This window comes from Paraburkholderia sp. BCC1885 (assembly GCF_900996235.1).
GTDB lineage: Bacteria > Pseudomonadota > Gammaproteobacteria > Burkholderiales > Burkholderiaceae > Paraburkholderia.
Map to the genome: position 1 here is coordinate 57,672 of NZ_CAAJGM010000110.1, position 57,671 is coordinate 115,342.

Consider the following 57,671-nt stretch of genomic DNA (forward strand, 5'->3'; position numbering starts at 1 on the left):
GCGACTGCGGTGGGACGCGGCGGGCTCACTCAACTCGCCAATCTCGGTCTGGACGAACTGGCTGCGAATTCCGATGACGAATTCGTGCGCACCGCGGTCGAGCTCGCCAAAGACCGCCCCCGTCTCGCGGACTTGCGGCAACACCTGCGGCCGCGCATGGAGCAATCGCCGTTGATGGACGGCGCGCGCTTCGCCCGCCATGTCGAAACGGCTTACCGGCAGATGTGGCAGGCGTGGTGCGCGCAGTGAAGCCCGCGAGGATTGCAGTCTGGCTCGCGCGTCTCGCTTAAAAACGCAGAAACGGCCCCGCACACCACGTGGGAGCCGTTCTGGCTACTGCAATTTCAGCGACGCTACTGCATTCGCTCGGTACGCGCATCAATACGCGATATAAGGCCCGGTGCCGCCTGGCGTCGCCTGTTGCTCGACCGCAGCATACACATTGCGGCCGTAGAAGAACGGCAAACCCCAGTCGAAGATCGCCGACGTTACAAAGGCAGGACCGGCAAGCAGCGGCATCACCGCGTCGCTGCCGGACGCCTGCGAGAGCGCCGTGGCGTTGCCCACATCGAAGGACACCGAACTGGTGGTGCCATTCACGCCTTCTATCAACGCGCTCAGTTGCTCCGTCGAAACCGGGCAGTAGTACGAATTGTTCGGACTCGAACACGTGGGTAGCGCTGCGGTTTCGAAGAAAAGACCCGTTGAGCCGCTATCCATGATGCTGTTCGTGTACGTCGTGCCGTTCTGCACGGTGGAGAACGTGCCGTTCGATGGACTCACCGCGATCACCTGCGCATTGCCGATGGCGTTGTTGCTCTGCGTGCCGATGCCGAACACCAGTTGCCCGGTCAACGCGACTTCGCTATTCGAGCCCACCGCCGGCAACATCAGAATGGAGCCGTTGTTGTCGACCGGAAAGTAGGGAATCGGATTGGCCACCTGCAGATCTTCCGCGACGGCAATCGACGTGCAGGCGGTACCCGCGCATCCGTAATAGGTTGCCGGCACGGCCTGACCTACGCAGTTCGCGCCGCAATCGTGCTTGAACACGCCAATGCCGAGAATGCCGTTAGCCGCCAGCGACGTGGGCGTATTGCGCGCCGCACCGACGCTGCTGCAATTCGCAGGCACCGCGCTGTAATTTGGATCGATCACCTGAATCGGTAATGAGGCGGCCTTTTCGCTGCCGATCTGCACATCCGCGAGACGCACCGAACCCCACGTATAGCCGTCGAAGAACTGCATGCATTCAGCCAGCAGATTGCCCGACGCGTCCTGCTGCTGCGGCAGCGCGACCGACGACGGCAGTTGCGAGGCGAACACGCGCAGTCCCCATGAGCCGGTATCGACGAGCACGTGATCGATGGTCTGACATTGCGCCGTCCCAGGCGTACAGATGGTGACGCTGACAAAAGGCATGTTCGGCACGCCGGAGATACCCGAGTCGACCGTCACCGCGACGGCATTAGCCGCCAGCACCTGCGTGCTCGACGAGGTATTGGTCACCGACTGCGTGGGCGCGGACGCGTTCGACGTGCTTGGGCTCGAGCTGCTGCCGCCCCCTCCACCGCCGCCGCATGCAGCGAGCAGCAAGGCAAAAATCGCGGCAATCCATAGCCTCAGGAGCGATTGTGAGTGACGCATGATCGCTCCGTTATTGAATGACGTTGACATCGACGCCGGCCGGCACGGCCTGCGGCAGATACGCATGACCCGCGAACGCACGCAGATGGCCGCCCGAGAACACCACCAGGTCGCTGGTGGAGACGGCGAGCGGTGTGCCACGGCGGGTGGCCGTAGCCGACACGTACTGATCGAAAGCGGCGCCGAGCGTGGCCTTCAGATCAGGCAGCGTCGGACCTTGCCACGCGACGCCGAACACCGTGCCGCCCGGCGCAACATATTCGCGCACGACAGTGCCGGAAGGCAGCGTTAAAAGATGAACCGTGTACGCAGCTTGCGAAGTTGCGCTGTGCGCAGTGGCGTGCATGAGCACCTGATCGTTGCTAACGGTGCCGACGTTCTGGCCGAGCGTGGCCTGTGCGGGTAAGGAAAGCACACAGGTTGCCCCTAGCATTGCGCAAGCAATGCTTTGATGAAGCGTGGTTTTCAAGTGAATTCCTTCGAGCTGAAAACGTTCGCGGTCCCCATAGCGATCGCGAACGACAATTAGGGGCGCACTCCTCGACCGGCAGAAAACCGGGTGTTGCAATCACGCCTGGAGAAGCTGCGTGAATGCGTCTACGGAGTGGCAGCGCGAAACTTTAGCGAAGGAAAAGCTCGCTCGCAATCGTTTGGCCGGACGTATGAAGCGGCACTGAGCGCCGGACTGTTTGACGGGGGAATGTGACCTCCTTCACTGACGGCGCATCCACGGCCGTTTACGGGTTTTCCAGTGTTTTAAGCGAACAGCATGGAAAAAAATAAGGGCCGCAGAAAAAATACCGATCGGAAAGAAAAGATGTCACGCCTTGTTAAGCACCCACTGCAAAACGCCTCAAAAACCCACGCTCCATACTTTTCGTTCTGCGAACTTTTTTAGTTTTGTATGAAGAAAAGAATCGGCGTCTGCGGGCTGCAACGAAAAATGCCGGCGTCGACGATGACTCGTCAGCTCCGGCATCCTGTTCCAACCTCGGCGCGCTGTATTGGCGCGGGCGCTGGTCGCGACAAAACTGTTACTGCTTCGGTTGCAGCAAGGTCTTCAGTTCCTGCACGTTCTCTTCAACGCGTTTTGCGATCACCGCATACGACTCCGCTTGCGACTGGTGCGCCGCCTGGGCGAGTTGCTGCATATCGGCCAAAGCCTTGTGCAAAGTCTGCTGAACCAGCTCGGCCGTTTGCGTGGGCGCGCCGCCGGAAGCGGAGATTTGTGCGGCCACCGACTGCAGTTCGCCCAACGTGGAGCGCAGCATCTCGGCCTGCTTCTGCGCGAGCGACTGCATGCCCAGCAGTGCCGCCTGATTCGCCGTTACCAATGCCTCGACGTCCTTGCGTCGCGCTTCCATGATGGCGGGCACATCGAAGCCGGGCAGCTTGAATTGCTCCAGCATTTTGGTGAATTCGCCAAACGGATTGGCGGCGTCAGGTCGTTCCATGCTAATTCCTCCTGGACAGATGGTCGTATGCCGGTCGGCGCACCATTGCAGGGCCGGCTGGTACGCGGCTCAATCATGCGCCTTCTCCCCGTGTTGCGCCAGCCAAGGGACAGAACTCATGGACGAACCGGCTGCTTTCATTTGTGTTGCACGCTTTACGCTTGCCCCACATCGCCGTAATGCCAATGAAATAAAGCCTTGGGTGACACGGCAGGATCGGGCAAATCTACTCTGCATACCTTCAGAACTCGCTGCGCGGGTCGTTTACATGGCTATATCCCCTGCGCTGCATGAGGTTTTTAGTCAGACGAAACACCTCGCGCATCCTGCCCGCCGCAGAGAGGGTTTCCCCCACGAGTTACAGGTATCGCATGAACAAGCTGACGAACACAATCAAGTTCAAGATCATTCTCGCGCTCGGCGCGTGCATCGTCTTGATGATGGCAATTGGATTGTTGGGCGTTCGTGGGCTCGCAACCCTAAGCTCGGATATGAATTCGATGTACGCCGACAGCACGGTGCCGGTTGAAGACCTCGCGGCAACGCAGTCGGATGCGCTGAAGATCCGCCTCAACCTGATGCGTTTGCAAACGATTCATGATGCGGACGAAATCAAACAGACCACGGACCATATCCGCGAACTGCAGAAGAAACTTAACACCGCATGGGCCGACTATTATCCCGGCAAAGTCTCCGCGGAAGACGAGCGCAAACTCGCGGACCAGATTTCGGCGCAGTATGCCGACGCCAGGACGCTGACCGAAACCGCACTGGCCGCCATCGACAACGGCACGCCGGACGCCGCGGCTCCGATCATCGAAAAACTGCGCCAGGTGGGCAACGCCATGTCCGACAGCATCGACCAGGACATCGACATCAACGCCACCCAGGTCAAGCGGCTCGCCGACGAGGGCGTGGACACGTTCCACTCGCTGTTGTGGATCGCGATTGGTGCGATGGTGCTGGGCCTGATCGTCGCCATCGCCGCATCGGTGTATCTGATGAGGGCGATCATCAACCCGCTCGGCTCCGCGGTGCAGGTCGCGCAACGCATCGCCGAAGGGCAGCTCGAAAATGAACTCGTGATCCACTCGAAAGACGAATTCGGCGATCTGCTCGGCGCATTGAAGCAGATGGACACGCAGCTTGCCGGTATTGTCCGCGGCATCAAAACGTCGAGCGAATCGATCATGGTCGCGTCCAGCGAGATCGCGGCCGGCAACATGGACCTTTCCTCGCGTACTGAAGAGCAGGCGGCCTCGCTGGAAGAAACGGCGGCCAGCATGGAACAGCTCACGGCCACCGTCAAACAGAACTCCGAAAACGCGCGTCAGGCCACGACGCTCGCCGGCAACGCATCGAGCGTGGCCGACAAAGGCAATGCCGTGGTGGAACGCATGCTGGTGACGATGGGCGACATCACCGCCAGCTCGGCGAAGATTGCCGACATCACCACGCTGATCGAGGGCATTGCTTTCCAGACCAATATCCTCGCGCTGAACGCGGCCGTCGAAGCGGCTCGCGCCGGTGAACAGGGGCGTGGTTTCGCGGTGGTCGCAGGCGAAGTACGCAGCCTCGCGCAGCGTTCGTCGAGCGCTGCGAAGGAAATCAAGGACCTGATCCAGAGTTCGGTTGCGACGATTCACGACGGTTCGTCGCAAGCTGAGGAAGTGGGCCGCACAATGGCGGAAGTGCAACAAGCTATCAAGCGCGTGGCCGATATCAATGCGGAAATCTCCGCTGCTTCGGATGAGCAAAGCCGCGGCATCGAGCAGGTGAATCAGGCGGTGGGCCAGATGGACGAGGTGACGCAGCAGAATGCGGCGCTCGTCGAAGAGGCATCGGCTGCGGCGCAATCGCTCGAACAGCAGGCCGCGCAGCAAAAGCGCGCGGTCTCCGTTTTCAAGGTGACCGAGAGCAAGGTGTTGCCGACGGCGCCACGTTCCGTCGCGGCCCCACGCAAGGCAAGCGCGCCGCTGCTGCGTCCCACGTTGAAGCGCCCGGCGGCTGCCGCGGCTGCCAGGCCAGCGGCAGTAGCAGCAGTTGAGGCCGGTTCCGAAAGCTGGGAAACGTTCTAAACATGGGCACGAGTGACCTCGCCCTGGCGGCACCTGCGCAGGGCTTGCAACGTTTGCGCGCGCGGCTCGCGGTGTATATCGGCCGCATTGCCGTGCTGGCGGGACGCCATCCCCTCGCGGTGGGCGCGCTCGGCACCTTGCTGTCGCTCGGCGCGGTAGGCCTCACGTTCGTGACGCTCGCGGCCGGCCGTCAGGACACGATCGATCACGCGTGCGACACTTCGCGCAACGTCATCTCCATTCTGAGCAACGACGTCCAGCACAATTTCGAACTGGCGGACGTTTCGTTACAGGCGGTCACGGCCGGCCTGCGCGACCCGGCCATCATGAAGCTCGCCCCGGAGATCCGGCATAAGGTGCTGTTCGAGCGCGCGGCCTCGGCGCGCTATATCAGCGCCGTATCCGCGCTCGACGAGAACGGCAACGTCATCGAATACGGCGCGGGCAAGCCGCCCACCGCCAATCTCGCAGACCGCGACTATTTCTATGTGCATGCGCAGAACCGCGACGCCGGGCTCTTCATTTCCAGGCCTTACCATTCGCGGCTGCGAAACCACGCCGCGTCGATCGCACTGAGCCGCCGGGTCGAGAAAGCGGACGGCTCGTTCGGCGGTATTGCGGTGATCGCCATCGATATCGGCTATTTTCAGCAACTACTCGACCGGCTCGATGTCGGGACAAGCGGCGCCGCCTTCATCATTCGCAATGATGGGACGATGGTCGCACGCACCCCCGCGCTCAGGAATTCGACGCAGTTCGTCGTATTTCGCTCGGCCATCATGCGGCGCATGCTGCAAAGCCAACGCGGTTCGTATGAGGCCGTCTCGCCTTTCGATGGCATCACGCGCATCTACACGTTTGCGCGCATTCCCGGCACGGCGCTGATCGCCGCCGTTGCGCCCGCCGAAAAAGACATCCTCGTCGAGTGGAAACGGCGCTCCATCATCGTCGGCGCCTCGGCATTGTTCGTGAGCGCGACGTTCATCGTGGTGATCTGGCTGCTGGCCTTCGCGCTGCGCGACCGCGCGGCCATGCAGTCGCGTCTCGAACATATGGCGCAAACGGATTCGCTGACGGGACTCAACAACCGGCGCACACTCGACAAGGTGCTGCTCACCGAATGGCAACGTATGCAACGCACGGGACGCGAGGTGTCGATTCTGTTCATCGACGTCGATCACTTCAAGAAGTACAACGACGCATATGGTCATGCGGTTGGCGATGAAGCGCTCAAGCGTATCGCCGCCGGTCTTGCACGGCATCTGAAGCGGCCTGGCGACTCGGTCGCCCGTTACGGCGGCGAAGAGTTCGTGGCGGTGCTGCCCGAAACGGGCGAGCGCGGCGCGCTCAACGTGGCGGAGGCGATTCGCCGCGAAATCGAGGTGTGCCACAGTGCCGAGGGCGTGCGACGCATTCCGGCCATGACGGTAAGCATCGGCTGCGGCGCCGCGACGCTGGCCGGCGATCTCTCGCTGGAAGCCTTCATGCGTCGCATCGATTCTGCGCTGTATGCAGCGAAGGCTGCTGGACGCAATCGGGTGGTGGCGGCGGAGCCGGCTGTCGCGCTCGCTGAAGTGTGATTGATTGCCGTATGGGTTTGCGCCTGCGTTATGGCGCTACGCCGCAGGCATAACCGCAGCAATGACGTGACGGCGCCCCGCGCATCAGGCGAGATTTGTCCTGTGGCGCCCGGAGCGTCGTATCATCTGCACCTTGGCCACCCACCGTCGAGCACCATGCCGTTTGCCGCGTCACTCCGTATCGAAGCCGCCCTCTCTGTTTTGCGCCGCCACGCCTTACCGCGTCTTTCCGGCCTCGCCCTGTGTGTTGCACTTGCGGCATGCGCCACGGCGCCGTCCGCTTCACTTCCCTCTTCCGCTAACCAGCAGTCGCGCATCGATCCGGTCAGCCTCTTTCCAATGGACGCTTACGACCAGAACGTCGATCACTGGATCGACCCGGCCAGCGCCACTTACGACCAGCCGTTTCTGAGCGCGGAAGAACAGCACACGCATTTTGAGGCGCTACGTGCGCGTTATTTCGGCGCGGGCGCAAATGACGCGTCGCCATGGAATCCTGCCTATGTCGGGACGCGCGTGTACCGCAATGGCGGCGCCGATATCGCCGCCCTGCAACGGCGTCGGCTCGCCGAGTTCGATAACAGCGGCAAGGGCGCTGATGAAATCGGCTACGGCCAGAATTTCCGCCCTCATACGCAGGCGTGGATCGATGCGATTGCGCAGAACATGGACATCGGCCAGTTCGAGCGCAACCCCGCTTATTCCGCCGCGCAGCGCGCCATCGCCACGGACAACGTGCTGGTGCGCGAACTGCCCACCCTAGACCCGTCGTTCTACGACCGGCGCCTCGCCGGCGAAGGCTACCCGTTCGACAACCTGGCGGTTTCGGCCGCGCGTCCCGGCACGCCGTTCTATGTGCTCGGCAGCAGCGCCGACGGCGGCTGGGACTACGTGCAGACCCCTGACGTCCAGGGCTGGGTGCGCAGCGACAAGGTCGCCATGGTGAGCCCCGCGTTCGTCGACATCTGGCGCAGTGCGGCGCGCAATGGACTCGCATCCGTCATCGTGGCCTCTGCACCCGTGCGCGACAGCCAGGGCACCTTCCGTTTCGATGCGCCCGCCGGCACCTTACTGCCGGTCGCGCCCGGCGATAACGCGGCCCAGCGCATCGTGATGGTCCCTGCCCGCGACGAAAACGGCCATGCGGTGGCGCGCATCGCGCAACTCGGCGACACGCAGATCGCGAGCCTGCCGCTCGCCGCCACGCCGCGTCATCTGGCCATGCTGCTCAAGGCCTTGATTGGACGTCCATACGGCTGGGGCAACACCGGCTTCTACAACGACTGTTCGTCCGAAACGCAGAGCATCTTCGCGGCGTTCGGCGTATGGCTGCCGCGCCATTCGTCCACGCAGATGAGCGCCGGGCGCATGACCGATCTGTCCGCCGCGACGCCGGAGCAACGGATCGATTACCTCACGAAGCACGGTGCGCCGATGCGCACGCTGATCTATATCGGCGGTCACGTCATGCTGTATCTGGGCAACACCACGCGCGATCATCAAGTGGTGCCCCTCGTCTATCAGGACGTGTGGGGTTTGCGTCCAGCGGATAACAGCCGGCGCGCCGTAATTGGCGGGTCGGTGATTTTTCCGCTGCTCGCGCATATCCCCGAAGATCCGGCTTTGCAATCGCTTGGCGGGACGCCGATTTTCCAGATCAGCATCATCGGCGCACCGGCCGACGGCTCGCCCACTCAACCTGATGACGACAATCCTGCCGGGTGACCACCGGCCCAAGGCCCAGTGTTCCCGGCGTGCGACATAGCAGGCATGCGAATTGCAGCATACGTCTCCAAGCGAGGGGCTCTGCCCCTGTGACTATCCATCACACATCATCGGAGGCGTTATGTTGGGAACCATTCTTCTAATCGTCTTGATCCTGCTACTGGTCGGCGCATTTCCTGCCTGGCCGCACAGCCGCTCGTGGGGCTACGCGCCGACCGGCACAATCGGTATTGTTGTCATCGTGGTGATCGTCCTGGTCGTCATGGGGCAGATATGACCTGAACGGTCGTCTTAAAGCTCGCAGTACGCGGACCGCCGGTTTGACCGCATCGATTGTAAAACTGGCGGTCCCCTTCTTCCTTTGCCTCCCATCCGTATTCTCTCAAGTCTCGCCACGTGGCTTTAAGCCGCGGCTGGCGTCGCCACGCCCCCCATCGCTTCCACCGTTCGCCTGCGGACAACGCATCTGCACACCCGCTTACCGGATCATTCGGACGCGGCACGCTGCTTGCGGCCATTCGAAGTGAGCAGACGGACTTCCGTTTGCATCAATTGAACTTACTTCTGGAGGATCCGAAAATGAACAGCACTACGAAGAAAATCCTGACTTCCGCGCTCGTCGTTGCGCTGTCCGGTGCAGGTGTCTACGCTCAGGCGGCTGGCGGTGGCGGCGGCGGTGGCGGCGCGGGTAGCGGCGGCGCGGGTGCAGGCGCTGGCGGCGCCGGCTCGGGTGGCTCCGGAAGCTCGGGCATCGGCGCCGGTAGCGGCAATGCGGGCGGTGCGGGCGGCACCGTTTCACCTGGCGTCGGCGGCGTAGGCGGCATGAACCGCCCGGGCGACACGAGCGGCTACGGCTCGCCGGGCACCACAGCCACCGGCGGCGGCATGGGTACGGGTACGGGTACGGGTTCGACACCTAACTCGGCCACCAGCCCGGCAAACAGCAACATGAACCAGATGTCGCCGAACGGCACGACGCAGAACGGACAGTAACGTGTCCGCAAACATAAGCGGCGAATGAGCGGCGGCGCGAGCGCTGCCGCTCTATCCGTTGCTGATGAGTCGCATTGGAAGATTGACCAGGCTGTTATTTCCACACGCTTCCCACACGCTATCCCACCCAAGGAGCTCACCATGTCTGCAGTCGCCCGGCGCGTCATCCCGTTGACGCAATTACCCGAGGATCATGCGACACGTGTTGAGGTGGATGGCGAGAAAATCCTGCTGATCCGCAACGGCGAAACGGTACACGCGTATAGCGCGGATTGCCCGCACGCGGGCGGCCCGTTAGAAGAAGGTGCGCTTTGCAACGGCCATATTATTTGCCCATGGCACAAAGGTACTTTCGACGTCGCGACCGGCGACGTCCTCGAACCGCCCGCGCTGATCAGCCTCGATCGTTATCCCGTCTCCGTGCAAGACGGCGAGGTGATGGTGACGCCGCAAAAAATTGACCGGCCCGGCACTGCGGCAGCGACCGATGCGGCGAATTTTGTCGTGATCGGCGCAGGCGCGGCAGGTGCCGCCGCCTGCGCTGCCTTGCGCGCGAACGGCTTTACCGGACACCTGACGCTGATCGGAGAGGAATCCCAGGCGCCTTACGACCGAACCGCGCTGAGCAAATTTGTTCCCTCCGGCGCGATGAAGACCGCCGACGTGCCGCCGTTATTACCTGAGGGATGGTTAGAGGAACAGCATGTCGAACGCGTCACCGGCACAATCGTGAAGCTCGATGTCCCCCAACGCCAGATTTATTTCGACGACGGGCGCACGCTCACCTACGACACCGCGTTGCTGGCGCCCGGCAGCAAGCCTCATTTCCCACCCGTGCAGGGACGCGATCTCGAAGGCGTCTACGCGCTGCGCACCCTGCATGATGCGACTGACCTCTGCGACGGATTGGAAGCCGCGAAGCGGGTGGTCATCGTCGGCAGCAGTTTCATCGGGCTGGAAGCCGCCTCGGCGTTGCGCGAGCGCGGCGTCGCGGTCACCGTCGTCGCTCCGGCCCATGTGCCTTTCGAACATCAGTTCGGCGCGCGTATGGGCGCCCTGTTTCAGCAACTGCACGAAAGCCACGGCGTCACCTTCAGACTCGGTGAGCAGCTCGCCGAGTTGGCCGGCTTCACGCACGTGCGTGAAGCCGTGCTCAAAAGCGGCACACGTATCGCTGCGGATGTCGTTCTGCTCGCGACAGGTGTCTCGCCGGTCACCGGCTTTATCGATGGACTGCCTTTGCAGAAAGACGGCGGCGTGCTCGTCAATGCCGGCATGCAGGCGGCGCCTGGACTCTACGCCGCGGGCGATATCGCGGCGTTTCCGTTGTACGAAGATCAGGAGCCTGTGCGAATCGAGCATTGGCGGCTCGCGCAGCAGCACGCGTTTATCGCGGCACAAAACATGTGCGGCGCACGCAACCGTTATGCGGGTGTGCCGTATTTCTGGACTTATCACTACGGCAAGACTTTCGAATACCTTGGCTACGCCAGCGGGTGGGACGAGGTCGTGATCGACGGCGATCTCGAACAACATCGCTTCCTCGCGCTTTATGTGAAAGCGAACGTGGTGGTCGCTGCTCTCGCGTGCGAGCGCGCAGCCGCAACAGCGCGCCTGATCGAATCGATGCAGACGGGGCTTTCCGCCGCCGAAGCACTGCGTCTGGTTAAAGACCAGGAAGCCGCCACTGCAAAGTGAAGATACGGGGAGCGGCACATCAATGCCCCAGTCTCGGCATAACGCGAGCAAGGCATACAGGATCGCCGCCTGAACGAAATAAACCCACTACCACGGAAAACCAATGAATCATCACGACGTGGAACAGGAACTCCAGCACCTTGAGTACGTGTTCGCCCATATTTCGGCGACCGACACCGTCCCACCTCTGAGCTATTGGCGCAATCGTCTCGATTCGCTACGCAAGAAACCTATTGTGCCGCCGCAGCGGGTCCGCATCAGCCGGCTCGAAGAGGCGCTAGGCGTGCTTGAGGTCACATCGCCGGGCAAAGCGGAAGCAAAACCCCCTGCGCCCGTTGCGCGTACCGCAACTCGCGCCCGGCGTTAAATTGCGCGGCCAGCCTCAAGCCTCGTCCTTATTTTCCCTGTGTTTCCTGCGCCGGGTGCATCGGCTCCGGTGAGCGGTCGGCCCGCGAACGCAGTTCGCGAAATGCGCTTAAAACGCGTGTGACGCTGATGCTTTCGCGCCACCAGCGCTCCTTCAGACCGGCGGTTGGCACCCACCACGACGGCAGGACGACATCCCCGAGCGTGAAGCCGGGGCGCCACCGCTCTGCAATGCCGCGTCGGCGAAAGATGGTCAAAGTCGGAACGCCAAGCGATGACGCGAGATGTCCGACGCCTGAATCGTTGCCGATAAACCAGCCCGATTCAAAGAGCCATTCCGCCAGCAATGCGGTGGATGCAAATGAGCGCAGCGGCGGCAGATCCGCGGCCAGCTTTTCCCAACGCGAACGCTCGCTCGCCTCGACCACGAACTCCACCTGAAAGCCGCCGGCTCGCAGACGGCGCGCCAGTTCAAGAAAGCGCTCCGGCAACCACCGTTTATCAGGCGTGGAGGCTTCAGGGTGAATCGCCACACGCATCGCATGCTTGCGAAACTGCAATCCCGCAGGCGGACGCATACCGTTCGAGATCGTCGCATCGTCAAGCTCGAAACGCCTCGCGGTGAAATCGGCGAAGCGCTTCGCCATGCAGTCGGAATTCTTCGCGTACTCCACTTCATGCAGGTTGATAAAACCCGCATGCCAATCGCCAACTTGTGCAAGCGGCCGGTCCTGATGCATCTGGACGGCATGGCGGTAATTCATCAACACGTCACGCGCGTCGTCCGCCGCCAGGGCGGGCGCGATACGCAGATGTGGGAACCAGCCGGCAAGCGCATGGGCGTGGTTACCGAACACGTCGACATGCCAGCCGTTGAGCGAAAGATGGTGAGCAACGATCAGGAAATTCAGGGTGTCGCCCAAGGCGGGCGACATGATAAATGCGGCACTTCGTGCGCCGTGTCGCATGACATGCTCATCATTCGAGTTCAAATCGGTCCGATTCGCCTGCCGCGCCTGATCATTACCCATACAGTCAATTCAGTGAGAGTCAAAGTCAAAGTCAATGCGCCGCATGTTGCCACACATTCGTCCGCTTACAGAATGAGAAGTTTTGCGGTCTGTTACCTGGTTTAGGCACGCTTAAGCAATTCCGTCAGCCCGGATTGCGCCGCCCGTGCGGCAGTTTGTATTGCCAGGCACGTCCTTACGGTTGGCCCACCGCCTCTGCGCGGAGCCTTCGTCGCATGTGGTCTTCCGCTTGGGGCGTTGCCGCAAGACAGGCGGTGGTCGATCAGCTACGGTCTCCGGCTATTACGTCGCGCGGTTTAGCGTACCAGTAGTCGATAACCCAGTCCGGGTCATGATAAGACTTCGGCAACGTGGACGGATAAGCAAGCGTCGACCTGTAAGCGATGCGCGAATTCGGCGCGTAGAATTCGGGCACCAGATAATACGAATTCACCAGCACGCGATCGAGCGCGCGCGTGGCGGCCTCGAGATCGCCCAGCGTGTTCGCACTTAGCGCGTCTTGAATCAGGGCGTCGACCACTTCGGAATGCACGCCCACCGTGTTTTCCGATCCCACCTCCGAAGCAGCCGCGCTGCCGAAACGGCGCAACAGTTCGACACCGGGCACGGTTACGGGTGGATACCCTCCCGTGGTCATGTCGAAGTCGAAGCTATCGAGACGTTGCTGGTATAACGCGCTATCCACCTCACGCAGATGCGCGTCGATACCGAGCGTGTTGAGCGCCTGCATGTACGGCAGCAGCAAACGGTCCATACCGGGCTGGTCATCCAATAACTCGATGCTCATGGGCGTATCGTTCGCATTGCGCAGCGCGCCGTCACGATAGCGCCAACCCGCCTCGCTCAACAGATCGCGCGCTTCGCGCAGGTTGTTGCGCAACGAGTTGGGAGGGAGCGTGTCCGGCTGCTTAAGCATCGGGCCGAATACTTCAGGCGGCAAACTCGCGCGGTACGGTTCGAGCAGCGCCAGTTCCTTCGGACCCGGCATGCCGCTCGCGCCAAACGAATCCGGATCGAAAAAGCTGTTTGAACGCCGGTACTGGTCATAGAACATCATGCGGTTCATCCAGTCGTAGTCGAACGCCAACGTCAAAGCGCGCCTTACCCTCACGTCCTGAAACATCGGCCTGCGCAGGTTCATGATCAAGCCGCGCATATAGGCCGGTCCATTAGGGAACAGGCCCTTCTTCAACAGACCACTACGAAAACCCTCGCCTATATAGCGCCGCGCCCAGATCGTCGCACTCCCCTCGATATTCACGTCGAGGTTGCCGGCCTTGAATGCCTCAAGCAGTCCGAAGTTATCGGTAAAGAGCTGGAACGAGACCCGCTCGAAACGAAACATGCCGCGCCGTGAAGGCAAATCCGCCGCCCAGTAAGCAGGATTACGCCGGTATGTGATGTCCTTGTCGTTCTTGCGTCTCTCGATCAGATAAGCGCCGCTCGCGATCGGAGGCACGTTGGCGGTCTGATCGAATGGCAGATGCGTACCGTCCGGCCGCACACCCCACTTGGGCGAGAAAATGGGCAGATCGCCGGCGATCAACGGCGCATCGCGTTCCGCGCGCCTGAAGTCGAAACGGATCGTCGACGCATCGATCACCGTGGCGCTTTTTATGACCGAGAACTCCGAGTTAAACAGCGGCGAGGCTTGCGGGCCGGTGAGCGTGTCAAACGAGTATTTGACATCGGCCGCCGTGATTCGATCGCCGTTGGAAAAGCGCGCGGCGGGATTGATATGGAAGGTTGCGGAGGTGAAGTCCGGTTGTACTTCCACGCCGTCCGCAATCAACGGATATTCCGCAGCCAGCTCGTCCCAACTGCGTTGCATCAGCGTATCGAACATCAGGTTGCGGATGTCCGGGGCTGGCGTGCCACGCAGAAGAAACGGGTTGAGGGAATCGTAGCTTTGCAGTTCGTCGTAGTTGCCGAAGTTCAGCGTGCCGTCGACGGGTGCCGCCGGATCGGCGTAGTCGAAATGCGTGAAGCCCACGGCATAGCGCGGCTGGCCAAATTGGGCGATTGAAGATGCGGCGTGGACCGCCATTGTGGACAGCGCCAGCGCAGCCGCGCAGAAGCGGAGGACGGTAAGCAATAATGGCATCCCAGGAAGTTAGCCTGCCTTAAAGGCAGCGTCAAGACGGACGGCCGCCTTACCACTGCGTGGAGAGCTTTGCCGCCAGCGTGCGCTGCACCTTTGCATCCGCCAGCAAAGCCCGGATTTTCTGGGCCGCGCCCGAGCCCGGATTCTCGCGCGAGGTTCCTTGATCGGCGAGATCGAGCCATGCCTGCCGCATGTCGTCGTAGTATCGCAATTGCGCCGCCCGTAATGGCGCGCGCTGCGAGCCGGGCGGCAACACCGTATTGTTCATCCGCTCGTAGAGCGCATTCCATTCGGGCCAAACCGTCGTTCGTATTCTTGTGATGAACGCATCGTGTTGCTCAGGATGACGAATCATCGGCAACATCGCCGATGCGTCCTTTGACGCTTTGAGTTCATCAATGGCTTCCTGCCGCTCGACAACCGCAAAGGCGAGTTCCTGCTGGGCCGCTGGCGTCGAATTCGAACGCACCGCCTGAAAGAACAGCCCAGCAATGACAAACGCCGCGAGCGAGGTCGACAGCAGAACGACATCACGCGAGCCGAGGCGTGATTCCTCGGCACCAATCGGCCGGGCAAGCAACCATCCCATCAGGAAGCCCGAGATCAGACCGCCGATGTGCGCGGCGTTGTCGATGCCCTGATGGGTTAGCCCGTTAAACAGGCTATAAACGACAATAAACACCACCGAGCGAAACCGTTGTGCCTGGATGGTCGTCGGCATGCTGGCACGATACCGGATCACATAGGCCAGCAACGCACCCAGCACACCGAAGATCGCGCCCGACGCGCCCGCGCTGTTGAGAATGGGATGCCAGCACAGGCTGGTGAGGCTCGCGGTCAGGCCAGTAAAGAAATACAGCGCGGCAAACCGGGCGTTGCCAAACAGGCGCTCGGCAATCCGGCCCATCTGCACGAGCACTACCATGTTGAAAGTAATGTGCACCAGACTGAAATGGATGAACATCGAGGCGAGGAGCCGCCACCATTCGCCATTGAGCGTGTCGGGGCCGAAATTGGAACCGAAGGCCAGCGCCGTTTGACCACTCATCTTGGGAAACCCGCCACCGCTTTCGATCATCGCCAGATAGACGAGCACGTTTAGCGCGACCAGCGCCCACGTCACCCAGACATGCGGCGTGCGGGACGCCATCCCGTCGAGGAAGCGGTTCATGCGCGTCGATTCGGCAGCGAATTCCGGCGTCATCGATGTGGGCAGTTGTGAGGCGATCGCACACGCGTCGGAGCCGCTGTTAGCGCGGATCAGGATAGTCTGGAATGTGCCGGGCTCGACTATGGCATCGAAGCGGATCAGCGTGGCTGTCACGACGACGTTATAGATGTTGCGGGGCGTAAGGCGCAGGTCCGTTTCGACATCGGCGCCGAAGAGCCGTTTGGCGCGAGTCAAAATGCGCACCTCTCCATCCGCGAAAAGGATCGCACCGCGGCTTTTGAACGACCCGGCACGATAGGCCGCGCCACGTTGGCGGATACCTGGGCCGTAAGCAATCTCAAACCGGTCGATGACAGGTGGCGCCGCGGCGGCGCTCGCCATGTCGACGGCTTCTGTCGCCTCGAATTGCCAGGTCGGCTCCTCGCGATTCATCCTCTTCCCCCGGTTACGGTGGGTCCTGTTAACGGACCTCGCTCTTTCTGATCGGTGCGGCGGTGATGGCCCGCGTGGTTGCTCCGTCGGTCGGTTCTGTCTGATGTTTGCAGAATGGTGCGCCAGGTTTGCCGCTTTGTCTAGAAATGGGGAGTGAACCCGGCGCGACACAATGCACTCGTGGCCACGCCTGGCATTTGTTCCCACCAAGCGGGTGGCGACACGATATGAGCTGGCAGGCGATTTCAACGCGGCAACGCCGCCTGAATTGCCGCAAGCCAAATTCCAACCGCATGCGCGCCAGGATCGGCGAAACCCAATGCGCGTTTGCCGACATAGCTCGAACGGCCCAGCCGCGGGTTCATCGAGGCCGTCTGTTCAGCCCCTGCTACCGCCGCGTCGACTGCGGCCTGTAAAGCCAGGTCAACATTCGCAGACTTTGCCAGTTCGGCTTGCAGTGCATCGACGGCAGGCAACAGCGCATCGACCATGGTGCGATCACCCGCATGCGCGCCGCCCAGTTCCATCAACGCCGCGACGCCCGCGCCAAACGCCTCGGCCCATTGCTTCGCGGTGGCGTCGCTCGCCTGATCGAGCATGCTGCCCGCGCGCAATAACATCGCCGCATAGAGTGGCCCCGAGGTGCCGCCCACCACGCGTCGTACCGTCGCGGACAGTGCATGCAACACAGCGCCAGGCGACGTTTCGGCAGGGTACGCGTCGATTTCGCTCAGGATGCCCCGCGCACCGCGTGCGAGGCTAATGCCGAGATCGCCGTCGCCGACATGCTGATCCATCCCGGTCAACACCGCCTCCGCTTCGATCAGACGTGCGCACACCGCTTCGATCACCTGACGCAAGGTGGATTCACGCGCGAGCCGCGCGCCGCTGGTATCGTCGGTTTTGACAGGCGAGTCCAGGACGCAAGCGTGCGCCACCTGACCGCTCAACGAGGGCCACGCGGACGTCCGCGCCGCAGCATCGAGCCACGCCAGACGCTGGTCGTCGAGGCGCAACAAGCTCAGTGAAACGCCCGCCATTTCCAGCGCGCTCAGAAAGGTGCCGGCCCAGGCACGTTCCACCTTGATACGGCGCGCCGCGAGATAGCGCAGCGCCGACGCGGCGACGATATTCAATTCGCTCTGCGGCGTGCCACCCAGATTGTTCACCAGCAGGGCCACGCGCGCGTCTGCCGGCAACGCGAGATCATCGACAATCTTGCTGAGCAACCGTGCGGCGACGGCGTCCGCCGACTCCAGCGCGCCACGCTCGACGCCCGGTTCGCCGTGAATGCCAAGGCCCCATTCGATCTCGCCATCAGCCAGTTCGAAACCGGCTTTGCCTGCGGCCGGCACCGTGCACGGCGTAAGCGCGACGCCCATGGTGCCGAGCATGGCCGCCGCCTCGCGCGCGGCCCGCGCCACTTCGCTCAACGGCCGTCCTTCGGCAGCGGCCGCGCCTGCAATCTTGTGAACCAGCACCGTGCCAGCAAGACCACGCCGGCCGGCATGCTCGCCACTCGCGGAAAGCGCGACGTCGTCCGCGACGATCGCGAGCTCCACCGCAATCCCTTCGGCGCGCGCAATCTCGGCCGCGAGCCCAAAGTTGAAACGGTCGCCGGTGTAGTTCTTGACGATGAGCAGCACACCCGCAGGGCCGGCCACGGCGCGGATCGCTTCGAGCACCGCGTCCGTCGAAGGAGATGTGAAGACTTCTCCGGCTACCGCTGCGCTTAGCATGCCGGGGCCCACATAGCCCGCATGAGCGGGTTCATGGCCCGCGCCGCCGCCGGAAATCAGCGCAACCTCGCCGCGCTGGGCGGCGGCCTCGCTGTCGGCCCGCACGACGATCGTGCCGCCTTGCAGCAAGGCTAGACCGGGATTGAGCGCGGCGAGTCCATCCAGCATCTCGGGGACGATCGAGGAGACATCGTTGATGAGCTTCTTCATATGCGTCAGCTTCCTTTTGAACCGCCGGGCTGTGAGTGTGCATCACGAGCGCGTCGCGGCTGGGGTTGCGAGACTGCGGGGACTGACTGCGAATAGCTACGAATGGCTACCGATAGATTCAAACGCAGCGCCCAAGACCTGACTTTACCGCGCCTTGACGTACAGCGACGCATTGCGGTGCAGATGTCCGGGAAAGCAGCAGGGGAATATGCGGAGAAGTTGCGCTGCGAAAGCGCGAAGAAAACGAAGCGAAGACAAACGCAAAACGAAGACCAGCGCAAGCCACGACAACAGGCAGAAGCCGAACCTTTGAACCTCAATGGCTTCAGCTTCCACCTGCTTCGATTGTGCGTTGGTAGGCTCGATTGGATTCGAACCAACGACCCCCACCATGTCAAGGTGGTGCTCTAACCAACTGAGCTACGAGCCTTTAGAGGCGCGAATTATAGAGACTCTGATTGCACAGCACAAGCCCCGCCGACATCTTCATCTCCGTCAGCAGACCGATACCAGGAAACGCGATGCGCACGCAGGTTCATCGCGCACACCGCATTGAGCCCGATCAGTTATCGCCGGTCAGTTGACGCAGACTGTCAACGGTTTCCGTGTACGTCCCCGTCTGGCCATTGGCCGTCACGCTGATGCCGACCGTAGTCGGCGAAGCCACCGTGATGGTCTCCACCGTGCTGTCGCCCGTCAGCTGGATCACGCCGCTTTGCAGATCGCTGCCGCTGATCATGACCGGCGTTGGCGTGGCAAAGTCGAAGGCGATCACGGCGTCGCTGGCCTGCACGCTAAGCGCGCCACTTGTCGTGACCGTATCGCTGGACGGATCCACGCCATGCACGCGCGAGTAATTCAGCGCGGTCACCGTCATCGTGCCGGTGACGCTTCCCGACGAAAGCACATGCGCGACATCGAGCGTGACCGTCGGTGCAGTGGCGGTTGTCGTGGTGACGCCGGTTGCAGCGTCGTAGCTCATCGTGAACGTGACGGTTCCGTTGACCGTCGTCGTCCCGCTCGACGACGTCAGGGTCAGCCCGCTAGTGGATTCGACGGCCGTGTACGACCAGTTATTGGACTTGTCGCCCACCACGCCCTGTGCGCTCTGCACCTGCACGGTGACCGAACCCGCCACCGCATCCGTGCTCGATACACCGGGCGCCGTCACCTGTCCCACGCATTGATTAAAGCCGACGGTGGCCGTTTCACCCGCTTGCAGGCCCGACGACCCCGCGTTTTGCGTAGCGACGCCAATCGAGCCGCCGCCGGGGCAAACCGTGGTGGTCGAAGCCGCGCTCGACGTCACGCCGCTGACGAGTGATTGCACGACCGACGTATAAATCGCGGCCACCCCAGGCCCCGACAGAATGCTAAAGGCCGCTGCATAGCGCGCAACCGGTTCGCTTTGCACGGCAGTAGACAGCTTGAGCTGATTCGATGCCGCAGCGCTGGCCGTGCTGCCCGAACTTCCACCACCGCCGCCGCACGCACTCAACAAAGCGGATGCCGCGACGAGCGCCACCGCACCGAATGAACCTGACGTCCGATACCAAGACATGCCTGCTCCATACATTACTGCGAGGCGCGCACACGAACACACCAACCGCATATGAAGCGCACCAGGCGCTTCTTTTGTTCAGATGAATCGGCCCGCGCTGCCGATACGTGTGCGTGAAGATCGGGCCAATGGATGAAGTCATTATCCAGATGCATCACCCAAGGCAATCTGCAGAAAAGACCTTTAAACAAGGCTCAAATCTAATCAGTAAACCGAATCTTTCCTGATTCAAGCAATATTTACGCGTACAAAATTCCGCTTTTTCGAACTTTCGATTCAGGAATCCGAACTGCTGGGTGAATGCCTCACTGTTCGCTCATTTGAAGCCCGCACCCGAACCGTAAAGTCTCATCCACGGATAAATTCCTTCAGGGAGAAGGTGCGGTGAAACAGGTAAAAAAGGCGGCTCGCGTCGCAGCATTCGCGTTAGTCGCAGCAATGGCATCAGGCGTTTCAAATGCACAGGAAGTGTATGTTCAGGGCGGCACGCTCGGCGCAGGCATCGGCGCGGCGCTGCCGCTCAGTTCGTGGGCCGGCGTGCATGCTGATTTCGACGGCTTCGGCTATTCGCACACGGTCACGGTGGCCGGCAATCAATACGACGGCCACCTCAAGCTGTTGCAAGGCGGCCTCTATCTCGACCTCTTCCCGTTTGCATCGAGCGGCTTTCGCGTCACGACCGGCGTGCTGCTCAACGACGACGAACTGAAGGCGCATGCCATCCCCAACGCGGACGGCAACTATAAGATCGGCAGAGACTACGTGCCCGCAGTCGGCTCCGCACCCACCGCCACTGCCTCGCTGCCGCACGCGATGCCGTATCTGGGTATCGGTTATGGACACAAGCCGGTTGCGAAGGGCTTTGGTCTCACGCTCGATCTGGGCGTGGCATACGGCCGTCCACATGTGACGTACAACGTGCCGGAGATCTATACGCTCTTCACCACGCAGGCGAACATCGATCAGCAGGAACAGAAGATCAGCAACGACGTGGGCCGCTACAAGCTGTATCCGGTGGCAGAGATCGGCGTGAGTTACCGGTTCTGAGCGGCAACGGGTCGGGCGTTTGCGGCGGTACTCTCAGCGGCGTTTGCGGCGGCATTCGCCGCGCCGCGCCTCATTCAGACCGTCTGGCCTGTTAATGCAGATGCCCGCGCTACAATCGCGCAAAAGAGCCGTGCTGGCGCAATCCGGTACCGCTTTCAGGCGACCGCCGGGCATGCAAAACCGTTAGCGGCGTCGATCATTCCCGACCTGTGACAGGCAGCCACGTGACCCAATCTGAACGACAAACCGACCTGCGCGCCATTCGCGAGATCGTGCGTGAATTCGTCAGCGAACGCGACTGGGACCAATTCCACACGCCGAAAAATCTGGCCACCGCGCTCAGCGTCGAGGCGAGCGAACTGCTCGAACCGTTTCAGTGGCTCGTCTCCGGCGAGACTGCCGAACTCGACGCCGCGAAGCTCACCGCGATTCGTCACGAGATGGCCGACGTCCTCGTCTACCTCGTGCGCCTCGCCGACAAACTCGATGTCGACCTCTTCCAGGCCGTGCAGGAAAAGATGGTGCTCAACCGCGCCAAATATCCCGCCGACCAGGTGCGCGGCGACGCGCGGAAATACACCGAGTACAAGGACAAAGCCCAAGACGGGTAACTCGGGGCAAACCCGGACACATGGGTAAACCCGCGCGTCCGCCGCCGCAGAAAATATTCCTGCCCGGCGAATTTTTATTCAATTTTGCTTCAATATTTTTCGAGGAAACTTATCCACGCACACCCAGGTTGACGGCCTCGGCGTTGTGCGCCTGGCAGGCTGAAGCCAAGTCCACGCGGGATAAGAGCAATGAAACATCGTGCGCAAGAGCTGACAGGGCTACGCGCTATCGCCGTGGCGATGGTCGTCGTGGGACACGCGCAGCGTTTGTTCGCCGGTGGTTATACCGGCCTTCTCAGGCCGCTAAGGCTGGTTTCCGATGGCCGTCTCGGCGTGCTGGTGTTTTTTGTTCTGAGCGGGTTTTTGATTACCAGCATCCTGCAGGCGGAGCTAAAGAGTACCGGCCGCATCCGGCTGCTGCCCTTTTATGTGAAACGGGCGCTGCGCATCTGGCCGGCTTTCTACACGTATCTGGCAGCCGTTGTGGTGTTGACGTTAATAGGCTGGACCGACGTCGACGGCCGCCAGTTCATGTTCGCCGCGCTGCACCTGTGGAATTATTCCGGTTTGGGGGGAATGTCCACCATCAACACGCTTCACGCGGACGGCGCCTGGTATCTCGGCCATTTCTGGACGCTCGCGCTGGAAGAGCAGTTTTATTGGCTCTGGCCGCCACTGCTTTTTTATATCTGGCGCCGTAATAGCCAGCTCGTGCTGGTATTGCTGATTTTCCTCGTGCCGTTGATCCGCGTGGCCACGTATTTCGCTGCGCCGCAATTGCGCGGACAGCTCAGCATGATGTTCCACACCGGCATCGACCCGATCCTGATTGGCTGTTTCGTCGCGCTCAACAAGGAACGCATCGATGCATGGATTCGCTCATGGCCCGGCGGCACGCGAATTCCCACGGCCATCGTGCTCGCGCTGTTTGTTCTGATGCCGCTCGCGGAAGCGCGGCTCGGCGGCTTCTGGAACGCTACTTACGGAACGACGCTCGAAGCGGCGCTCGTCGGTATCGTGATCGTCGTGCTTTATTTTCAGAGCGATTTCTGGTGTTCGCGGCTGTTGCGAACCGCGCCGTTCGTTTTTCTCGGCACCATCTCGTTCAGCCTGTACCTTTGGCAGCAGCTCTTTGCGAATGTGAATCTGCCGATTCCGCACGCGTTTCCGCTCGGCATCCTGGAGGCGGTGGGCGCGGCGACGGCCAGTTACTATTTCGTCGAGGCGCCGTTCCTGCGTCTCAAGGACCGGTTGGCGAACCGGATGAAGCGATCGCCGGCGAGCGAGCCGGTTCTGTTGACACCCGTGTCCGATGGCATCGGACCAGAGGTGCTGGAATAAAGAAATGCGATTCTGCGCGGCTACGCCCGCTTAAGCGGCTCTCCCTCCGGAGTACGCGAGGCGAAAGGCCAGGTGCTGGCGATTCGCCTCGCATTATCCCAAACCAGCCGGCCTGGGCGCCGGCATTCCCGCGACGATCCGTCAATCGACGACCTTGCTGCCGTGCTTCACGCCGCCGTCGGCGAGTTGTCCGGCTCGAATCCGTCACGCGCCGTGCTCAGCGAGATCGACATTGAAGGCGCGGTGCGTTGCGACACCGTGCGCAGCCAGCCACTGATCTCCAACCTGGTCGGCAATGCACTGGCGCACGGCGGGACGCTCGAGGTCTGCTCGAGCGCCGAAGCAGGGGCGTGCTTTACGGCCCGCATTCCGGGCGCCTGAACGCTCGCCTGTCTTTACAGATAGCTGCAGACGTAGTCGAGCGTTTCGCTCACGTCGATATCGAAGCGGATCTTGCCGGGCAGCGAGAAGGTGTCGCCCGCGCCATAGGTCTTCCACTCTTCGCTGCCTTCCAGACGCACGCGGCACTGGCCGGCCTGCACTTCCATATGTTCCGGCGCATCGGTGCCGAAGTTGAGCGTGCCCGGCAGGATCACGCCGAGCGTCTTGCGCGAACCGTCGGCGAACAACACGGTATGCGAGACACACTTGCCGTCGAAGTAGACGTTGGCGCGTTTGATAACGGAAACCTGATCGAATTGCGTAGCGGCCGTCATGGCGGTCTTCCTATGGGTCAACGTGAATGGATGCAATGAATGCGCCGGCGCCGCACGGCGCGCCGGTTGGCGTGCCGGGTGCCGTGCCGGTGAGGCCAGCACGTCATCATACAGGCAGCCGCTGACGCTACTCGGTGCGGCACCAACGGCCGGATTCCGGGCATAGCGTGACCGTTTCGCCGTTCAGGCGGACTTGCTCTTCGTCGAGTTGTTGCAGCACAGCGGCGGGTTCGATGTCGAATGTCACCTCGAGCGCCTGCGTGACCCGGGAATCTTCGATAGAAAGTTCCCACGTGAGGAAGATCTGCACGTTGTCCCCGTCGGGCGCGAAATCCGCTGTCTTGAAGACGCTGCTGCCGCGCGGAATGACGCCGTGCGGCTGGCCGGTATCGAAGATCACCACCGTGCCGCGGCGCAGCGCGATGCGCCGGTCTAGCGCGGGGAAATACAGGTCCATCCCCTTGTCGTCGCTCATGAACAGATTGCAGAACGCCGCGCCGCCATATTGCGCGGCGTCGTGGTGATAGCGTGCGCCGCGGCAGGCCATCAGCGCCACGTCACTCGCGGCCAGCACGCCGGCCAGGCCGAGCGCACCGGTCCAATCGGACACGGCCTGGACGCAGTGCGAGTATTCCGGCCAGCGTGCGCGCGCCCGCGCTAACGGCATGACCTCGACATCGCCCGCTTCGAGGTTCATGTTCGACGCGATCTCTCTGCTCCAATCCGCCGCGAGACGTGCGGAGGGCGCGGGTACGTCGAGGGTGCCGGTGAGCACGACGTCGCTCACGCGCCGGCTGCGCAGAGCGTCGCCGCTGCAGAAAATCGAAGTCAGGGTATTTTGCACGTGATGCGCTTAAGGGTGAACGTATGCGTCATTGTGCACGCTATCACCTGTGATACCCGAGCCGCCGTCCATATGGCGCGCCCTGAGCGTGGTGATCGACGCTTTCAGGAGCAAAGTCCCAACGCCTTGGCTTGACGCCATTGCGCGCAGGTCTGCACACCCGGCTCGATCTCACGCGGATCGATTCGGCTCCAGCAATAAAATGCCCCGGGCCATTCGGCAATCGGTGCAGGCGTCTCGAAGCGCAGGTCCGCAAGTCCCGCGCGATACGTCTGCGAAGGCCAGAACACCGGCATCACACGACGCGCCTCCATTTCTTTTAACAGCGCGGCGGCGCCCCCTTCGTCCATCAATACACTGCACTGGAATTTCCAGTCGCCGTCGGCCCACGCGAGGAAGATGCCCGGATTGCCGTCGACGTCGAACATCAGCACCGCATCCTGCTCCGGACGCCAGTAGTATTCGGCGATGCGTTCGGCCACCACCACTTCGTTGATTGCCGCCTGGGTCCGCGGATCGCAGTAGGTCGACCCGACGTCATGCACGCTGATGTAGCCCCGTTGCGCACAGTGTTTGGCTTTCGCCTCCGCCAGCGCACTGGCCAGTTTGCGCGTCATCCCCGCATCGGTCTTCTTCAGATAGAAATCGATGAGCCCGTCATTGAACGCGGCAACCGCTTCCACTTCGCCGGCCGCCCCTGTTAGCAGGATCTTCGTGCATGGAATGCTGCGAATGGAGGCGAGGAATTCGATGCCATCCACTTCGGGCATTTCGTAGTCCACCACGACCGCCGCAATCGCCTCGAATCGCACGTCGTCCATCAATACGTCGCGACCGATTGCGCTCCCACCCTTCTTCTCGAACTCCGAATAGTCCGCACCCGACAGCTTGCTAGGCGCGATCCGCTCAGAGCGGGCCAGGATGAAGCTCAGGGCTTCGCGCGGCTTCGTGAAGAACCGGTTCAGATGTTCGTCCGGAAAAATTCCCTGCAATGCATGAAGAAAATCAGCACTGTCGTCGAGAAAGACCGTGGTCACGGGATACAGAACCGGCTGTCTCACAAAGCTACTCATACATTCCTCGAAAAGCGTGTTTACGGGTACAGATAAACAATTGGCAGAACAAAATAATGTCTTCCTCCACTTAGGAGGAAGGCGTGGCTGCCGCTAGCAGCCTATTAAGATTCAGGAGTTTTTCATGTTCGTTCGAGATGCGATTCCCCAGGTTCTCTCGCGCGGTACCGCACTGCTTTCGCAGCAAATGCTGAGCGGCACGACTAAGAAAACGTTTCACCATGCAATCGATGTCTATCTCAAGGACTCTAATGCCTTTATGAATACCTATTTTGCGCGTTACTTCGAATGGCAAGGCGTGTGTCGTGAACGCTGGTTCCATGATTGCGTACACAACAACCTCCTTGCAGCAGGTGGCATGTTCGTCACGAAACGCGCACACCAGGAATACGTCCACGAGACTTTCCCGTTTCAACGCGTGGACTGCTACCTTAATACGTTCCAGGTGCGGCAATGTTCGGCCTACCTGCTGTTCCGCTTTTGTGTGGACGGCAATCCGGTCTCAATGGGTTATCAACAGATCCTGTTCACCGACACCAACCGGCGCATTCAGCGCTTTCCGGCCGGAATCATCGAACGGGTCAAAGAGTATGAACTTGTCATGCCGTCGAACCTGAGCTAACTGACATAGTCCTGCCGCTTGCTGTACCAGCGGTGGGGTCTAACAGGCGGGCCGCGCTGTGCGCGGTCCGCCGACGAACCCGGCTCCGGCAACCGGAGCGTAAACGTAGTGTGTTCGAACGGCACCGATTCGCACGAGATGCTACCCGAAAACACCTCGCACACACGGCGGCAAAATACGAGGCCCATGCCCGCGCCGTGCCCATGCGACTTGGTCGAATAGAACGGATCGAAGATATGCGGCAGCACGTCGGCCGCGATGCCCGGCCCCGTGTCACGAAAGTTCAGCACGCAAAAGCCGTTATCCTGATGCGCACTGATCTCGATCCTTCCCGTGCCGCTTTCCCTGATCGCATACAAGGCGTTCTTGAGCAGATTGAAAATGACGAAGACGATCAGCGAATCCGAACCGGAAAAGCGCAGCAGCGGATTGATCGCCGCGACGTACACGAGATTGCGCTCGCCCGGATGAAACGGAAAGCGCTCCAGCGCCGAATCGATACAGGCGCGGATCGAATGAGGCGCGAAGCTCCTCGGGTCCAGCCTGTCCAGGGTAAACGACGCCAGCGACATCTCGACCACTGTGCTGGTGCTTTCAACCTGGCGCCGTATTGCAGAGGCCAGACCGGCCAGGCGCTCGGATTGCCCCGGATAGAGGCCTTCGTTCACCAGCCGGTGCTGCACGGCCAGATGGTAGCCGCGTAGCAATTCCGGCAGCACGGTGCCGATTTCCTCCGCATGCATGCCGATTGCCGCCAGCGGCGTAGCGACCTCATGCGCCACCGTGGCCGCCAGCAGGAATGGCCTCATCAAGCCGTGGCGAACGATGGTGATGCCCAGAATGCCGAGCCCCACGGCAATGAAGATCACCCCCGGCGGGTAAAACGTAATGCCGTAATTCACGACATAGTCCACCGCCGCAACCGAATACAGGCACAGGCTGAGCAGACACAGGTCGAGCAAACGGCGCCGCGCCTTGCCGCGCACCTGGCGCTTTGCCGTGATCAGCAGCCAGCCGCTGCGGCAGGCGAGCAAAACGGTCTGCAGGACGTGTACGGGATGCAACGGGCCGGCTTTCGGATAAGGCCCGAAGAAATGCATCTCGAAGCCGGCGACGACCTCGTCGCCGCTGAGCAGCAGAATGGCCAGAAACGCCGACAGCCCGTATGAAATGAACAGCAGGCGGCGCTCGCCGCGCCGTCCCGCCACTTCCGTGACGAAATGGTAGAAAGTGGTCGGTAAAAACAGGATGAACAGATAGCCCAGCTTGACCAGCGGACCGGCGATGTCGGCACTGGTGGTCTGAAACAGGAACGCCCACGTGCCTTGCCATGCGAAGGTGGTCACACACATCAGCGCAAACGGCATGGAAAGGCGCGTCACGCCCTCGGTGAGCAGCACGTATAGCCCGAACCCCAAAAACAATGCGGAGACGAAGGCAGGCAATATCGAGTACATGGCGCTCTTGTTAGCGTTTTCGCTGTTGTGACCAGTTGTGGTGGTTTGGCGCGGCCGCCGCAAAAATGAAACCGGAAAATCGACCCCGATCGGTCATGTGCGCTACACAAATCGTATCATCCCGGCCGCTGCAACCCGCCGTGAAACCGCCGCCAACCCCGGACAGGCATTTGCAGGAGCGTATTACAGGCACGTAGTGGAGAGGTAACTGTCAATGTTGACAGGCATGCCGAGGAAATTCGTTTCTGCGTGGCTCGGCGCTTCATTGAATGGAGATTGAAAACCCGCTCAATTTTGTTTATAAGTGAACTCTGACGTGGTTTAAACCGAAAAGCGCACCGACTGCAGGTTCGGCCCGATGATGCGATACTCGCGTCATTCTGTTTACAGGCGTGTTTTAGTGCGCACCTGACGCTTTTAGCGCTGCCTCGCGCCGCTGCCGTCGGTCTCGTGTCAAGGGTCGATTACACGTGAATCAGCTGTAACCCGGTCAGCACATGCCCGGAAACAAATATATAGGCCAACAGGCGACCACGGATGATGTATCGGCGAGGGTTTCATGGGGACGGGCAGGCTGTTCGCCGGGTTTGCGGCGACCCATTGCAGCTCGACGTCGCTACGGGGGAGTGATGATGGACCCACGCTTTCATGATGCTTACCAGCGTTTTCTCGCTGCGAAAGATGAGGATCAGCTCTTCGAGCAGATCGCTGCATTCGCGGCGCAGCTCGGGTTCGAATACTGCTGTTACGGAATCCGCCTGGCAGTGCCCGTGTCGAAGCCAGTGGTAGCCATCTTCGATACCTACCCGGAAGGGTGGATGGAGCACTATCAGAAGAGCAGCTTTCTCGACATCGATCCCACGGTGCGTGCAGGCATGCGCGGCTCGGAACTGATTGTCTGGCCTGAATCCACGGAGGGTGATGCCAGGAGGCTATGGTCCGACGCTTACGATTTCGGGCTAAAAGTGGGCGCCGCGCAATCGAGCTGGGCCGCTCAGGGCGCGTTCGGACTTCTGACGTTGTCGCGCCCGGCGGATTCGCTGAAGGAAACCGAGGTCGACGCATTGACGTTGCCCATGAGTTGGCTCGCAAATGTGTCGCACACGCTCATGAGCCGCTTCCTGGTGCCGGCGCTCGCGCCGGAAAGCTCGGCGACGCTGACGCTGCGCGAACGCGAGGTGCTGTGCTGGACCGGCGAAGGCAAGACCTCCTACGAGATCGGGCAGATCCTCAATATCTCCGAACGCACCGTCAATTTCCACGTCAATAACGTGTTGCTGAAGCTGGCGGCGACGAACAAGACACAGGCGGTCGTCAAGGCCATTGCGATGGGCCTGATCTATACCGGCTGAGAACGCGGTTGAATGTGCGGTTGAATCCGCTTATTGCCTGAATAGCTGACTCAGTCAATCAAATCGCAATGGGATCTTAAGGGACGCTGCTAAGGCACATGCCGCCAATTAAATTAAGAGAGATTTCCGGCGAATTTAAGCTGATTACATTCGCCATGCTGTTGAATGACACCGCTATACGGCGCGATTCCCCTGCCGGCGCATTGTATTAACGGCAGCGGTCTCGCGCCAATAAGGCCAACCGCGAACGGGCGCCGAGTTCCTGGTCGTAATTGGAGAGGCAGCCCTCCAGATTGCGCGTGACAGGAAACGTTGCGACGGCACGCGTGTTCGCGCCGCCCGATTCCAACGACTGGGGAAGCTCCCGGGTGAAATGGATGACTCGCGCGTTGGTGCGGGTGACCTGCAACTCGCCTTCGTCGACCAGCACGCGCAGCATGCCGAGGATCGTCACGCGCGAAACGGAAAAAACATGGGCCAGTTGGGTCGCCGTGTATTTTTGGCCGCATTGCATGCGGTTCAGCAGCGAGATCTTTGTCAGTGTCATGGAGCCTCGAAGCCAACTGGTATCGACACGCGGCTGGATGCGCGCATCTTTACAAAACACCAACGTCCGCGCGATGTGCGCCTTCCGCGTTGCGGCATGCCCGTCGTGACGCTCGTCACGCGGGCTGCTCGCCATTCTTATGATGCTCTCAGGTTCCAACAGCCCTCGGTAAGGCTCGAAACTTTCCTTGCGCCGCGCCCGCGGTGGGCGGAACAGCTCCAATGCCAATCCGGACGGGCTTTCGCCGCCCCGGCTCGTCAACCGGTCCACGCACGCCGATTATGCGGGACGACTATCGGACGGATAACTGTCAACAATGACAGTTCCATCAAAAGGCCGGAAATGATGCGGTGGGCCTCCTGCACTAAATTGATCGGTAACTTTGACCCGACTCGCCCGGTGTCATCCCTCACCTGTCAGACTTTCCAGTTACTTCGTCTCTTGTGGCGCCAAGCCGTACTGCCACGCGCGCAGCCAAGGCTATACGCGATGCTAGCGGACCCGCGCGTACCGGATTGACCGGCAACCGAATTTCCCTCGATCGCGCGCGCCATTGGCAGCCTGTTCAACGCATCGCGCTCTCAGCTGCCCCGTTATCCTCTGTTGCCAGCAGCAGAACGAACTGGCAACGCAGGAACTGATCCTGGCGTCGAACCTCGTCGACATTGCGCGGCGATACACGAAGCGAGCGCGCCGCCTCTGGCCGATCGGTCACTGTTTATTTGTGGAGGGCCTATTCTTCGGATGCGCTGGGATGGGTTGAAGGAGCCTTGCAGACCGCGGAGATTTGTTGAAGAAGTTGGGGTTGTAAAAGGCCGACATCAATTAGGTTAAGGAACCGCCGCCCACGGCAGGTGTGATGGGCGGCGGGAAGACTGCGAATCAACCTCTAATAAAGCGCCGTCCCGGCTTCATAAGCATTTACAAACGCCTGCCAATCCAGTTCGACCTGCGCTGCATAGCTAAAGGCAAAGCTCGCAATCTCCGACTCCAACCCGCTCGTACTGGTCACAGCATTACTCACCTCCTTATCGATGCTGTACGAAACAATCGCGCTGTTGTAGTCCTGATCGGAGATGGCATGTGCCGACGCCAGCGCCTGCCCTAAATAGGTCGCAGCGGTATTGAGCTTGCCTGCGCTGGTTAGCTGCGTATAGTCGAAATCTTCCTCATACGGTGACTTCTCGTGAAAGTAAAACGTCATGCCATTGATCGTGGCATAACCCACCAATACGTCGGCGTTGAGCGTCTGTGCCTTGTTCGTCAAGGCAACGCGCGCGGCATCGTTGCTGTTGTCCGCGGATAACAGCGCCTGCCCGTTGCTGCTCGCTTCGGCAACGGCACTGGTGGTTTCCTGCTTGATCTCGAGAATCACGTCATCTGAGGTAGAAGCAGACGGGCCTTCGATCAGAATGTAGTAACGGAGCTTGCCCAGACTGCCGACGCCCGAGCCCAATTTCTGGTGAATGTCCTTTACCTGATAATAGCTCGCGGCGTACTGCTTGGATGAAGAAATAGTGCTGACGTAGCTGCTCATCGCTGCGGCGATGTTGTTATAAGTCGTGCTATCCACCGGCACCAAAGTGTTGGCGATGTTCTGGAAGCTGCGCACGCCGTTCGTCACCTGGGTGTACTTGCCTAGCAGATTGGAGCGGCTATCACCCTTGGAGTCGCTGATCGCCGTCTGCACCACGCCTGACGTATTGCCATTTTTAAGCTGGAAGCTGAGTTCTGCGCTACTGCCCATGAAGGTATTCATTTCATTGACGTAGGCACCCACCATGGTGTCGATGGCCGTCGTGATATCGCTGTCGGCGATACCGTTAGCGCGTCCTGCCAAAACCATGCTGGCGGCAAGCCGACGCAGATCCCAAACGTACTGGCCAAGATAGCCCTCGTCGAAATCATCCACGGAAAACACGTTATTACCGCCGCTGTCTTGCCAGGCGCCGAAGTTGCCGATGTGAGCGTCGCCGCCTATCCACGTAAAGCCGGTCTGCGTGGTGGTGTAATGGGACGCGGGCAGCGTGAGCATGTCCTGATAGAAGATGTGATCGGTGCCGCGATAAAAATCGAAGGCGTCAGCCGCCATGGTCGACATCTTTGTCGCGAGATCGGTGCTGTCCGTAGCCGCAAACGGATGGTTGTAATTGTAGATCTGCGTGACCACCCAGCTTGGGCGCGAAGTCTGTGCCTGAGCGGCAGACGCATACAGCAGGCAGACGGCGGACAGCGCGATTGCCAGTTTTTTCATGATTCTCCCCCTGACATAAAGAAAGAGGGGCGACATGGCCCCTCCCCGACTGGAGTTGCTCATTCAAACAACGTTCGATGACAACGCCGTGACTCGACGGCCCTGCCGGAATTGGCGACAATCTCGCTTCCGCCAGTTCTCGCAGACAAGTCCGCAATGAGTCACCACGAAAGATTGATCCAAATCGCACGACATTCGTCCTGGTGTATGTCTGCGCTGTCCGCGGTGCGTGAATCCGGCTTGAAGTCCTGGTGCATCGGCGCTGGGGCAATTCGCAATCTGGTCTGGGACTCGCTGCACGGACATGAAACTCCAACGCCCCTGACCGATGTCGACGTCGCGTACTTCGACGCCTCGAATCTTTCTGCGGCTCGCGACGCCGAGATCCAAAGCCGTCTGGCCGCGCAATGTCCCGGCGTTCCGTGGGAAGTCACCAACCAGGCCACCGTTCATCTTTGGTACGAAAACGCGTTCGGCCACGCGGTACCTCCCTTGACCTCGCTGGCCGACGCCGTCGCCTCTTGGCCGGAGTACACGACGGCAGTCGGATTGACTCTGCTTGATGACGACACAATGGATATCTGCGCACCATACGGACTCGACGACCTCTTTTCCATGGTCGTGCGGCGCAACCCTGCGCGCGTCAGCGTCGAAACCTATCGTCAACGAGTCGAGCAGAAAAGATATCGGGAACGCTGGCCGCGAGCCACCGTCATCGCTTAGGAATGCAGATTTATATCTGCAGATCGGAAAAGCATTAATCCACGAGGACACCAATGAACCGAAGAAAGAGACTGACTTTTTGGGGCGCCGACGAAAACGACGATAGTCTTCCGCGTGCCGTAATGGAGGGTCACAAGACTGTCACCGCTGAAACGGTCGAGGAATACTACAAACCGTATGGCGAATATGGCGACGGCAGCTACGCGCCGGGTGACGTGATCGAAGTCTACGATTTAAAGCAGCGGCTTCGCTGCATCATCAAGGCAACCAAGGTCTATACGATCAAATTCGGCGACATTCCCGAAGAGGTCTGGCGCGGCGAAACATTTTCCAGCGCGGAGGAATTCCGCGAGTGCCATATCCGCTGCATGCCGCACGTTGACCTGCATGACCGTTTTGAACTCGTGACACTGCACTTCGAACTGGTCGAGATCATCGCGCGTGAGGTCGCTAACTGATATCCTTACGCGCCGTACTTCGCAGCAAACTCCTCCGCGCTCAGTTCTCTAAAGTCCGCCAATGCCGCGTCGATCTGCTGCGGATTCCAGTCCCACCAGGCAATCTGCTGCAAGCGCTCCGCAACCTGCGGTTCGACACGAAACCGCAGCACGCGCGCCGGCACACCAACCACGATCGCAAACGGCGGCACGTCTTTGGTCACCACCGCCCCGGATCCAACCGCCGCCCCAGTGCCAATCTTGACCCCGGGCATGACAATCGAGTTATGCCCAAGCCATACGTCGTGACCAATCTCGACCCGATCCTCTGCGCGCCAATTGAATATGCTGGCGTCGTCATCGAGAGAAAGCCCATAAGAGCGCGACCGATACGTGAAGTGGTGATGCGTCGCTCGCCACGTCGGATGGTTGGGCGGATTGACACGCGCCCCGGTCGCAATGTTCACGAACTTGCCGATCACCGCATGAGCGATCTGATTGTCACCCATCGCATAGCCGTAGTCGCCCATGATTGTTTGGGCAACATAGCTGCGGGGTCCGAGATACGTAAAGCGCCCAAAATCGCTGGCACGAACCACCACGGTCGGGTGAATCTCCGGCGTATCCGACATGACGCGGCCTTGCGTCCACGGATCCGCCGCGACGCCATGATTGATCAACATAGTAGTGCGAATTTAAATGATGAGAAAAAACAGATGATGCCAGCCTCGTACTCACATAACAAGGCCACGCAGATAGGCAGATACGCGCTCGGCGCAAGCAACCAGCAGGAAGGTCGCAATCAGCAGAAACGACACGGTCTGATACTGAAACAGGTTCATGGCCGTCAACAACTGAAAACCAATGCCGCCCGCGCCCACGAAACCGAGCACGAGTGACGAACGCAGATTTTCATCGAAGCGAAATAGCCCAATGCCGAGCAATGAAGGCAATACGCCCGGCACAACCGCATGGCTCAACACCTGCAAGCGGCCGGCGCCGGTAAGCGTCAGCGCTTCGACCGGCCCCATGTCCATATCTTCGATCACTTCCGCAAACAGCCTGCCAAGCATGCCCACCGAATGCACTGCGAGCGCAAGCGCACCCGGAAACGGGCCAAGCCCAACGGCCGTCACGAACAACAAGGCCCATACCAGATCAGGAACCGCGCGCGTCACGCCGATCACCGCGCGTGAGGCGACATACAGAGGCTTTGCCGGCGTGACATTCGCAGCGGCCAGAATCGCGAGGGGAAAGGCCAGAATCACACCGAAAACGGTGCCGAAAATCGCCAGATCGATCGTCTCGAGTACCGGCCACAGGTTCGGCGCGAACTGATCGAACGCCGGCGGCATCGCGCGGGAAATGATGTCGGCCATGCCGTGCGCGCCGGTCACCAGGTCCTGCGGACGCGCCTGCACGACGATCCAGGCCTGCACGAACAGCGCCAGCGCAACGACGCTGATGCACACCGTCCAGAACGGACGTGCGCCGGGCGAACCGCTCGGCGCACGCATTTCCAGTGCCTTGTTCATGAAGCCTCGTCGACGTAGAGCTGCGCGATCTGCTGACTGGAGACTTGCGACGCCGGGCGGTCGAACTCCATCCGCCCACGACGCAGACCAACCAGCCGGTCCGCATAACGCGCGGCCAGTTCCGGTTGATGCAGCACGCACACCACGGCAAGACCATCTTCACTGGCAAGGCGGCGCAGCAGTCGCATGACTTCGTCGGCTGCTTCGGGGTCGAGGCTGGCGACTGGTTCGTCGGCAAGCAGCACGTGTGGCCGTTGCGCCAGAGCTCGTGCAACGGCCACACGTTGCGCCTGTCCGCCCGAGAGCGTGCCCGCCCGTTGACCGGCCAAATGCAGCAGACCGACTTCGTCCAGAAACGCGCGCGCCGGCTCGATTTCTTCGCGCGGCACACGCCCTATTGCGGTAGCCAGCGTTCGGTGACGGCCCAGCGTGCCGCAACAGACGTTAGCCAGCACACTGCGCCGTTTGACGAGATTGGCGTTCTGCGAGATCAGGGCAAGCGGCAGACGCGCCCGGCGCAGCGCTTTACCCGCGAGTGCGGCGAGATCGCGTCCAGCCACCTCGACCGACCCGCTGGTCGGCTTATTCAGTCCTACTACGCACTTCATAAAGGTCGATTTTCCGCTACCGTTGCTGCCTAGCACCACGACCATCTCGCCCGCATCGACCGAAACGTTGAAATCACGCAGCGCCGTATGACCGTTGGCGTAACGCATCGTCAGGTTGTGGACGGCCAGCTTTTCGCCGGGGGCGAGCGTGGTGCGCGGCGCTATCGCGTCGGTGCCGGACCCTGCTGCGGGAAATGCCCCTGCAGTAGCGTTCAGCGGCAAATCACCAGATGCGCTGAGCGTGGTATTCACAGCTTTGCGAGATCGATATGAAGCGTCGTTACCAGATCACGAATCTGGTCATAAGCGGCATCCGATTGCGGCACCGTCTTCAGTTCGGGATTTTCGTTTGCCGCGAGGAATTTCTGGTCGACCTCCGGCAATTGACGCAGATCCAGCGAGCTCAGCACACCGGCCAGGCGCGCCTTGAAATCGGCAGGCAAATCGCCGCGCACCGCGAACGGGTCGAGCGGAATGGGTTGCGACTGCCACAGAGTCACATACGCCGCCGGATCGTATTCGTTATGCAGCTTGGCGCTGGAGATTTCCTCGCTGTTCAGCTCGCCCGCTTCAACCTTATGGTTGCGCAACGCTTCGAACGAAGCGGTGTGGCTGCCTGCGTAGATCGCCTTCACGCCCTTGTCGGGATCCACGCCAATCTTGCTCAAACCATAGGCCGGAAACAGATGACCGGAGGTGGATGCAGGATCGGCATAAGCGAACGAATGACCGTTGGTGTCAGCCAGGGTCTTGATACCCGAGCCCGGCCACGTGACGATCGACGCGTAATACGAAGCCGGCTTGCCTTCGTCACCGGCGAATGTCGCTACGGCTTCGGCATGCGCGACCTGATGGGCCAGCACATAACCGAGCGGGCCGAATTGACCGAATTCGAGCTTGTTGTTGCGCATCGCTTCGATCTCAGCGTTATAACTCGTCGCCACATAAAGCTGTACGGTGCAGCCGAGTTTGTCGCCGATCATCTTGGCCAGGTCCGTGTACACCGGCAGCATGCGTTGCGCCGATTCGTAAGGTTCGACACCAAACCGGACCACGCCATTGTTCGGACAGGTGCCCTCTGCATGCGCCGCGCTGGAGACGAGTCCCGCCGCGAACGCCACGGCTGCTAAAACTTTGGATACCTTCATATTTTCCTCAAGTCGTATTAAAAGCGTAGCGTGCGATGCAGCGGAGATTGACAGACCATGTCGTGGCCGCGCTAATTGTCGCAACTATCCTGGGACGACAATCGGCGCGGCGCTTGATGCCTCATTTGGCGCATTCTAGAAATCGCATATGACACATCCATGTCCACATGGAGACGTCTAGATGAATGGATCGCTGTTACGTTGGCTTGCCCACCGAACCGGTCTCGGCACGGCCGCGTCTCAAACAACCCGCTCGCCCGCACGCCACGTTTCGCGCGGCACGGGCAGTGCATCGTGCATCCGCACGCGCACAAAATCGGCTCGCAACCCGGGCGAAATCGCACCGCGATCGTGCAGACCCACTGCGCGAGCGGGTTCGGAAGACACCGTCGTCATGGCGCGCGCTAGCGTCCAGCCGGCCTTGTCGACGAGTTCGAACGCCGCAGTCAACAGACTCGAAGGCACATAGTCGGACGAAAGGATGTCGAGCAAGCCGGCCCGCGCAAGTTCCAGCGCGGAGACGTTGCCCGAGTGCGAGCCGCCTCGCACGATATTGGGTGCGCCCATGATCGTGGCGATGCCGTACTCGCGCGCAGCCCGCGCAGCGACGCGCGTCGTCGGGAATTCGGCTAACGCGACGCCTTCGTCGGCGGCCTGTTCGACGTGCTCGATCGTCGTATCGTCATGACTCGCCACCGGTATGCCGAGCTTCAGGCAGCGCGCCACAATTTTGCTGCGGTGTTCGTCCGCGTAGCGCTCCTGGCCGTCCGCGAGTTCCGCTACTACGGCGGCGAAACGTTCGTCAGTCAGCTTGCCGTGCCGCTCCTGCCAGCGGCGCCATTGATTGGCATCGTGCCATTGCCGCTGTCCAGGCGTGTGGTCCATGACCGAAACGAGCCGCAACAGCGGATGCGTATAAAGCGTATCGAACACTTCGACCACGTCCGGCGCCGCGATTTCACAACGTAAATGCAGTAAATGTTCAGCGCGTAGCAGCTCACTCGCGGATAAGCGCGCGAGCGCCTGCGTACACTGCGTCTGCAGATCGCGATTGTGCATGTCCACGTCGGAGCGCGCCCCAATCCGCAACGAGTCGAACACTGTCGTAATGCCGGCCGCCGCAACCTGAGCATCGTGAATCACAAACGCCGCGTCGATATTCCACCGCACGCCGGGACGCGGTGCAAGATGCTTCTCCAGATTGTCCGTATGCACCTCGATCAGACCCGGCAGCAAATAATCGCCATTCCAGTCGACGGCTTCGCGCGCCGACGTGCCGCCGCGTTCGACATCGCGGATGACGCCGTCTTCGACGCGCACGGTCCCGGCAAACTCTTCGTCTCGCGTAACGATGCGAGCGTTTGTGATCAACATCGACATACTCCGTCTGCGCATACCCTCAGCGTAAAGTTGCTGTATGACGCAATTATGGTGGTTGTAATCAGATGCCCGCAGCCTCAACATCATCTAAACGTCTAGATGTATCGGCACGCGGCGATAGAACCTGAACACGCAAGCAACGTGCGTCACGAATTCATCATCGCTCGCGCACCGGAATGCGCGGAAAACACGGTCATTTGATCCGGCGGGAATGACAACACCATGACATCGGCTGAGAAAATATGAGCGAATACAGTGTTCGAACAGCGCAAGCGCCCCGCTGCTGCGCCACAAGCCGTTGCACCGATTCCCAGCCGCTCAACCGGCGCTCAGTCCAGAATCGGACAGCCAAGGTGCAATTGATACGAAGAAACGTGAAGAAAAGGCTCAGCGAGATGCCGCTTTAGAACAGATTCCCGTAGAGCGGCACGGTGGCCGCTCCCAGCGCAGCCGAAATCTCGCTGTTTGCGCGGCCTTGATGGAACATGAGGCGTCCGGGGCGGCCGTTCATTTCGTATTCGGCCGCCGCGTCGCGCGCTCGCTCGATGAGACGCCGCAATAATTCTGGCGGCAACAGGCCGTTAATAATGACATCCGATACGTCGACCACGTTCGACACGCCGGCCAGCACCCGGCCCAGATCGTCACCGGCCTGCTCGACCCATCGATCCAGCGCCGTGCTGTGCTTTGCACGCAGTTGCGTGAAGTCGAGTTCGGCGGCATGGTCATGCCCAAGTGCATGCGCGAGTCCGCGTAAGGACACCACGGTTTCGAGGCAACCGCGCGCGCCGCAAAAGCACGGCTTGCCGTCACGATGCGCATTGACGTGGCCGATCTCGCAGCCATTTCCGGTGAGACCGCGCACGGCGCGGCGATTCATCAGTAGCGCGCCGCCCAGACCGTTGCCGATGAATACGTGAATATAGCTGCCGAGGCGCCGGCCATCGCCGAACCAGTATTCGCCGAGGCCCGCAGCCGTGCCGTTATTCTCGATATGGATTTCGTGATCGACATGCTGCGACAACGCCTCACGAAATTCAAAATCGCGCCAGCCAGGATATTCGGCGGACTGGCAGACGAGACCGCGCACCGAATCGATGGCGCCCATCACCGAGACGCCGACGCCGAGCAGTTTGCCGACCCGTTTCGGATGGTCGCGCAGGCCGTCGTATAGTCGTCCAAGCACCCGCACCGCGCTGGCCGGGTCCTCGATAGACAGTTGTTGGCGTGCTTCGTGGACCACATTGCCGGCCACGTCGACCAACACGCCAGTGGCAAATTCATGATCGAAGTGCAGACCGATCGTGGCCGCATAGCCGGGGATGATGCGCAGATTGCGCACCGGCTGCCCCGTCGTGCGTACCTCGCGTTCAGTCGATTCTTCGACCGCGCCCTCCCCGATCAACGCGGTGACGATATTGGTGATCGTCGCAGCAGTCAGGCGTGTCGATGCGGCGATCTCGGCGCGCCCGATGCCCGGGTCCTGCCGAATGGCTTCGAGCACGAGCGCCCGGTTGAGGTCGCGCACACGAGGCCCGTTAAATCCGTGATGATGCCGGGAATGCCTGTTCGACACGCGAGTCTGCTCCGTTGCAGTTAAGCCCCGTGCGGCCCGCGCATTGCAAGGGCGGTCGGGGTGGGCGATGAAAAGCGAGCAGTATACCTGGCGTCAATAATCGGCACCCGGGTGAGACTTGGATGAAACTCAGGTAATCGTGTATCCGCCGTCGATCATCACATTCGAGCCGTTGATCATTGCGGCATCCGTGCTCGCCAGATACAAAATGGCGGAAGCGATTTCAGCCGGCTTGGCAAACCGGCGGGTCGGAATCGCGGCGCGCGCCCGCACGCCTGTTTCCCCGGCCCATCCGCTCAGTCCCAGTTCGGTCTCGACCACGGTGGGCGAGATCGCGTTTACCGTGACGCCTTGCGGACCCCATTCGAGCGCCATACAGTTAGTCATGCCAATGATTCCGGCTTTGCTCGCGCAATACGCAAGATGACCCTCGATGCCGATGACCGCGGCCTGCGACGCCAGATTAATAATCCTGCCGCTTTTGCGCGCGATCATGTTCGACGCGAACGCCCGCGCCACCAGAAACGGCCCTGTCAGGTTGACGGAGATCGTTTTGTCCCACGTTTCAACGGGAAAATTTTCTGCTGGCGCCAGCGGGCCGATGCCGGCATTGTTGACCAGCACGTCTACGTGACCGAAACGCGCCAGAATTTCATTCGCGGCCGTGGTAACGGATTGCGCGTTACTCACGTCGGCCACCCAACCGCCATGCCTGGCACCGAATGAAGACGCCACTTCCGTCACCGACCCGGAACGGTCCATGAGTGCCAGGGTGGCGCCCGCCTTCGCGAACAGCTCGGCGGTCTTGTGGCCGATACCGGCCGCCGCACCGGTAATGACGACGACCGCGTCCGTAAAGTCATAACTCGTGCTCGATTTGGAGGCCATGACGATTCCTTGATCATGTGTTGATATCAGCTCATCCAGTTGCCGCCATCCACATTCAGCGTCTGCGCCGTGATGTAATCGGCGTCTGCCGACGCGAGAAACACGGCGGCGCCGGTCAACTCGGACGGACGGCCCATGCGTCCCAAAGGCACCGCCTCGCCGACAAGGCGCTTCTTTTCACCGACCGGCCGGTTTTCGTAGCGCGCGAACAGTGCGTCGACGTCTTTCCACATCGGCGTGTCGATCACGCCCGGTGCAATGCCGTTCACATTGATGCGGTGTGGCGCGAGCGCCAAAGCGGCCGACTGCGTGTAGCTGATCACCGCAGCCTTGCTCGCGCAGTAGTGCGAAACCAGCGCCTCCCCACGACGGCCAGCCTGTGAAGCCATGTTGACGATTTTGCCGCCGCCGCCCTGCTCCACCATCTGCTGCGCCACCCGTTGCAGCAGAAAGAACATGCCCTTCACGTTGACCGCGAAGATGCGCTCGAAAATTTCCCACGACTCATCCAGCAGCGGCCGCATGTCGAAAATCGCAGCGTTATTAAAAAGAATGTCGATCCGCCCGAATCGCTCGACGGCGGTACGCACGATGCTCTCTATACCTTCGCGCTTCGTGACGTCGGCCTGCAGCAATACGATTCGTTCTGCCGGTATGCCGCTATACGTTTTCTCGAGTTCGGCCTGCGGCTTGACGTCGACGACGACCAGCTTGGCGCCTTCGTCCAGATAGCGACGCACCACCGCCTCGCCGATTCCGGCCGCTGCGCCCGTCACGATCGCAATCTTGTCCTTGAGTTGCATCTACGTCTCCTGTCAAAAATCGTATTGGCTGAAAGCAGCTTGAGAGCGCATTTACACGCGGCACGCGGACGCGTACATGCCGACGACCTCTCTCACCTTGCTCTGAATGATGCTCATGGGCGAGCCGTCAATCGCGCCACGGCGCATGGCCCAATATTGAACCGGCAAATAGCGGCTTAGCAGATTCTCCGGAATCGAAATTGCCGCGAGGTTGTCGATCAACTTTTGAGCCGCGGCTTCGACCGCGGGATCCGCCCAGTAATACCGGACGCGATCGCTATAGCTGTAAGTGCGCAGCAATTGCCGCCCGTGGTCATCGCCGTGGTAGTACTTTTGCCAGTTGCCGGGTTTGGCGAGCATGACCGCTTCGACCACGTCACGCAGATTCGAGCGCTCGCTCCTGACGACGACCTCGGCTTCGATGTCCGCGAGCGCATACAACGCCTCGCGTAGCGCGAAAGTCACGCCGGGGCCGACCTTCAGAATGCCGAACCCGTCGTGCACGAGTTGCCGCAATGCTTCGGGCTTCTGATAATCCGTCGAATGCGCTTCGAAGACCATGCCCGGCAGTTGCTCGAGAACGCGGGAGAGTTGCGTGGCCAGTTCAGGCTGGTAATCGATTACTTTCGTATGATCGAATTCGACGCCTGGTTGAACGACCAGGGCGATCACCCGCTCCCACGCATCGCTCAGACCGCGCTCTTGCCACGCGCGGCGATGGACCGCGACCGTATCGAGCGCCGCTTCCCGGCGCGTCACTTCCACGCTTTCCAATGCTTCGCTGGCGCCACCCGGCACCGGCACCTCGGTGCCGATCACGTACACCGGTTTCGTCGCCAGTCCCGCGTGCGCAGCCGCTGTTTCCGCAATCGCACACAAACGCGCGGCACGGTCGGCGACAACGCTATCCGCCAGTCGAGCCGGATCGCCGCCGCAACTCATGCTGGTATCGAGGTGGATCTTGGCGTATCCCGCCGATACATAGGCGTCGATCAACACCTCCGCCCGCTGCATGGCTTCTTCGGCGGGCAGGCTTCGCCACGCATTCGGTCCGAGATGGTCGCCGCCGAGAATCAAATGGTCGCGCGCGAAACCCACGCGATCGGCAATCGCATGAACAAAGAGTACGAAGTCCGCGGGCTTCATGCCGGTGTAGCCACCGAACTGATCGACCTGATTCGAAGTGGATTCGATCAGCAGCGGCGTGCCATCCTCCAGCGCCTGCTGCATCGCCGCGCCCAGCACCCACGGATGCGCAGAGCAGATCGAGTAAATGCCCTTTAGCCTCGCGCTTGCGGCATGATTGCCGGACAGGCGCGCAACGACGTTATGCATGATTGTGCTCCGGCGTATTCGCAATGAACTCATCGAGCTCGGCGCGCGTGGCAGTGCCTTCCATCGGTCCCTTGACGGTTACCGCGATTGCGCCGCTCGCGCGGGCATAGCGCAGCGCCTGCTCGACCTCCATGCCTTGCGACCGGCAGGCGATGTAGGTCGCGCCGAAGCAATCTCCGGCGCCGGTCGGATCGATTTCATCCACGGAGAAAGCCGCACGATGTATCTCAGTGCTGCCGTCGTGGAAACTGCAACCGTCCTTGCCGCGCTTGACGACCACCTCGCGCACGCCGCGCCTGAACAGTTCTTCGAGCGCGCCGGCCTCGGAACTTGCGGTGGCAAGCAGCGTCACCTCATGGCCGCTGGGTAGAAAGATATCGGTGTAGTCCAGCACGAAGTCGAGCGCCTTGCGCATGTCAGGAATGCGTAGCATTTCTTTGCGGACGTTCGGATCGAAACTGATGGTGCCGCCCTGCCCCTTCACCGTCTCAAGCACCTTTTTCATGGCTTCGACGATGCCAGCCGAGAACAGCGACGACCCCATGACGTGAAAATGCCGGCACTCCTTCAGCAAGCCTGCGGGAATATTGTCGACCGATAACAGCCCTGACGCGCTGTTCGCGATGTTAAAAATGAAATCGCGCTCGCCGTTTTGCCGGTAAGTCACGAAGGCGCTGCCGGTGGTCGCCGTTTTGATGACCGTGATGCCGGAGACGTCCACGCCATCCGCACGCAGACGCTCAACATTCAGGATACCGAAATCATCATCGCCCACACAGCCGATCATCGCGCAACGGCTGCCCGTCTTGGCGACCTGATCGATAAAGATAGCCGGCGCGCCGCTAGCATAGGGACCGATAAGCGTGCCGGGCCGCCGAAACGACTGCCCGAGCTCGACCGCCATGATCTCGACAAGGATCTCGCCCATGGTCAGGATGAAGCCGGTCTCGCCGGCCTTGTACAGTTCGGAATTCGCCATAACGGATAAAGGAGCGGCCTGCTCGCCGCGCGAACATGCCCGGTTGCGATGAACCCTCTGCCGTCTGGCGGCGCGAGGGCGGCCCGTTTCAGCGCGTCGTATAGCCGCCGTCGACGACCAGCACTTCGCCCGTTACATAGCTTGCGGCCGGCGAACAGAGGAACAGCGCGGCGGTCGCGACTTCCTCAGGCTGGCCGACGCGCGCCATCGGCGTCATGTCGCGCCAGATGGGGAACCACTCGTCGTTCGCAATGCCGCCGCGCGACATGTCGGTTTCGATGTAGCCGGGCGCCACCGCATTCACGCGGATGTTCTCGGCGGCCAGTTCGCTGGCGAGACTCTTGGTCATCATGTGGACGGCCGCTTTCGAACTGTTGTAGGCCACCTGGTTCTGCGGAATGTTGGAGATGATCCCGGAGATCGAACCGACGTTGAGAATCACGCCGCCGCCCTGCGCGCGCATCGGCGCGAGCACCGCGCGGCAACCGCGAAACACGGCGTCGACATTCAGGCTCATGATGCGGCGCCAGCGCGCTTCGTCGAAGTCGCCGCTGTCGCCGTGAATCGCCACGCCGGCGTTGTTGACCAGCACGTCGATACGGCCGTGACGTTTGAGCACGTCGTCGACCAGAATCTGCGCCGCCGTCTCCTGCTCCAGGTCCGCCGCGATAAACTCCACCTCGTATCCCGCGTCGCGCAGGCCGCGTTCCGCTTCGGGTACCGCGCTGCGGCTGCTGATGACGAGCCGCGCCCCGGCCTCGCCGAAGGCGTGCGCGATGGCAAGCCCAATGCCGCGCGTGCCGCCGGTGATCAGCGTGAGCTTGCCGTCGAGGCGAAATTTTTCAAGGATCATGATGAGTCTCGTGGAGTGGTGGAAAGATCCATTCGGACCGGAACGAGATTAAATCAATTGATTTAACTAAGTCAACGGCATTTGCCCGACATGGGGGAAACACCGATCCGGCCACCAACGCGCAAACGCGCCGGGCGGTCGGGCGCGAGACGGGCGACAGATCCGCGCAGCGAGCGGCAAGCGTGAGCGCAGACATCGCGCACCGCTATTGAGGCACAGTTGCCGCCTGCTGTCCGGCTAACGTTAAAAAACACTCCAACTCAATGCCAAACTACAGCAATCGCGATAGCGCCAAACAGACACCACTTCATGACGTAGTAAGCAGTGCGATTCCAGGCCTTTATCCGCTTACCGGCCAGACGCACGGAATAGATATAACGAAAAATCCGATTCAGGCCGCCAGTCCGATCCCCGACTTCATTCGGCGACGCAGCCGCGCGCAACAGAAAATCGCCGATTCGTCCGATGATTATCTGCGCCCAGCCAAACTTCATTGGCCGCTCGATATCGCAAAAGAGAATGATGCGATCTTCCGTGGTCTGATTGGCGGCGTGGTGCAGATAGGTTTCATCGAATATCACGTCTTCCCCATCCCGCCATGAATAAGGAATGCCATCCACGACGATGGCACAGCGATCGTCATTCGGCGTAATCAGCCCGAGGTGGTAACGCAGTGAACCCGCAAATGGATCGCGATGCGGATTGAGCTTGCCGCCCGCCGGCAGCATCGCGAACATTGCGGCCTTGACCGAGGGAATCCGTTGCAGAATCTCGATGGTACGGGGACATAGCGCCTGCGCCGAGGGGTGCGGATGGTCGTACCATTTCAGATAAAAACGCCTCCAGCCAGTGCGGAAGAACGAATTAAAGCCGATATCGTTATAGGCGCCCGCCGCGCGAATCCTGCTCGCTTCAGCCAAGGCAAGCGCTTCCTCGCGAAATACTCGCCATTCGCTTTTGAGCAGCGCAAGTTCCGGAAAATGCTGTGGCGAGATATACGGCGTGTTCGGCACCGATGAAAATAGATACGCAAAGCAGTTAAGCGGTGCAGTAAGCGTTGAGTGATCGGTTAATTGTCTAAAGAAACTGCCGTGACGGACCCGGCCACGCCAATGCATGAAGACCGCACAAAAGACGAATAGTAAAAGGATGCCCCAGCGCATGGCCAAAGGACCTCTTGAGATGACTCAGTAATGAAGCCAATTATACGAATCTCCCAAAAAATTCGCTGGAAACGCGCCAACCGTCCAATGCCCGATGCAATATGTTCAGATTAGAAATTATTGCGTTACAGCCAATAATCCATTCTAAATCCGGTAATAAATAGCCAAGCCACCGTATGCGCGCTTTTACCCGCATCGCGCGCGAGTGGGCCTGCGCGGCTGCCATACCTGCGTCGTGCGTACCGGGTATCGTTACGGCTTTTCTCCGCTTCCCTAACCATCGACAGGACATTGCAATGACCCGAATCGCATCCCTGCTGGCCACGGCAGGAATGTGCGTCATGACCGGCCTCGTGCCGGCCCATGCCGCAACCGCCGACCCGACTGGCCAGCCCGCCGAGCAGGCCGCCGATTTCACCGAGCCCGAGTTCCACTTCGCCGATGGCACGACGTTGCCGGAGATCCACATCCACTATGCCGCCTTGGGCACGCCGCACCGCGACGCGCGCGGCGAGATCGACAATGCGGTATTGCTGATGCACGGCACTACCGGCACCGGCAAGGCCTTCCTTGCACCGGCGATGCGCAAGGAGCTGTTCGCGCCGGGCCAGCCGCTCGACGCGAGCCGCTACTTCATCGTCATGCCCGACGGCCTCGGCCGCGGCGGTTCAAGCAAGCCGAGCGACGGCCTGCACGCCCGCTTCCCGCATTACGGCTACGGCGACGTGATCGAAGCGAATCATCGGCTGCTGGTCGAGGGGCTGCATATCAATCACCTGCGCCTCGTGCTGGGTACCTCGATGGGCGGCATGCAGACCTGGATGTGGGGCGAGCGCTATCCGCAGATGGCCGACGCCTTGATGCCGATTGCCAGCCAACCCATCGCCATGGCCGGCCGCAACTGGCTGTGGCGGCAGATGATCGTCGGCGCGATTCGCAACGATCCGGGCTGGCAGGGCGGCGACTACACCGTGCGGCCCACCCAATGGGCCCGCGTGATGCCGATTTTCACGCTCATCACCAACAACCCGGCGCGCATGCAAAGCGAGGCGCCCAATCGCGACGCGGCCACGCAGATGTACCAGACGCTCGTCGAGAACGCCCAGAACAGCGACGCCAACGACGTCCTGTACTGGTTCGAATCGTCGTGGGACTACAATCCCGCGCCTGATCTGTCGAAGATTCGCGCGCGTCTCTACGCCGTCAATTTCGCCGACGACCTGATCAACGCCGCGGACCTCGGCGTCATGCAGCAGGAGATCAAGGCGGTGCCGAACGGCAGTTTCGTCGAAATTCCGGAGACCGCGCGTTCGTATGGCCACCAGACGCTGGCCCATCCGGACGTGTGGAAGCCCTATCTCGTGCAATTATTGAGCGACACGGCCAAAACGCATTAAGCCGGCAGCCGCTTCAGCAAACCCTCCCGCACCGGCACGGCCCGTTTACGCCTTGCCGGTGCGGGTACACGCCAGGCCACGCGCCAAGCCAGACGCCCACGCAGCGCCCCTTCAATTTCACCGTCCAACCTTCATTTCCCTGACTAATTGCCGTAAACCCGGATGGCCCGCGTGCTTTCCCGCCGCGACGTTTTCCGTCTGCTTGCTGTGTCCCGAGGCATCCATGTTTTCGAACATCACGATCCGCGCCCGTCTCGCCCTGGCGATGGGCTTCCTTGGTTTGCTCATGACGATCGGCGCCGCGCTCGGCGTCACCGGCATTGCACTCAGCAATGGCGATCAGAAGGAGCTGTATTCCAACGAACTCTCCTCGGCCATCGCCATTGGCAAATTTAATTTCTACTATGCGCGCGGCCGGCTGGTGCTGGACCGGATCGCGGCTCAACCGGACCGGCCGGATATCGCGACCCTCGAAGGGCACGCCCGCGAGCAGTTCGAGATCGGCGACAAAGCCTGGCAGACCTATCGCGCGCTGCCCGCCGAAGCGCAGGAGCAACAGTTGCGCGACGCTGTGGAAGAGAAGCGCGCACTGGCGATGAACGGCCCGGTCGCGCAAGTGTTTGCCGCCATCGACCGGCGCGACACCGCGCAACTCGCCGATCTGATTTCGAACAAGATGACCGCGCCGTTCAACGAGATCACCGACCGTTCCGCCGAACTCGAAAAGCGCCAGGCCGACCAGGCGCGCCGCCGCTACGACGCGGCGCAGGACCGCTTCCATGCGATTCTCGCCATCGCTGCCGTCGGGCTTCTGATTGGCCTGTCGATGTCGGCGTTCGCCTGGCATGCGCTGCGCAAGTCGATTGCCGGTCCGCTGGACGACGCCACCCAGCATTTCCGCGCAATCGCCGAGGGCGACCTGAGCCGCAGCATCGAGATCCGCTCGCGCGACGAAATGGGCCAAATGATGGAAAACCTGCGCCTGATGCAGTCGCGTCTGCGGGACGCGATGGTCTCGGTGCGCGACGGCGCGCATTCCATTTCGACGGCAACCGCGCAGATCTCCGCCGGTAACACCGACCTGTCGCAACGCACCGAAGAACAGGCCGCGTCGCTCGAACAGACCGCCTCGAGCATGTCCGAGCTGACCTCGACGGTGCGTCAGAACGCCGACAACGCGCGTCAGGCCAGCGAACTCGCGCGCGCAGCGGTGGGCGTGGCGCACGAAGGCAGCAACGTCGTCTCCAGCGTGGTGACGACCATGGACGAGATCAACGCAAGTTCAAAACAGATTGCCGACATCATCGGCGTGATCGAAGGCATCGCCTTCCAGACCAACATTCTCGCGCTCAATGCTGCCGTCGAAGCGGCGCGCGCCGGCGAACAGGGTCGCGGTTTCGCGGTGGTGGCGGGCGAAGTGCGCACGCTGGCGCAGCGCAGTGCGTCGGCGGCGAAGGAAATCAAAACGCTGATCAGCGAATCGGTCAACCGGGTGGGTAACGGCACCGAGCTGGTGGGTCGCGCGGGCAAAACCATGACGGAGATCAACGACGCCGTGCAGCGCGTGACCGACATCATGGCCGAGATCGCGGCCGCGTCCGAGGAACAGAGCGACGGCATCGAACAGATCAACAAGGCCGTCTCGCAGATGGATGACGTCACGCAGCGCAATGCCGCGCTGGTCGAGCAGGCCGCGGCTGCCGCGGTCTCGCTCGAAGAACAGGCCACGCGCATGAGCGAAGTGGTGGGCGTGTTCCGCTTGCCCGCGGCCTGATGGGTTCGTGACCCGAGCGCGCGGGCGCTACGAGCGGTCGCGGTTGCGCGTGCGGGTGGCGCCGGTGATGATCGCCACGCCGAGCATGATGACGGCGACGATCTCGATGGTGTGCTGGGAAACGTGCATGGCGATCAACGCCCAGCACACGCCGCCAATCAGAACGAGCCAGCCGACCAGATAGATGACCAGGGTCATTGTTGTTCTCCTTTTGTAGGCCGTGCATGTGACCGGTTCATGCGACGGCTTCGTGCAAACGACTAACCGGTCGGTGGAGCAGCAGTTTTCAGACCTGAATTCCCGCCGCCCATCCAGCCCTATCACCCCACCCGCCTTGAGATGTCACAAAGTTATCACTTGATTTTCTAATTGATTACGAATATAAACACGAATCATTTTCATTTACTACAAAGGTTCGACCGCGGTTGCAAGCAGGCCTGAGGGCAACGCTGGATTCGTGGTCGCGCTCGCTCGGGGTTTGCATATGGGTCGCAGTAAAGGGGCGGGTCGGCGCTCGCCGCTCGATAAAAAGCAGCTGCTGGTCAACGCGCTGCTGGCGGCCGGTCTGATCGGCATGGCCGCACGGCCGGTGCTGGCCGATACGGCCGGCAGTACCGGCGCCAATCTCAGCGCCACCAGCGACGCCAGCACCCAGCAACTCCCCGCGGTAACCGTCACCAGCCAGCAGACGCACGGCTTTGCGCCGGCCGCCGTCGCCACCGGCCCATATAGCGGCATGGACGCGCTGGACGTGCCGGCTACCGTCAACGTCGTGACGCGCGGCGTCATGGATGCGCAGGGCGATACCGGTCTTTACGACGCGCTGCGCAACGTGGCGGGCGTGACCCGCCAGCAGTTGAGCGGCCTTGCGTACGACAACCTGTCGATCCGCGGCATCCCGCTCGATAACCGCGCCAGCTTCTACTTCAACGGCATCCTGCCGATCGACAACAACATCTGGATGCCGATGGAAGACAAGGAGCGCGTCGAGGTGCTGAAAGCGGCCTCCGCGCTCTACTACGGATTCGCGGCGCCGGCCGGCATCGTCAACATGGTGACCAAGCGCGCCGGCACCGAGCCGGTCACGAGTGTTTCGGCAGTCGGCGACTCGCGCGGTTCGTATGGATCGAGTGTCGATATCGCCCGGCGGTTCGGCACGGATGAGCAGTTCGGCGTGCGCGTCAACGCCATGGACGAGCACGTCGAAACGCCGATCGAAGGCGATCACGGCTATCGGAAATTCATCAGCGCGGCGCTCGACTGGCGCGTCAACAATCACCTGACGCTCCAGTACGACCTCGAACACATCGAAACCAGCGTCGTCGAACAGGCGGGCATCGTGCCGCTCGCCGCGAATAAACAGGGCGTCATCTCGCTGCCCGGCATTCCCGATCCGACCAAACTCCTGTCCGGCGCGGGTTATCCGACCCGTGCCAGCGCGGACACCAACCTGCTGCGCGCCAATTACGCGCTGACCGATAACTGGAGCGTGAACCTTGCCGTCGGCGAGTCGATCACGCGGCGGGACCGCTGGAACTGGGTATTCCAGAAATACAACGTGGCAACCGGCGCCGGCAGCGTGCAAGCCACGCAGCAGAACGGCCAGCGCTATCAGAACGAGACGGTGCGCCTCGAGACCAACGGCGTGTTCAAGACCGGTTCGATCGGTCACGACCTGACGCTGGGCGTCTCGCAGGACTGGATGTATCAGCCGGATTTCACCTCGTACACCTTTACGGCGCCGCAAAATCTCTACAACCCGGTCGATATCACCGCCTTGACGCCCAGCGGCACGCCGAAGCCGTTTTTCGCACAGCACGTGCGCAACGGCGGCGCCTATGTGTTCGACCGGATCGACCTGACGCCGCGGCTGGAATTCATTCCCGGTTTGCGGCAGTCGGAGTACATCACCTCGCAGGCGGGTACGCCCAATTCGGATGTCAGCAAGACGACGCCATCAGCCAGCCTGAGCTTCAATGTGACGCCGCGCACGAGCGTCTACGCCAGTTATGTAGAAGCATTGGAGTCCGAAGGAACCGCGCCGGCCACAGCGGAAAACGCCAACCAGATCCTGCCAGCCGGCGTCAGCAAGCAGGAAGAGATCGGCATTCGCAGCGAGATCAGCGGCAACATGCTTGCGTCGCTGGCGCTATTCAATCTGCGCCAGCCATCGGCCGACACCAACGCCGACAACGTCTACGTGCTTAACGGCAACGCGCGCTACCGTGGCATCGAATTCTCGCTGCAGGGCGACGTCACGCGCGACCTGTCGATCATCGCCTCCGCGGTCTATCTCGACGCTACCCAGGTCGACTCGCCCGACCCGACCCTCGTCGGCAAAACGCCCGAGAACACCGCGCACGTGACAGCCAGCCTGTTCGCCGACTATCACGTGCCGGCGGTCGCCGGGCTGTCGGTCAATGGCGGCATGTACTACATCGGGCCGCGCGCGGTGAACGACGAGGACCAGGCATCGATCGGCGGCTACACCCTGTTCACCGCGGGTCTGCGTTATTCGACACGGATCTTCGGCAAACGCGCGACGGTCCAGGCGAACCTCGAAAACCTGACCAACAAACGTTACTGGAGCGCGGTCGGATCGAACCAGATCGGCGTGGGCCTCGCGCGCACGCTCGAACTCAGTTCGACGATCGATTTCTAGCGCGTGCACCCCGTTTTTGCACCCCTACCCCTCCACGCAAACTCACACGACATCATGGCAACCACGCTGGAAAACAACGCCGACCAGGCTGCATCGCAAGGCAAGGAGCCGAAATCGCGCTCTCGCCGCAGCACCTTTCTCAAATGGCTTCGCAAGGTCCACGGCTGGGTGGGCTTGTGGGGCGCGGTGCTCGGTCTGCTGTTCGGCGTGACGGGCATTCTGCAAAACCATCGCGCGACGCTCAAGATCAAGGTCGGCGGTCCCGATGTCTCGACGATCCAGGTCGCGGTGCCGACGCCGCCGCCCAGGTCGCCGCGTGAACTGGCGAAGTATCTGCAAGCGCAGCTCAAGCTCGACCGCCCGGCCGAACGGGTGAGCCGCGAAGCGGCTAAACCGGTCACATGGGGCGATCAGTCCGTGATCCAGCCCGAGCACTGGACCATCCGCTTTATCGCGCCAAGCTATCTGGTCACGGCCGATATGTGGAAAGGCGGCAACTTCGTGAACGTCGAACGCCGCGACCAGGGCTTGATCAACACCATCGAAGGCCTGCACCGCTCGGAAGGCGCCGGAGTCGGCTGGATCCTGTTTGCCGATTCGATTGCGGGCAGCCTGATCCTGCTTTCGCTCACCGGCGTGCTGCTCTGGACGGAACTCAATCGTCGCAAAACGATTGGCGCTTCAATCTTCGTGGTGTCGCTGATCACCATGCTCGTGCTGGCATTGCAGTCGGCGTAGGCCGGTCCGCTGCCTTCGCGGGTCGGGAGACGCGGGGCGAAAGACGCGCGGCGGCGGCGTCAGTGGTAGGTCGTTGTCGTCGATTGCAGTTTCGTCAGCACGCCTTGCCTGAATCGAAACCAGCCTTGCGGCCCTTGCATCACGACTTCATCGCCTTGCCAGAACACGCGTCTGAGCGGCATGCGCGTATTCAGGCGTTCCACCAAGGGCGGGTGGCGGCGAAAGTCGTATAGCACGAGGCCGGCATCGGTCTGGACCAGCATGCGCGCGACGCTATCGGCCGCGCCGCCGATGTCGTCGAAATGCGTCAGCGTATTGGCGCCGAAGCGGTCGAATACTTGCTTGTCGATTGTGGCCGCGAAGCCGTGGTCGACCCGTTCGAATTGCACGGCGCCCGAAGGCGTCACGAACGGGCCGGAGGCATCGCTTTGCGCCCGCGCGCCCGTCGCGAACAAGGTGGCTGCGAGCGCAGCGAGGAACAGTCGTTTCATTTTGCCTTTTCAGATTGAGCCGCGCCTCCGCAACCGGAGTGCGCGCCGCTCATTTTGGCCTACTTCTGCGTGCTTACCATAGCTTTCGTCGTTTTCGCACCAGGACAGCGGCGCGCAATAAAAAAGAGCGAAGCCCGTCGCGGCTTCGCTCTTCCATTGCTGCACTGAACCTGCGTCAGATCATCAACCGCAAGCCGGCGCGGCCTTCTTGCACGCATCGGCCAGTTGCGGCGGCGGGTCCTTCTTGAACACCGTCTTGTACGATTCGAGCACGTTGGACTGCACGACCGGCAGCGACTGCACGCCGATCCATGCCGGCGGCGTCTGGCCGATCAGCGCCTTCATCATCGCCATTGCTTCGGCCACGCCCTGATCGTAGGGGCGCTGCGAACCCGTCGCCTTGAGCGGGCCCCCCTTGGCGATTTCGATGGCCGATTCGAGCCCCAGATCGACCGTCGTCATCGGCGTATTGAGGCCTTGCGCGCGCATCGATGTGAGCGTGTCGAGAGCCGGTTGATCCCACACGGCAAACACGCCCTTCACGTCCGGATTCGCGGTGAGAAAGTCACCCGCGATCTGCCCGACCTTCGATGGATCCGTGAAGGCGACCTGCTTGATCTTGATGTCGGGACGGTTCTTCTTCATCCAGTCGTTGACGGCCTTGGTCCGCTCCGTGGTGCTGAAGTAATCCACGCCGAAGTTCACCAGACCGACCGTGCCGCCCTTCGGCACGCACGACGCCAGTACCTTCGCCGCGATCTGGCCATTGCCTTCGCTATCCGCCGAGATCATTGCTGAGTATTCCTGAGGATGTTTGAGACCCGCTGGCACGTTATCCATGAACACGAGCTTGATGCCGGCCTGCGAGACTTTCCTGTACGTCGCGGCGGTCGCCGTGCCATCCACTGGAATCGAAATGATGCCGTCCGGATGGCGCTGGATGGTGTTTTCGATGTCGGCAATCTGCTTGTCGACCTGATACTCGGCCGACGCCGTGCCGATCACTTCCACGCCGTATTTCTTCAGCGTATCGGTGATGCCCTGCACCTGCAGTTGCGACCAGTCGAGATTCATCGTCTGCATCGAAATGCCGACCTTGAACTTGCCGGCCTTGATCTTCGCGGCCTCGGCATCCGACAGCTTGACGGCATCGACGGAGGCCGCTTTCTCGCCATTCGGCCCCTGCCCGACGATACCCGCCGGTCCGATCGACGCCACCGGCAGTTTCTCGCACGACTGCGCAAATGCCTGTGAACAGCATAGGGTCATGGCGCTGATCGCCACGACACTCGCCAGTCTCGCTCCTGATCCACGACGATAGTTCATGATCTTCCTCCAGTGGTCTTGTGGTACTGCGTCTCCTGCTATGTCTGGAATTGCCCTTGCCGGGCCGCCGCGCCGTCTCGCCCGCGCGTCGGACCCGTTTTACTCCGGCCGCTCAGCGCCTATTTCAATGCGCGTTTTCAAGGCTCATTTTCATTGCTCACTTGCGTGCTTATTTGCGTGTGAATGCCACCGCCGCCACGATGATCACGCCCTTGATGACGAGTTGCAGCGACGAACTCACGCCCAGCAATACGAGGCCGTTATTCAGCGTGCCGATAATCAGACTGCCCAGCAGCGTGCCGAGAATAAAGCCGCGTCCGCCGAACAGACTGCAACCGCCCAGCGTGACGGACGCAATCACATCGAGCTCCATGCCCTGCACGACGTCCGGCCGCGCCGCATGCGAACGCGCGGCCAATACGAGCGCGGCGAGTCCGGCAAGCGCGCCTGTCAGCACAAAAGCGAGCGTCGTCACGCGGCGAATGTTGATGCCGGAATACAGCGCGGCCGTCGGGTTGCCGCCCGCCGCGTAAATCTGCCGGCCGAACACGCTGTAGTGCAGCAGCAGAATGCCGCCTATTACGGCGAGCAGCGTCCACAGGATCGGCACCGGCACGCCGGCAATGTCCCCTTCGCCGAAGATCGCGATGAAGCGGTCGTTGGTGATGATCTCGGGCCGCGTCGTCGTGACCAGCAGCGCCAGGCCGCGCGCCGCGCTCAAGCTGCCGAGCGTAACGAGAAACGAAGGAATGGACAGACGCGTGGTGACAAGGCCATTGATCGCGCCGACAATTGCACCGGTGCCGATGCCCGCAAGCGCGCCGATAACCCAGCTATCGCCGATATGCGACATTGCCAGCGCCGCCGACATACCCGAGAGCGCCAGCGTCGAGCCCACGGAAAGATCGATCTGCCGCGCAATGATCACGAAGGTCATGCCGATCGCGATGATCGACACCAGCGCGGTTTGCCGGCCGATATTCAGGAAGTTGTCGATCGACAAAAACCACGGCGACGCAAAACTGAACACCACCAGCAATATCGCAAACGCGATATAGAGCATGTAGGGGCGATCGCCCTGCAGCAGGAGCTGCACAATGCGCCACGCGCGGCCGTGGCGCTGGGCGGCCTGTTGCTCGGCGGAGATCGGCGAAACAGACTCGTTCATGAGGCAAGCTCTTCGGTAAGCCGGGAAAGTTGAATCAGGTGATGCAGTTCTTCCGCGTGACGAATCTGCGCGCGCTCGACGGTTCGTTCGATCGAGCCGTCCACCACGATGGAAATGCGGTCGCATAGCCGCAACAATTCATCGAGATCCGACGACACCACCACCACCGCCGTACCCGCGCGCGTCGCATCGTGCACCACGCTATAGATTTCCTCGCGCGCGCCGACGTCGACGCCGACGGTCGGCTCGTCGAGCAGCAACAGCTTCGGGCGCGGATGATTCCATTTGGCGAACACGACTTTCTGCTGATTGCCGCCGGAGAGAAACTTCACCTGGGTCGAGGCGTCGGGTGCTTTCACGGACAGTTGCTTCATCGCCGTGCGGGCCTGCTGTGCGGCGGCTTTCGCGCGCAGCCAGCCGCCGCGCGAAAATTGCGGCAGGCGCGGCAAGGTCAGATTGCGTTCAATCGAATGATCGAGCACGAGTCCTTGCAGATGGCGGTCTTCAGGCACCAGCGCGACGCCGCGGCGGATCGCGTCGGCGGGACGACGCGCGGCGAGCGGCTCGCCGTCGAGCTGCATCGTGCCTTGCTCGATTGGCAGGAGTCCGAATATTGTCTGCAGAATTTCCGTGCGGCCGCTGCCGATCAAACCGGCAAGACCATGCACCTCACCCTTGCGCACGGAGAAATTCACCTTTGAAAGACGTGCATTGCTCACGTTGACAAGCGTCAGCACCGGCGCCTGCTCAGCACCCTGCCGGGCAATCTCCGTGGAAATTGGCGCATCTGCGCGCGGCGCCGTTTGCGCCGCCGTCCCCGTCGAAGTTTCCTGCCTCGCTTGCATGGCCGCGTGACGCGGGCCGACAATGGCCGCGACCAGCTGCTTCATGTCGGTCTCGGCAGTGGCGAACTGGCCGGCATTGGCGCCGTCGCGGAACACGGTCACGCGCTGCGCAATGCGAAACACCTCGTTCAGGCGGTGCGTCACGTAGATCACCCCGACGCCGCGCTGCGTCACCGTGCGAATCGCGTCGAACAAAATCTGTTCTTCGCCGCCGGTGAGCGCGGAAGTGGGTTCATCGAGGATCAGCACGCGCACGTCGCCCATCAGCGCCTTGCAGATTTCGGTCATCTGCCGGTACGCAAACGGCAGCGAATCGACGGGCACGCGCGGATCGAGCGGAATATTGTGCTGGTGCAGAAAGGCGCCGACCTGCGCCATCAGTTCGCGCTGCCGGACAAAGCCAAGCCGCGTGCGCGGCTCGCGCCCGAGCATCAGATTGGCGCCCACCGACAGCGATTCGACCAGACTCAGGTCCTGATAAACGACGGCGACGCCCGCCTCGCGCGACTTCGCCGGCGATTCGAATGCGACCTGCCGGCCGGCAATTTCAATCGAGCCTTCGTCGTAGGTATGGACGCCGCTCAGAATCTTGATGAGGGTGGATTTGCCCGCGCCATTCTCGCCGAGCAGTGCGTGCACTTCGCCCGGCATGACTTGCAGATTCACGCCGCGCAACGCCTGCACGCCACCGAATTTCTTGGTGACGCCCGTTACGCGGATCAATGGCGCCTGAGGCGATGAAGCGGCCGCGACCGCAACCGGCTCACTCATCCTGTGTCTCCTTCGTCGGCAAGACGAATTCTTATGCTTCGCGAGCGGGTCGCAAAGGGGTGTGTTGTGATCTTCGCATCATGTAAATGATGCGTCAATAACATTTAGCCCCTATTCGACGGGTTCTCGGCGAGACAATCACAACAATATCGAGTTATTTTGTGATAATTACAACAAACCGGCGTTAGAAGAAGGCAGGGCCGCCAGCCCTCGCTTATTGCTTGCCTGAAGCGAGTTGCTGGTTTCGTCCGGTGAGAAACTGGATCAGGCCGTCCACACCGCTTTGCTGGATCTTGTCGCTGAACTGCTGCCGGTACGTCTGGATCAGCCAGACGCCCAGCACGTTGATGTCATAAAGGCGCCAGCCCTGCGGCGTGCTGTAGAGCCGGTAGTCGATCTCGGCCGGTTCGCCGTTGCGGGTGGCGATCGTGCGCACCACGGCGTCCGTATCGGTCGGGGCGATATGGACCGGCGGATAGTCGATCTGCAAGTCCGGGCGCAACTGGCCAATCGCCCCCGAATAGGTGTAGATCAGCAGCATCTTGAACTGCTCGACCAGTTGCTGCTGCTGCGCGGGTGTCGCCGTGCGCCAGTAGCGTCCCATCGCAAACGAGGTGGTGCGGCGAAAATCGGTGTAGGGAAGAATGTCGCGGTTGACGATATCCATGATGCGCGGAATATCGTCCGGCTCGATCGCCTTGGTGCGGACTTCGTCTAGAACCTGTTGCGTCGCGGTCTTGATCAGAAGTTGCGGATTCGATTGGTCTACCTGCGCGTGCGCCGCACCGCCGAACCAGAGCAACACCGCGCAAAGCGTCAATAGAGAACGAGCCTTCATATGAGGAATCCTCGCTGAGAGTGGGTTGACATGCTGCCGCCAAGTATCGCCCATCTGAGGCCCGGGCATCTCGCGGCGGTCCTTCACCCTCTGCGGCTCTCCGGGGTTGGCGCCGCATCCCGCTAATTCCCGTCTAATTTTCCGCGCTCAAGATGTCCTCATCGAAAACGAAATCAGAGGATGTGGACATCATGAAACTCGCCAGAATCGCACGCACCGCCTTGCCCATCGGCCTTGTCGCCGTGGCCCTCACCGGTTGCGCCGTCATGCCGCCAAGCGGCCCCTCCGTGGTCGCCCTGCCGCCCAGCGGCAAACCGCTGAACGTGTTCCAGCAGGAAGACTACGCCTGCCGCGACTACGCATTCCGCTCGGACGATGCCGGCGCGCCCGCTCACAGCAGCCTGCCGGAAGGAGTCGGCAGCAGCGCAATCGGCACGGTCGGCGGTGCGGCAGCGGGCGCGCTGCTCGGGGCCGCGGCGGGCAACGCCGGGGTCGGCGCGGCCATCGGTGCGGGCGCGGGTCTGCTGTTCGGCAGCGCGGTGGGCGCAAATAACGCACAAGCCGGTTCGGCCAGTCTGCA

At 61.2% G+C, this 57,671-nt stretch carries 53 protein-coding genes and 1 tRNA gene (2 of these 54 cut by a window edge); 21 read left to right on the plus strand and 33 right to left on the minus strand.

Annotated elements, in window-relative coordinates:
* Nucleotides 1-249: the 3' portion of a tetratricopeptide repeat protein gene (locus FQ755_RS08540; protein WP_144153080.1), read on the plus strand. It extends 2,130 nt beyond the left edge of the window; the window shows 249 of its 2,379 coding nt (coding positions 2,131-2,379); its start codon lies off the left edge, out of view; its stop codon occupies nucleotides 247-249.
* A 129-nt stretch (nucleotides 250-378) separates the two neighbouring features.
* Here FQ755_RS08540 and FQ755_RS08545 read toward each other — a convergent pair whose 3' ends face one another.
* The 3 genes from FQ755_RS08545 to phaP form a co-directional block, all read right to left on the minus strand.
* Nucleotides 379-1,647, minus strand: a complete 1,269-nt coding sequence (locus FQ755_RS08545; RefSeq protein WP_144153082.1) for a DUF3443 domain-containing protein — start codon at nucleotides 1,645-1,647, stop codon at nucleotides 379-381.
* 10 nt (nucleotides 1,648-1,657) lie between these two features.
* A complete protein-coding gene (locus tag FQ755_RS08550) occupies nucleotides 1,658-2,080 on the minus strand; it encodes a DUF2844 domain-containing protein (protein WP_144153226.1) in 423 nt (140 codons plus the stop codon).
* Between the two features lie 601 nt (nucleotides 2,081-2,681).
* Nucleotides 2,682-3,101, minus strand: a complete 420-nt coding sequence (gene phaP / locus FQ755_RS08555; RefSeq protein WP_144153084.1) for a TIGR01841 family phasin — start codon at nucleotides 3,099-3,101, stop codon at nucleotides 2,682-2,684.
* Nucleotides 3,102-3,472: 371 nt separating this feature from the next.
* Between phaP and FQ755_RS38540 the strand changes: the two genes are divergently transcribed.
* From FQ755_RS38540 to FQ755_RS08590, 7 genes are all read left to right on the plus strand, one after another.
* A complete protein-coding gene (locus FQ755_RS38540; protein ID WP_144153086.1) occupies nucleotides 3,473-5,179 on the plus strand; it encodes a methyl-accepting chemotaxis protein in 1,707 nt (568 codons plus the stop codon).
* A gap of 2 nt (nucleotides 5,180-5,181) precedes the next feature.
* Complete coding sequence (locus tag FQ755_RS08565; RefSeq protein ID WP_144153088.1) at nucleotides 5,182-6,759, plus strand: sensor domain-containing diguanylate cyclase; 1,578 nt, start codon at nucleotides 5,182-5,184, stop codon at nucleotides 6,757-6,759.
* A gap of 156 nt (nucleotides 6,760-6,915) precedes the next feature.
* A complete protein-coding gene (locus FQ755_RS08570; RefSeq protein WP_144153090.1) occupies nucleotides 6,916-8,484 on the plus strand; it encodes an SH3 domain-containing C40 family peptidase in 1,569 nt (522 codons plus the stop codon).
* 121 nt (nucleotides 8,485-8,605) lie between these two features.
* Complete coding sequence (locus FQ755_RS08575) at nucleotides 8,606-8,761, plus strand: DUF3309 family protein (protein ID WP_074296188.1); 156 nt, start codon at nucleotides 8,606-8,608, stop codon at nucleotides 8,759-8,761.
* Between the two features lie 302 nt (nucleotides 8,762-9,063).
* Nucleotides 9,064-9,477, plus strand: coding sequence for a hypothetical protein (locus FQ755_RS08580; protein ID WP_144153092.1), 414 nt, complete (start codon nucleotides 9,064-9,066; stop codon nucleotides 9,475-9,477).
* 141 nt (nucleotides 9,478-9,618) lie between these two features.
* Nucleotides 9,619-11,175 carry an FAD-dependent oxidoreductase gene (locus FQ755_RS08585; protein ID WP_144153094.1) on the plus strand — a complete coding sequence of 519 codons (1,557 nt, stop codon included), beginning with the start codon at nucleotides 9,619-9,621 and terminating at the stop codon, nucleotides 11,173-11,175.
* Between the two features lie 103 nt (nucleotides 11,176-11,278).
* A complete protein-coding gene (locus FQ755_RS08590) occupies nucleotides 11,279-11,542 on the plus strand; it encodes a hypothetical protein (RefSeq protein ID WP_313957439.1) in 264 nt (87 codons plus the stop codon).
* Between the two features lie 28 nt (nucleotides 11,543-11,570).
* On the opposite strand, the gene FQ755_RS08595 is transcribed toward FQ755_RS08590, so the two are convergent.
* The 6 genes from FQ755_RS08595 to FQ755_RS08620 all read right to left on the minus strand — a co-directional run bounded on the left by FQ755_RS08595 (nucleotide 11,571) and on the right by FQ755_RS08620 (nucleotide 19,789).
* Entirely contained in the window at nucleotides 11,571-12,476 is a 906-nt protein-coding gene (locus tag FQ755_RS08595; RefSeq protein ID WP_144153096.1) for a glycosyltransferase family 9 protein, read from the minus strand.
* Between the two features lie 358 nt (nucleotides 12,477-12,834).
* Nucleotides 12,835-14,676: an extracellular solute-binding protein gene (locus FQ755_RS08600; protein ID WP_144153098.1), complete on the minus strand. Its 1,842-nt coding sequence runs from the start codon at nucleotides 14,674-14,676 to the stop codon at nucleotides 12,835-12,837.
* 49 nt (nucleotides 14,677-14,725) lie between these two features.
* Entirely contained in the window at nucleotides 14,726-16,450 is a 1,725-nt protein-coding gene (locus tag FQ755_RS08605; RefSeq protein WP_144153100.1) for a rhomboid family intramembrane serine protease, read from the minus strand.
* 74 nt (nucleotides 16,451-16,524) lie between these two features.
* Nucleotides 16,525-18,228, minus strand: a complete 1,704-nt coding sequence (gene dhaL / locus FQ755_RS08610; RefSeq protein WP_144153102.1) for a dihydroxyacetone kinase subunit DhaL — start codon at nucleotides 18,226-18,228, stop codon at nucleotides 16,525-16,527.
* A 353-nt stretch (nucleotides 18,229-18,581) separates the two neighbouring features.
* Nucleotides 18,582-18,658: transfer RNA gene (locus FQ755_RS08615), tRNA-Val, on the minus strand.
* A 132-nt stretch (nucleotides 18,659-18,790) separates the two neighbouring features.
* Entirely contained in the window at nucleotides 18,791-19,789 is a 999-nt protein-coding gene (locus tag FQ755_RS08620; protein ID WP_144153104.1) for a hypothetical protein, read from the minus strand.
* 384 nt (nucleotides 19,790-20,173) lie between these two features.
* On the opposite strand from FQ755_RS08620, the gene FQ755_RS08625 reads away from it, so the two are divergent.
* The 4 genes from FQ755_RS08625 (at nucleotide 20,174) to FQ755_RS08640 (ending at nucleotide 23,169) form a co-directional block, all read left to right on the plus strand.
* A complete protein-coding gene (locus FQ755_RS08625; protein ID WP_144153105.1) occupies nucleotides 20,174-20,836 on the plus strand; it encodes a hypothetical protein in 663 nt (220 codons plus the stop codon).
* Nucleotides 20,837-21,060: 224 nt separating this feature from the next.
* Nucleotides 21,061-21,447, plus strand: coding sequence for a nucleotide pyrophosphohydrolase (locus FQ755_RS08630; RefSeq protein WP_144153107.1), 387 nt, complete (start codon nucleotides 21,061-21,063; stop codon nucleotides 21,445-21,447).
* Nucleotides 21,448-21,636: 189 nt separating this feature from the next.
* Nucleotides 21,637-22,788: an acyltransferase family protein gene (locus tag FQ755_RS08635; protein ID WP_144153109.1), complete on the plus strand. Its 1,152-nt coding sequence runs from the start codon at nucleotides 21,637-21,639 to the stop codon at nucleotides 22,786-22,788.
* A gap of 162 nt (nucleotides 22,789-22,950) precedes the next feature.
* On the plus strand, nucleotides 22,951-23,169 hold the full coding sequence (locus FQ755_RS08640) for a hypothetical protein (protein WP_186308459.1): 219 nt from the start codon (nucleotides 22,951-22,953) through the stop codon (nucleotides 23,167-23,169).
* Between the two features lie 14 nt (nucleotides 23,170-23,183).
* On the opposite strand, the gene FQ755_RS08645 is transcribed toward FQ755_RS08640, so the two are convergent.
* From FQ755_RS08645 to FQ755_RS08655, 3 genes are all read right to left on the minus strand, one after another.
* Complete coding sequence (locus FQ755_RS08645; protein WP_144153113.1) at nucleotides 23,184-23,504, minus strand: pyrimidine/purine nucleoside phosphorylase; 321 nt, start codon at nucleotides 23,502-23,504, stop codon at nucleotides 23,184-23,186.
* A 127-nt stretch (nucleotides 23,505-23,631) separates the two neighbouring features.
* Nucleotides 23,632-24,348 (minus strand): hypothetical protein, encoded by a 717-nt coding sequence (locus tag FQ755_RS08650; protein WP_144153115.1) that lies wholly within the window; start codon nucleotides 24,346-24,348, stop codon nucleotides 23,632-23,634.
* A 104-nt stretch (nucleotides 24,349-24,452) separates the two neighbouring features.
* Nucleotides 24,453-25,421: a response regulator gene (locus tag FQ755_RS08655; RefSeq protein WP_144153117.1), complete on the minus strand. Its 969-nt coding sequence runs from the start codon at nucleotides 25,419-25,421 to the stop codon at nucleotides 24,453-24,455.
* 124 nt (nucleotides 25,422-25,545) lie between these two features.
* Between FQ755_RS08655 and FQ755_RS08660 the strand changes: the two genes are divergently transcribed.
* Nucleotides 25,546-26,043, plus strand: a complete 498-nt coding sequence (locus FQ755_RS08660; RefSeq protein ID WP_144153119.1) for an acyl-CoA thioesterase — start codon at nucleotides 25,546-25,548, stop codon at nucleotides 26,041-26,043.
* On the opposite strand, the gene FQ755_RS08665 is transcribed toward FQ755_RS08660, so the two are convergent.
* Nucleotides 26,040-27,500: a sensor histidine kinase gene (locus FQ755_RS08665; protein ID WP_144153121.1), complete on the minus strand. Its 1,461-nt coding sequence runs from the start codon at nucleotides 27,498-27,500 to the stop codon at nucleotides 26,040-26,042. The genes FQ755_RS08660 and FQ755_RS08665 overlap by 4 nt on opposite strands.
* Before the next feature lie 632 nt (nucleotides 27,501-28,132).
* On the opposite strand from FQ755_RS08665, the gene FQ755_RS08670 reads away from it, so the two are divergent.
* Nucleotides 28,133-28,852, plus strand: coding sequence for an autoinducer binding domain-containing protein (locus tag FQ755_RS08670; RefSeq protein ID WP_144153228.1), 720 nt, complete (start codon nucleotides 28,133-28,135; stop codon nucleotides 28,850-28,852).
* Between the two features lie 208 nt (nucleotides 28,853-29,060).
* On the opposite strand, the gene FQ755_RS08675 is transcribed toward FQ755_RS08670, so the two are convergent.
* On the minus strand, nucleotides 29,061-29,621 hold the full coding sequence (locus tag FQ755_RS08675; protein WP_144153123.1) for a hypothetical protein: 561 nt from the start codon (nucleotides 29,619-29,621) through the stop codon (nucleotides 29,061-29,063).
* Nucleotides 29,622-30,288: 667 nt separating this feature from the next.
* On the minus strand, nucleotides 30,289-31,653 hold the full coding sequence (locus FQ755_RS08680) for a DUF2252 domain-containing protein (protein WP_260858437.1): 1,365 nt from the start codon (nucleotides 31,651-31,653) through the stop codon (nucleotides 30,289-30,291).
* 207 nt (nucleotides 31,654-31,860) lie between these two features.
* Between FQ755_RS08680 and FQ755_RS08685 the strand changes: the two genes are divergently transcribed.
* Both FQ755_RS08685 and FQ755_RS08690 read left to right on the plus strand, forming a co-directional pair.
* Entirely contained in the window at nucleotides 31,861-32,376 is a 516-nt protein-coding gene (locus FQ755_RS08685; RefSeq protein ID WP_260858438.1) for a nucleotidyltransferase family protein, read from the plus strand.
* Between the two features lie 53 nt (nucleotides 32,377-32,429).
* Complete coding sequence (locus FQ755_RS08690; RefSeq protein WP_260858439.1) at nucleotides 32,430-32,834, plus strand: ASCH domain-containing protein; 405 nt, start codon at nucleotides 32,430-32,432, stop codon at nucleotides 32,832-32,834.
* Between the two features lie 5 nt (nucleotides 32,835-32,839).
* On the opposite strand, the gene FQ755_RS08695 is transcribed toward FQ755_RS08690, so the two are convergent.
* From FQ755_RS08695 to FQ755_RS08750, 12 genes are all read right to left on the minus strand, one after another.
* Nucleotides 32,840-33,496: a DapH/DapD/GlmU-related protein gene (locus FQ755_RS08695; protein ID WP_144153127.1), complete on the minus strand. Its 657-nt coding sequence runs from the start codon at nucleotides 33,494-33,496 to the stop codon at nucleotides 32,840-32,842.
* A gap of 51 nt (nucleotides 33,497-33,547) precedes the next feature.
* Nucleotides 33,548-34,348: a phosphonate ABC transporter, permease protein PhnE gene (gene phnE, locus FQ755_RS08700; RefSeq protein ID WP_144153129.1), complete on the minus strand. Its 801-nt coding sequence runs from the start codon at nucleotides 34,346-34,348 to the stop codon at nucleotides 33,548-33,550.
* Entirely contained in the window at nucleotides 34,345-35,208 is an 864-nt protein-coding gene (gene phnC, locus FQ755_RS08705; protein ID WP_260858441.1) for a phosphonate ABC transporter ATP-binding protein, read from the minus strand. The genes phnE and phnC overlap by 4 nt, the downstream gene beginning before the upstream one ends.
* Complete coding sequence (locus FQ755_RS08710; RefSeq protein WP_144153131.1) at nucleotides 35,205-36,104, minus strand: phosphate/phosphite/phosphonate ABC transporter substrate-binding protein; 900 nt, start codon at nucleotides 36,102-36,104, stop codon at nucleotides 35,205-35,207. Before FQ755_RS08710 ends, phnC begins: the two co-directional genes overlap by 4 nt.
* 240 nt (nucleotides 36,105-36,344) lie before the next feature.
* Nucleotides 36,345-37,478 carry an alpha-D-ribose 1-methylphosphonate 5-triphosphate diphosphatase gene (locus tag FQ755_RS08715; protein WP_144153133.1) on the minus strand — a complete coding sequence of 378 codons (1,134 nt, stop codon included), beginning with the start codon at nucleotides 37,476-37,478 and terminating at the stop codon, nucleotides 36,345-36,347.
* A gap of 409 nt (nucleotides 37,479-37,887) precedes the next feature.
* The gene (locus FQ755_RS08720; protein ID WP_186308460.1) at nucleotides 37,888-39,012 is read right to left on the minus strand and encodes an ROK family protein; all 1,125 of its coding nucleotides are present in this window, start codon (nucleotides 39,010-39,012) and stop codon (nucleotides 37,888-37,890) included.
* A gap of 177 nt (nucleotides 39,013-39,189) precedes the next feature.
* The gene (locus tag FQ755_RS08725; RefSeq protein WP_144153137.1) at nucleotides 39,190-39,948 is read right to left on the minus strand and encodes a GolD/DthD family dehydrogenase; all 759 of its coding nucleotides are present in this window, start codon (nucleotides 39,946-39,948) and stop codon (nucleotides 39,190-39,192) included.
* A 26-nt stretch (nucleotides 39,949-39,974) separates the two neighbouring features.
* Nucleotides 39,975-40,751, minus strand: coding sequence for an L-iditol 2-dehydrogenase (locus FQ755_RS08730; RefSeq protein ID WP_144153139.1), 777 nt, complete (start codon nucleotides 40,749-40,751; stop codon nucleotides 39,975-39,977).
* A 51-nt stretch (nucleotides 40,752-40,802) separates the two neighbouring features.
* Nucleotides 40,803-42,086 (minus strand): D-tagatose-bisphosphate aldolase, class II, non-catalytic subunit, encoded by a 1,284-nt coding sequence (locus FQ755_RS08735; protein WP_144153141.1) that lies wholly within the window; start codon nucleotides 42,084-42,086, stop codon nucleotides 40,803-40,805.
* Nucleotides 42,079-43,065 (minus strand): sugar kinase, encoded by a 987-nt coding sequence (locus FQ755_RS08740; RefSeq protein ID WP_144153143.1) that lies wholly within the window; start codon nucleotides 43,063-43,065, stop codon nucleotides 42,079-42,081. The genes FQ755_RS08735 and FQ755_RS08740 overlap by 8 nt, the downstream gene beginning before the upstream one ends.
* A gap of 88 nt (nucleotides 43,066-43,153) precedes the next feature.
* Nucleotides 43,154-43,918: an SDR family NAD(P)-dependent oxidoreductase gene (locus tag FQ755_RS08745; protein WP_144153145.1), complete on the minus strand. Its 765-nt coding sequence runs from the start codon at nucleotides 43,916-43,918 to the stop codon at nucleotides 43,154-43,156.
* A gap of 260 nt (nucleotides 43,919-44,178) precedes the next feature.
* Nucleotides 44,179-45,081 carry an aspartyl/asparaginyl beta-hydroxylase domain-containing protein gene (locus FQ755_RS08750; protein ID WP_144153147.1) on the minus strand — a complete coding sequence of 301 codons (903 nt, stop codon included), beginning with the start codon at nucleotides 45,079-45,081 and terminating at the stop codon, nucleotides 44,179-44,181.
* Between the two features lie 296 nt (nucleotides 45,082-45,377).
* On the opposite strand from FQ755_RS08750, the gene FQ755_RS08755 reads away from it, so the two are divergent.
* Nucleotides 45,378-46,478: an alpha/beta fold hydrolase gene (locus tag FQ755_RS08755; RefSeq protein WP_144153149.1), complete on the plus strand. Its 1,101-nt coding sequence runs from the start codon at nucleotides 45,378-45,380 to the stop codon at nucleotides 46,476-46,478.
* A 223-nt stretch (nucleotides 46,479-46,701) separates the two neighbouring features.
* The gene (locus FQ755_RS08760) at nucleotides 46,702-48,252 is read left to right on the plus strand and encodes a methyl-accepting chemotaxis protein (protein ID WP_144153150.1); all 1,551 of its coding nucleotides are present in this window, start codon (nucleotides 46,702-46,704) and stop codon (nucleotides 48,250-48,252) included.
* Between the two features lie 27 nt (nucleotides 48,253-48,279).
* Here FQ755_RS08760 and FQ755_RS37235 read toward each other — a convergent pair whose 3' ends face one another.
* Nucleotides 48,280-48,450 (minus strand): hypothetical protein, encoded by a 171-nt coding sequence (locus FQ755_RS37235; protein WP_186308461.1) that lies wholly within the window; start codon nucleotides 48,448-48,450, stop codon nucleotides 48,280-48,282.
* 286 nt (nucleotides 48,451-48,736) lie between these two features.
* Here FQ755_RS37235 and FQ755_RS08765 point away from each other — a divergent pair, with 286 nt between their 5' ends.
* Nucleotides 48,737-50,914 (plus strand): TonB-dependent siderophore receptor, encoded by a 2,178-nt coding sequence (locus FQ755_RS08765; protein ID WP_144153152.1) that lies wholly within the window; start codon nucleotides 48,737-48,739, stop codon nucleotides 50,912-50,914.
* A 54-nt stretch (nucleotides 50,915-50,968) separates the two neighbouring features.
* Nucleotides 50,969-51,652 carry a PepSY-associated TM helix domain-containing protein gene (locus FQ755_RS08770; protein ID WP_144153153.1) on the plus strand — a complete coding sequence of 228 codons (684 nt, stop codon included), beginning with the start codon at nucleotides 50,969-50,971 and terminating at the stop codon, nucleotides 51,650-51,652.
* Between the two features lie 59 nt (nucleotides 51,653-51,711).
* Here the strand turns inward: FQ755_RS08770 and FQ755_RS08775 are convergent, their stop codons facing one another.
* The 5 genes from FQ755_RS08775 to FQ755_RS08795 all read right to left on the minus strand — a co-directional run bounded on the left by FQ755_RS08775 (nucleotide 51,712) and on the right by FQ755_RS08795 (nucleotide 57,091).
* Nucleotides 51,712-52,143: a hypothetical protein gene (locus tag FQ755_RS08775; protein WP_144153155.1), complete on the minus strand. Its 432-nt coding sequence runs from the start codon at nucleotides 52,141-52,143 to the stop codon at nucleotides 51,712-51,714.
* Nucleotides 52,144-52,326: 183 nt separating this feature from the next.
* Complete coding sequence (locus FQ755_RS08780; RefSeq protein WP_144153157.1) at nucleotides 52,327-53,469, minus strand: substrate-binding domain-containing protein; 1,143 nt, start codon at nucleotides 53,467-53,469, stop codon at nucleotides 52,327-52,329.
* 169 nt (nucleotides 53,470-53,638) lie between these two features.
* Nucleotides 53,639-54,637 (minus strand): ABC transporter permease, encoded by a 999-nt coding sequence (locus tag FQ755_RS08785; RefSeq protein WP_144153158.1) that lies wholly within the window; start codon nucleotides 54,635-54,637, stop codon nucleotides 53,639-53,641.
* Complete coding sequence (locus FQ755_RS08790) at nucleotides 54,634-56,253, minus strand: sugar ABC transporter ATP-binding protein (RefSeq protein WP_144153160.1); 1,620 nt, start codon at nucleotides 56,251-56,253, stop codon at nucleotides 54,634-54,636. The genes FQ755_RS08785 and FQ755_RS08790 overlap by 4 nt, the downstream gene beginning before the upstream one ends.
* A gap of 214 nt (nucleotides 56,254-56,467) precedes the next feature.
* On the minus strand, nucleotides 56,468-57,091 hold the full coding sequence (locus FQ755_RS08795; protein WP_144153162.1) for a phospholipid-binding protein MlaC: 624 nt from the start codon (nucleotides 57,089-57,091) through the stop codon (nucleotides 56,468-56,470).
* Between the two features lie 191 nt (nucleotides 57,092-57,282).
* Between FQ755_RS08795 and FQ755_RS08800 the strand changes: the two genes are divergently transcribed.
* Nucleotides 57,283-57,671, plus strand: the 5' portion of a protein-coding gene (locus tag FQ755_RS08800; protein ID WP_144153164.1) for a glycine zipper family protein. The gene runs 160 nt beyond the window's last position; the window shows 389 of its 549 coding nt (coding positions 1-389); its start codon is at nucleotides 57,283-57,285; its stop codon lies off the right edge, out of view.

Coding starts and splice junctions, on each gene's coding strand:
- FQ755_RS08545 (WP_144153082.1), bottom strand. CDS start 1,647: ATGCGTCACTCACAATCGCTCCTGAGGCTATGGATTGCCGCGATTTTT.
- FQ755_RS08550 (WP_144153226.1), bottom strand. CDS start 2,080: ATGCTAGGGGCAACCTGTGTGCTTTCCTTACCCGCACAGGCCACGCTC.
- phaP (WP_144153084.1), bottom strand. CDS start 3,101: ATGGAACGACCTGACGCCGCCAATCCGTTTGGCGAATTCACCAAAATG.
- FQ755_RS38540 (WP_144153086.1), top strand. CDS start 3,473: ATGAACAAGCTGACGAACACAATCAAGTTCAAGATCATTCTCGCGCTC.
- FQ755_RS08565 (WP_144153088.1), top strand. CDS start 5,182: ATGGGCACGAGTGACCTCGCCCTGGCGGCACCTGCGCAGGGCTTGCAA.
- FQ755_RS08570 (WP_144153090.1), top strand. CDS start 6,916: ATGCCGTTTGCCGCGTCACTCCGTATCGAAGCCGCCCTCTCTGTTTTG.
- FQ755_RS08575 (WP_074296188.1), top strand. CDS start 8,606: ATGTTGGGAACCATTCTTCTAATCGTCTTGATCCTGCTACTGGTCGGC.
- FQ755_RS08580 (WP_144153092.1), top strand. CDS start 9,064: ATGAACAGCACTACGAAGAAAATCCTGACTTCCGCGCTCGTCGTTGCG.
- FQ755_RS08585 (WP_144153094.1), top strand. CDS start 9,619: ATGTCTGCAGTCGCCCGGCGCGTCATCCCGTTGACGCAATTACCCGAG.
- FQ755_RS08590 (WP_313957439.1), top strand. CDS start 11,279: ATGAATCATCACGACGTGGAACAGGAACTCCAGCACCTTGAGTACGTG.
- FQ755_RS08595 (WP_144153096.1), bottom strand. CDS start 12,476: ATGTCGCCCGCCTTGGGCGACACCCTGAATTTCCTGATCGTTGCTCAC.
- FQ755_RS08600 (WP_144153098.1), bottom strand. CDS start 14,676: ATGCCATTATTGCTTACCGTCCTCCGCTTCTGCGCGGCTGCGCTGGCG.
- dhaL (WP_144153102.1), bottom strand. CDS start 18,228: ATGAAGAAGCTCATCAACGATGTCTCCTCGATCGTCCCCGAGATGCTG.
- FQ755_RS08620 (WP_144153104.1), bottom strand. CDS start 19,789: ATGTCTTGGTATCGGACGTCAGGTTCATTCGGTGCGGTGGCGCTCGTC.
- FQ755_RS08635 (WP_144153109.1), top strand. CDS start 21,637: ATGAAACATCGTGCGCAAGAGCTGACAGGGCTACGCGCTATCGCCGTG.
- FQ755_RS08645 (WP_144153113.1), bottom strand. CDS start 23,504: ATGACGGCCGCTACGCAATTCGATCAGGTTTCCGTTATCAAACGCGCC.
- FQ755_RS08655 (WP_144153117.1), bottom strand. CDS start 25,421: ATGAGTAGCTTTGTGAGACAGCCGGTTCTGTATCCCGTGACCACGGTC.
- FQ755_RS08660 (WP_144153119.1), top strand. CDS start 25,546: ATGTTCGTTCGAGATGCGATTCCCCAGGTTCTCTCGCGCGGTACCGCA.
- FQ755_RS08665 (WP_144153121.1), bottom strand. CDS start 27,500: ATGTACTCGATATTGCCTGCCTTCGTCTCCGCATTGTTTTTGGGGTTC.
- FQ755_RS08670 (WP_144153228.1), top strand. CDS start 28,133: ATGGACCCACGCTTTCATGATGCTTACCAGCGTTTTCTCGCTGCGAAA.
- FQ755_RS08680 (WP_260858437.1), bottom strand. CDS start 31,653: ATGAAAAAACTGGCAATCGCGCTGTCCGCCGTCTGCCTGCTGTATGCG.
- FQ755_RS08685 (WP_260858438.1), top strand. CDS start 31,861: ATGTCTGCGCTGTCCGCGGTGCGTGAATCCGGCTTGAAGTCCTGGTGC.
- FQ755_RS08690 (WP_260858439.1), top strand. CDS start 32,430: ATGAACCGAAGAAAGAGACTGACTTTTTGGGGCGCCGACGAAAACGAC.
- FQ755_RS08695 (WP_144153127.1), bottom strand. CDS start 33,496: ATGTTGATCAATCATGGCGTCGCGGCGGATCCGTGGACGCAAGGCCGC.
- phnE (WP_144153129.1), bottom strand. CDS start 34,348: ATGAACAAGGCACTGGAAATGCGTGCGCCGAGCGGTTCGCCCGGCGCA.
- FQ755_RS08710 (WP_144153131.1), bottom strand. CDS start 36,104: ATGAAGGTATCCAAAGTTTTAGCAGCCGTGGCGTTCGCGGCGGGACTC.
- FQ755_RS08715 (WP_144153133.1), bottom strand. CDS start 37,478: ATGTTGATCACAAACGCTCGCATCGTTACGCGAGACGAAGAGTTTGCC.
- FQ755_RS08725 (WP_144153137.1), bottom strand. CDS start 39,948: ATGGCCTCCAAATCGAGCACGAGTTATGACTTTACGGACGCGGTCGTC.
- FQ755_RS08730 (WP_144153139.1), bottom strand. CDS start 40,751: ATGCAACTCAAGGACAAGATTGCGATCGTGACGGGCGCAGCGGCCGGA.
- FQ755_RS08735 (WP_144153141.1), bottom strand. CDS start 42,086: ATGCATAACGTCGTTGCGCGCCTGTCCGGCAATCATGCCGCAAGCGCG.
- FQ755_RS08740 (WP_144153143.1), bottom strand. CDS start 43,065: ATGGCGAATTCCGAACTGTACAAGGCCGGCGAGACCGGCTTCATCCTG.
- FQ755_RS08745 (WP_144153145.1), bottom strand. CDS start 43,918: ATGATCCTTGAAAAATTTCGCCTCGACGGCAAGCTCACGCTGATCACC.
- FQ755_RS08750 (WP_144153147.1), bottom strand. CDS start 45,081: ATGCGCTGGGGCATCCTTTTACTATTCGTCTTTTGTGCGGTCTTCATG.
- FQ755_RS08755 (WP_144153149.1), top strand. CDS start 45,378: ATGACCCGAATCGCATCCCTGCTGGCCACGGCAGGAATGTGCGTCATG.
- FQ755_RS08760 (WP_144153150.1), top strand. CDS start 46,702: ATGTTTTCGAACATCACGATCCGCGCCCGTCTCGCCCTGGCGATGGGC.
- FQ755_RS37235 (WP_186308461.1), bottom strand. CDS start 48,450: ATGACCCTGGTCATCTATCTGGTCGGCTGGCTCGTTCTGATTGGCGGC.
- FQ755_RS08765 (WP_144153152.1), top strand. CDS start 48,737: ATGGGTCGCAGTAAAGGGGCGGGTCGGCGCTCGCCGCTCGATAAAAAG.
- FQ755_RS08770 (WP_144153153.1), top strand. CDS start 50,969: ATGGCAACCACGCTGGAAAACAACGCCGACCAGGCTGCATCGCAAGGC.
- FQ755_RS08775 (WP_144153155.1), bottom strand. CDS start 52,143: ATGAAACGACTGTTCCTCGCTGCGCTCGCAGCCACCTTGTTCGCGACG.
- FQ755_RS08780 (WP_144153157.1), bottom strand. CDS start 53,469: ATGAACTATCGTCGTGGATCAGGAGCGAGACTGGCGAGTGTCGTGGCG.
- FQ755_RS08785 (WP_144153158.1), bottom strand. CDS start 54,637: ATGAACGAGTCTGTTTCGCCGATCTCCGCCGAGCAACAGGCCGCCCAG.
- FQ755_RS08790 (WP_144153160.1), bottom strand. CDS start 56,253: ATGAGTGAGCCGGTTGCGGTCGCGGCCGCTTCATCGCCTCAGGCGCCA.
- FQ755_RS08795 (WP_144153162.1), bottom strand. CDS start 57,091: ATGAAGGCTCGTTCTCTATTGACGCTTTGCGCGGTGTTGCTCTGGTTC.